The 57671-nt window shown below is 67.9% G+C and carries 49 protein-coding genes and 1 pseudogene (1 of these 50 running past the window's edge); 37 read left to right on the top strand and 13 right to left on the bottom strand.

Translation table 11 applies throughout. The features are described from left to right. Positions 1-113 precede the first annotated feature (113 nt). On the top strand, positions 114-1739 hold the full coding sequence (gene eccB, locus SACXIDRAFT_RS07675; RefSeq protein ID WP_006237975.1) for a type VII secretion protein EccB: 1626 nt from the start codon (positions 114-116) through the stop codon (positions 1737-1739). 365 nt (positions 1740-2104) lie between these two features. On the opposite strand, the gene mycP is transcribed toward eccB, so the two are convergent. Both mycP and eccD read right to left on the bottom strand, forming a co-directional pair. Continuing rightward, positions 2105-3631: a type VII secretion-associated serine protease mycosin gene (gene mycP, locus SACXIDRAFT_RS07670; RefSeq protein WP_006237974.1), complete on the bottom strand. Its 1527-nt coding sequence runs from the start codon at positions 3629-3631 to the stop codon at positions 2105-2107. 38 nt (positions 3632-3669) lie between these two features. After that, on the bottom strand, positions 3670-5064 hold the full coding sequence (gene eccD, locus SACXIDRAFT_RS07665; RefSeq protein WP_006237973.1) for a type VII secretion integral membrane protein EccD: 1395 nt from the start codon (positions 5062-5064) through the stop codon (positions 3670-3672). Between the two features lie 223 nt (positions 5065-5287). Between eccD and SACXIDRAFT_RS07660 the strand changes: the two genes are divergently transcribed. The 4 genes from SACXIDRAFT_RS07660 to SACXIDRAFT_RS07645 all read left to right on the top strand — a co-directional run bounded on the left by SACXIDRAFT_RS07660 (position 5288) and on the right by SACXIDRAFT_RS07645 (position 12246). Continuing rightward, on the top strand, positions 5288-9301 hold the full coding sequence (locus SACXIDRAFT_RS07660; RefSeq protein ID WP_006237972.1) for a type VII secretion protein EccC: 4014 nt from the start codon (positions 5288-5290) through the stop codon (positions 9299-9301). Positions 9302-9424: 123 nt separating this feature from the next. After that, entirely contained in the window at positions 9425-11395 is a 1971-nt protein-coding gene (locus SACXIDRAFT_RS07655) for a type VII secretion-associated protein (RefSeq protein WP_006237971.1), read from the top strand. A gap of 196 nt (positions 11396-11591) precedes the next feature. Beyond that, complete coding sequence (locus SACXIDRAFT_RS07650) at positions 11592-11909, top strand: WXG100 family type VII secretion target (protein WP_006237970.1); 318 nt, start codon at positions 11592-11594, stop codon at positions 11907-11909. Between the two features lie 49 nt (positions 11910-11958). Further along, on the top strand, positions 11959-12246 hold the full coding sequence (locus SACXIDRAFT_RS07645) for a WXG100 family type VII secretion target (RefSeq protein ID WP_005453316.1): 288 nt from the start codon (positions 11959-11961) through the stop codon (positions 12244-12246). Positions 12247-12315: 69 nt separating this feature from the next. Here the strand turns inward: SACXIDRAFT_RS07645 and SACXIDRAFT_RS07640 are convergent, their stop codons facing one another. Both SACXIDRAFT_RS07640 and SACXIDRAFT_RS07635 read right to left on the bottom strand, forming a co-directional pair. After that, a complete protein-coding gene (locus SACXIDRAFT_RS07640) occupies positions 12316-12813 on the bottom strand; it encodes a DUF4333 domain-containing protein (protein ID WP_006237969.1) in 498 nt (165 codons plus the stop codon). Positions 12814-12852: 39 nt separating this feature from the next. Next, positions 12853-13740 (bottom strand): hypothetical protein, encoded by an 888-nt coding sequence (locus tag SACXIDRAFT_RS07635; protein ID WP_006237968.1) that lies wholly within the window; start codon positions 13738-13740, stop codon positions 12853-12855. A 186-nt stretch (positions 13741-13926) separates the two neighbouring features. Here SACXIDRAFT_RS07635 and rplM point away from each other — a divergent pair, with 186 nt between their 5' ends. The 6 genes from rplM (at position 13927) to SACXIDRAFT_RS07605 (ending at position 19950) form a co-directional block, all read left to right on the top strand. Continuing rightward, positions 13927-14379, top strand: a complete 453-nt coding sequence (gene rplM, locus SACXIDRAFT_RS07630; RefSeq protein WP_006237967.1) for a 50S ribosomal protein L13 — start codon at positions 13927-13929, stop codon at positions 14377-14379. A gap of 14 nt (positions 14380-14393) precedes the next feature. Next, positions 14394-14864, top strand: coding sequence for a 30S ribosomal protein S9 (gene rpsI / locus SACXIDRAFT_RS07625; RefSeq protein WP_006237966.1), 471 nt, complete (start codon positions 14394-14396; stop codon positions 14862-14864). 238 nt (positions 14865-15102) lie between these two features. Further along, positions 15103-16437, top strand: a complete 1335-nt coding sequence (glmM, locus tag SACXIDRAFT_RS07620; RefSeq protein ID WP_006237965.1) for a phosphoglucosamine mutase — start codon at positions 15103-15105, stop codon at positions 16435-16437. Positions 16438-16603: 166 nt separating this feature from the next. Next, complete coding sequence (locus SACXIDRAFT_RS07615) at positions 16604-16909, top strand: type VII secretion target (protein ID WP_006237964.1); 306 nt, start codon at positions 16604-16606, stop codon at positions 16907-16909. Positions 16910-16912: 3 nt separating this feature from the next. After that, on the top strand, positions 16913-19459 hold the full coding sequence (locus SACXIDRAFT_RS07610) for a WXG100 family type VII secretion target (RefSeq protein ID WP_006237963.1): 2547 nt from the start codon (positions 16913-16915) through the stop codon (positions 19457-19459). 20 nt (positions 19460-19479) lie between these two features. Further along, entirely contained in the window at positions 19480-19950 is a 471-nt protein-coding gene (locus tag SACXIDRAFT_RS07605) for a hypothetical protein (RefSeq protein ID WP_006237962.1), read from the top strand. Between the two features lie 5 nt (positions 19951-19955). Here the strand turns inward: SACXIDRAFT_RS07605 and SACXIDRAFT_RS07600 are convergent, their stop codons facing one another. Next, entirely contained in the window at positions 19956-20786 is an 831-nt protein-coding gene (locus SACXIDRAFT_RS07600; RefSeq protein ID WP_006237961.1) for a dienelactone hydrolase family protein, read from the bottom strand. Between the two features lie 316 nt (positions 20787-21102). Here SACXIDRAFT_RS07600 and glmS point away from each other — a divergent pair, with 316 nt between their 5' ends. Continuing rightward, entirely contained in the window at positions 21103-22965 is a 1863-nt protein-coding gene (gene glmS, locus SACXIDRAFT_RS07595; RefSeq protein WP_006237960.1) for a glutamine--fructose-6-phosphate transaminase (isomerizing), read from the top strand. An 8-nt stretch (positions 22966-22973) separates the two neighbouring features. Then, entirely contained in the window at positions 22974-24413 is a 1440-nt protein-coding gene (locus SACXIDRAFT_RS07590; RefSeq protein ID WP_040922084.1) for an NAD(P)H-hydrate dehydratase, read from the top strand. Here SACXIDRAFT_RS07590 and SACXIDRAFT_RS07585 read toward each other — a convergent pair. Continuing rightward, on the bottom strand, positions 24385-25170 hold the full coding sequence (locus SACXIDRAFT_RS07585) for an SGNH/GDSL hydrolase family protein (protein WP_006237958.1): 786 nt from the start codon (positions 25168-25170) through the stop codon (positions 24385-24387). The genes SACXIDRAFT_RS07590 and SACXIDRAFT_RS07585 overlap by 29 nt on opposite strands. Before the next feature lie 225 nt (positions 25171-25395). Between SACXIDRAFT_RS07585 and xylB the strand changes: the two are divergent. The 4 genes and pseudogenes from xylB (at position 25396) to tsaE (ending at position 29496) form a co-directional block, all read left to right on the top strand. Then, positions 25396-26806 (top strand): annotated as a pseudogene (xylB, locus tag SACXIDRAFT_RS07580) (xylulokinase). Positions 26807-26861: 55 nt separating this feature from the next. Beyond that, complete coding sequence (alr, locus tag SACXIDRAFT_RS07575; protein ID WP_006237956.1) at positions 26862-28034, top strand: alanine racemase; 1173 nt, start codon at positions 26862-26864, stop codon at positions 28032-28034. Next, positions 28034-28987 carry an alpha/beta fold hydrolase gene (locus SACXIDRAFT_RS07570; protein WP_006237955.1) on the top strand — a complete coding sequence of 318 codons (954 nt, stop codon included), beginning with the start codon at positions 28034-28036 and terminating at the stop codon, positions 28985-28987. The genes alr and SACXIDRAFT_RS07570 overlap by 1 nt, the downstream gene beginning before the upstream one ends. A gap of 35 nt (positions 28988-29022) precedes the next feature. Next, positions 29023-29496, top strand: coding sequence for a tRNA (adenosine(37)-N6)-threonylcarbamoyltransferase complex ATPase subunit type 1 TsaE (gene tsaE, locus SACXIDRAFT_RS07565; RefSeq protein WP_006237953.1), 474 nt, complete (start codon positions 29023-29025; stop codon positions 29494-29496). 17 nt (positions 29497-29513) lie between these two features. Here tsaE and SACXIDRAFT_RS07560 read toward each other — a convergent pair whose 3' ends face one another. Next, positions 29514-30152: a TetR/AcrR family transcriptional regulator gene (locus tag SACXIDRAFT_RS07560; RefSeq protein ID WP_040922082.1), complete on the bottom strand. Its 639-nt coding sequence runs from the start codon at positions 30150-30152 to the stop codon at positions 29514-29516. An 89-nt stretch (positions 30153-30241) separates the two neighbouring features. On the opposite strand from SACXIDRAFT_RS07560, the gene SACXIDRAFT_RS07555 reads away from it, so the two are divergent. The 6 genes from SACXIDRAFT_RS07555 to tsaD all read left to right on the top strand — a co-directional run bounded on the left by SACXIDRAFT_RS07555 (position 30242) and on the right by tsaD (position 34937). Further along, positions 30242-30898 carry a CatB-related O-acetyltransferase gene (locus SACXIDRAFT_RS07555; protein ID WP_006237949.1) on the top strand — a complete coding sequence of 219 codons (657 nt, stop codon included), beginning with the start codon at positions 30242-30244 and terminating at the stop codon, positions 30896-30898. Then, the gene (locus tag SACXIDRAFT_RS07550) at positions 30895-31794 is read left to right on the top strand and encodes a Vgb family protein (RefSeq protein WP_006237948.1); all 900 of its coding nucleotides are present in this window, start codon (positions 30895-30897) and stop codon (positions 31792-31794) included. Before SACXIDRAFT_RS07555 ends, SACXIDRAFT_RS07550 begins: the two co-directional genes overlap by 4 nt. Positions 31795-31897: 103 nt before the next feature. Further along, a complete protein-coding gene (locus SACXIDRAFT_RS07545; protein ID WP_006237947.1) occupies positions 31898-32557 on the top strand; it encodes a DUF5701 family protein in 660 nt (219 codons plus the stop codon). Between the two features lie 240 nt (positions 32558-32797). After that, a complete protein-coding gene (gene tsaB / locus SACXIDRAFT_RS07540) occupies positions 32798-33421 on the top strand; it encodes a tRNA (adenosine(37)-N6)-threonylcarbamoyltransferase complex dimerization subunit type 1 TsaB (RefSeq protein WP_006237946.1) in 624 nt (207 codons plus the stop codon). Then, on the top strand, positions 33418-33891 hold the full coding sequence (gene rimI / locus SACXIDRAFT_RS07535) for a ribosomal protein S18-alanine N-acetyltransferase (protein WP_006237945.1): 474 nt from the start codon (positions 33418-33420) through the stop codon (positions 33889-33891). The genes tsaB and rimI overlap by 4 nt, the downstream gene beginning before the upstream one ends. Next, a complete protein-coding gene (gene tsaD, locus SACXIDRAFT_RS07530; protein WP_006237944.1) occupies positions 33891-34937 on the top strand; it encodes a tRNA (adenosine(37)-N6)-threonylcarbamoyltransferase complex transferase subunit TsaD in 1047 nt (348 codons plus the stop codon). Before rimI ends, tsaD begins: the two co-directional genes overlap by 1 nt. A 117-nt stretch (positions 34938-35054) precedes the next feature. On the opposite strand, the gene SACXIDRAFT_RS07525 is transcribed toward tsaD, so the two are convergent. Continuing rightward, positions 35055-36683, bottom strand: coding sequence for an alkaline phosphatase D family protein (locus SACXIDRAFT_RS07525; protein ID WP_006237943.1), 1629 nt, complete (start codon positions 36681-36683; stop codon positions 35055-35057). A gap of 355 nt (positions 36684-37038) precedes the next feature. Between SACXIDRAFT_RS07525 and groES the strand changes: the two genes are divergently transcribed. Further along, positions 37039-37332, top strand: a complete 294-nt coding sequence (gene groES, locus SACXIDRAFT_RS07520; RefSeq protein ID WP_005443379.1) for a co-chaperone GroES — start codon at positions 37039-37041, stop codon at positions 37330-37332. A gap of 84 nt (positions 37333-37416) precedes the next feature. Further along, a complete protein-coding gene (groL, locus tag SACXIDRAFT_RS07515) occupies positions 37417-39024 on the top strand; it encodes a chaperonin GroEL (protein WP_006237942.1) in 1608 nt (535 codons plus the stop codon). Positions 39025-39161: 137 nt separating this feature from the next. Here groL and SACXIDRAFT_RS07510 read toward each other — a convergent pair whose 3' ends face one another. Next, positions 39162-39464, bottom strand: a complete 303-nt coding sequence (locus SACXIDRAFT_RS07510; RefSeq protein WP_006237941.1) for a WhiB family transcriptional regulator — start codon at positions 39462-39464, stop codon at positions 39162-39164. Positions 39465-39761: 297 nt separating this feature from the next. On the opposite strand from SACXIDRAFT_RS07510, the gene SACXIDRAFT_RS07505 reads away from it, so the two are divergent. The 4 genes from SACXIDRAFT_RS07505 to SACXIDRAFT_RS07490 all read left to right on the top strand — a co-directional run bounded on the left by SACXIDRAFT_RS07505 (position 39762) and on the right by SACXIDRAFT_RS07490 (position 43475). Further along, positions 39762-40790 carry a hypothetical protein gene (locus tag SACXIDRAFT_RS07505; protein ID WP_006237940.1) on the top strand — a complete coding sequence of 343 codons (1029 nt, stop codon included), beginning with the start codon at positions 39762-39764 and terminating at the stop codon, positions 40788-40790. Between the two features lie 140 nt (positions 40791-40930). Further along, a complete protein-coding gene (locus tag SACXIDRAFT_RS07500) occupies positions 40931-41527 on the top strand; it encodes a response regulator transcription factor (protein ID WP_003073605.1) in 597 nt (198 codons plus the stop codon). 314 nt (positions 41528-41841) lie between these two features. Continuing rightward, complete coding sequence (locus SACXIDRAFT_RS07495) at positions 41842-42414, top strand: sigma-70 family RNA polymerase sigma factor (protein WP_006237938.1); 573 nt, start codon at positions 41842-41844, stop codon at positions 42412-42414. After that, on the top strand, positions 42414-43475 hold the full coding sequence (locus tag SACXIDRAFT_RS07490) for an anti-sigma-D factor RsdA (RefSeq protein WP_006237937.1): 1062 nt from the start codon (positions 42414-42416) through the stop codon (positions 43473-43475). Before SACXIDRAFT_RS07495 ends, SACXIDRAFT_RS07490 begins: the two co-directional genes overlap by 1 nt. A gap of 65 nt (positions 43476-43540) precedes the next feature. Here the strand turns inward: SACXIDRAFT_RS07490 and SACXIDRAFT_RS07485 are convergent, their stop codons facing one another. Further along, positions 43541-43927, bottom strand: coding sequence for a DUF5319 domain-containing protein (locus SACXIDRAFT_RS07485; RefSeq protein WP_006237936.1), 387 nt, complete (start codon positions 43925-43927; stop codon positions 43541-43543). Between the two features lie 107 nt (positions 43928-44034). Here SACXIDRAFT_RS07485 and guaB point away from each other — a divergent pair, with 107 nt between their 5' ends. From guaB to SACXIDRAFT_RS07455, 6 genes are all read left to right on the top strand, one after another. Further along, a complete protein-coding gene (gene guaB / locus SACXIDRAFT_RS07480; protein WP_006237934.1) occupies positions 44035-45579 on the top strand; it encodes an IMP dehydrogenase in 1545 nt (514 codons plus the stop codon). A 56-nt stretch (positions 45580-45635) separates the two neighbouring features. Next, positions 45636-46769, top strand: a complete 1134-nt coding sequence (locus tag SACXIDRAFT_RS07475; RefSeq protein ID WP_006237933.1) for a GuaB3 family IMP dehydrogenase-related protein — start codon at positions 45636-45638, stop codon at positions 46767-46769. A gap of 55 nt (positions 46770-46824) precedes the next feature. Then, entirely contained in the window at positions 46825-48522 is a 1698-nt protein-coding gene (locus SACXIDRAFT_RS07470) for a GMC family oxidoreductase (protein ID WP_006237932.1), read from the top strand. A 95-nt stretch (positions 48523-48617) separates the two neighbouring features. After that, entirely contained in the window at positions 48618-49424 is an 807-nt protein-coding gene (locus SACXIDRAFT_RS07465; protein WP_006237931.1) for a YwqG family protein, read from the top strand. A 410-nt stretch (positions 49425-49834) separates the two neighbouring features. Further along, the gene (guaA, locus tag SACXIDRAFT_RS07460) at positions 49835-51394 is read left to right on the top strand and encodes a glutamine-hydrolyzing GMP synthase (RefSeq protein WP_442852558.1); all 1560 of its coding nucleotides are present in this window, start codon (positions 49835-49837) and stop codon (positions 51392-51394) included. 28 nt (positions 51395-51422) lie between these two features. Next, positions 51423-52205, top strand: coding sequence for an E3 ubiquitin ligase family protein (locus tag SACXIDRAFT_RS07455; RefSeq protein ID WP_006237929.1), 783 nt, complete (start codon positions 51423-51425; stop codon positions 52203-52205). A 53-nt stretch (positions 52206-52258) separates the two neighbouring features. On the opposite strand, the gene SACXIDRAFT_RS07450 is transcribed toward SACXIDRAFT_RS07455, so the two are convergent. Together SACXIDRAFT_RS07450 and SACXIDRAFT_RS07445 are read right to left on the bottom strand one after the other, a co-directional pair. Continuing rightward, positions 52259-52480 (bottom strand): hypothetical protein, encoded by a 222-nt coding sequence (locus tag SACXIDRAFT_RS07450; RefSeq protein WP_006237928.1) that lies wholly within the window; start codon positions 52478-52480, stop codon positions 52259-52261. After that, the gene (locus SACXIDRAFT_RS07445; protein WP_006237927.1) at positions 52473-53747 is read right to left on the bottom strand and encodes a PspC domain-containing protein; all 1275 of its coding nucleotides are present in this window, start codon (positions 53745-53747) and stop codon (positions 52473-52475) included. The genes SACXIDRAFT_RS07450 and SACXIDRAFT_RS07445 overlap by 8 nt, the downstream gene beginning before the upstream one ends. A 92-nt stretch (positions 53748-53839) precedes the next feature. On the opposite strand from SACXIDRAFT_RS07445, the gene SACXIDRAFT_RS07440 reads away from it, so the two are divergent. Further along, positions 53840-55306 (top strand): ATP-binding protein, encoded by a 1467-nt coding sequence (locus SACXIDRAFT_RS07440; protein ID WP_006237926.1) that lies wholly within the window; start codon positions 53840-53842, stop codon positions 55304-55306. After that, entirely contained in the window at positions 55303-55974 is a 672-nt protein-coding gene (locus SACXIDRAFT_RS07435) for a response regulator (RefSeq protein ID WP_006237925.1), read from the top strand. The genes SACXIDRAFT_RS07440 and SACXIDRAFT_RS07435 overlap by 4 nt, the downstream gene beginning before the upstream one ends. Here SACXIDRAFT_RS07435 and SACXIDRAFT_RS07430 read toward each other — a convergent pair. Next, positions 55932-57671: the 3' portion of a putative glycosyltransferase family protein gene (locus SACXIDRAFT_RS07430; protein ID WP_006237924.1), read on the bottom strand. The gene runs 537 nt beyond the window's last position; the window shows 1740 of its 2277 coding nt (coding positions 538-2277); its start codon lies beyond the right edge, outside the window; the stop codon is at positions 55932-55934. The genes SACXIDRAFT_RS07435 and SACXIDRAFT_RS07430 overlap by 43 nt on opposite strands.

Below are 57671 nucleotides of genomic sequence, written 5' to 3'. Positions count from 1 at the left end.
GCCGATCCCGGCGAGTCGCACACTAACCGGAGTTGGTAGAAACCAACACCGAACGGTCCCCGTACGGCTATCCTGCGGAACCGTACCGCGAGTGGGAGAGCTGTAGGTCAAGAATGCCGTCAACACCGACAACAAAGTCGCAAGTCCAGGCATACCAATTCGTGCTGCGCCGCATGCAGTCCGCCTTGGTTCGCAAGGACGCCGTGATGCTGCACGACCCGATGCGCACACACTCGCGTGCGACCATCGTGGGCGTGGTGCTGAGCTGTCTCGGCATGCTGGGATTCATCATCGTCGGCTTCTTCAAACCCGACCCGAAAGCGCCGGACTCCGGCATCGTCATCGGACAAGAGTCCGGGACCGTCTACGTGGTCGCGGGCAACCCGAAGAAGCTCATCCCGACGTTCAATCTCGCCTCGGCACGCCTGATCCTCATGTCGCAGTCGCAGAATCAGGGCGAAGGACAGGGCAGCGGGCAAGCTGGTGGGGCAGCTGCGGTCGCCGCACCGCAGGTCGTCTCCGACGAGCAGCTCAAGAACATTCCCAAGGGACGTCTCCAGGGTATCCCGGGAGGGCCTGACCTGCTGCCATCCGAGAGCCAGCTGATCTCCACGAACTGGGGTGTTTGCGACCAGATCAACGTGGACCGTTCGCTGACCGACCCGGTGGCCCGGAACCGGGCCGTGACGGAGACCACGGTACTGGCCGGGGTGAAGAACCTTGGTCGCGAACTTGCCGAGCAGCAGGCGTTGCTGGTGTCCGCGGATGACGGCAAGCACTACCTGGTGTATCGACAGAAGACCGATGCCAACAAGCTGAACGCCAATACCGTGCGGGCAGAGGTGGATCTGACGCAGAGCGAGGTGGTCTCCGCTCTGGAGATCAACGAGAACCTGACGCGGAAGATTTCCACCGGGTTGCTCAACGCGATCCCATCGGTGGGCACACTCAACCCGCCCACGATCCCTGGCGCAGGTCAACAAGCGAACTTCGATGCAGGCGACCTCAGGGTTGGCGCTGTGTTCAAGACCGAACTCACCGAGAGCACGAACTTCTACGTCGTGCTGCAGGGGGGCGTGCAACGAATCTCCCAGGCCGTGGCGGACATGATCCTCTACAGCCAGGCCGTCAACGACGGCGGCGCTTCGACGGTGTCACCTGACGTGCTGCAGGGTATGCCGCAGCTCAACGAGGGCGATGCGGGATACCTTGATGTCGAGCATTATCCGGATACCGTTCCGACGGTCCTCGACCCGATGCAGCACCCGGTGGCGTGCCTGGGCTGGAACATCAGGGGTGAGGGCGCCCAACGGGACGCGTTCACGTCCGTCTACATCGCGAGTGTTCTGCCTACACCGAAGAACCAGGACGGTAGTCCGCAAGTCGTGAAGATCGGCACACCATCCCCGGACAACCTGAAGATCGACAACTTTTACATGCAGCCGGGCTTCGCGGCGGCGGTGCAGTCGGCGACGACGAAGGACACGTTCGGGCGCGGCAGTATCCAGCTCGTATCCGATCGCGGAGTGCGCTATGGCGTCCCGAACAGCGACATCGCTCAGGGCCTCGGGCTGACGAAACTTGACCCGGCACCTGAGGCGATCCTCAAGCTGTTGCCTACCGGTCCTTCGTTGAATCTGCAGGATGCTCAGCGGACGTACGACACGGTGCCTGTGGATCAACAAGCAGGCACCGTCATCGAACCCGACGGGCAGGCTGCATCACAGAGCGGCAACTGAAGCAGGCGGCAACTGACTGGATCGGGACGGGTCTCTAGCCGGGCGGGTCGTGACTCCCATGTGGAGTCCGGCCCGCCCGGCTTTGTCATGGCGGGCGGACGGAGGTAGAGGGGACCGCGTTTTGCCCGCTGAACGCGGTTGGCACCTGAGTGGTCCTTTGGAAGCAGGTTCCGGCGGTTCCCGCGGCAGGATTCAGTTGACGGCGCTGTTCCCGACTCTCAACAGTTCCCTCGCAGCCGACCGGCGATCAAGCGGGCTACGGGCGACGGTGCACCGGGACAGCACTGCGAACAGCATTTAGCCCGCTGAATGTGACTGGGGCCTCCTTGCGTGACCCTCACGTTCAGCGGGCTAAATGCGGCACATCAGCCCCGGGCCAGCTTGTCGCCTTCCTTACGGCTGCGGCGGATGGTGTGGACGACGAAGAGGGTGATCACGAGTGCGGCCAGGGCGCCACCCGCGCCAGTCAGTGCGACGATCATCGGTGTCCAGTCGCGGTGAGAGGCAGGCGGCATGTCAGAAGGAAGGTCTTCGGCTTTAGCGGGCAAAATGCCTTCCTCGGACGGCACAGTCGCTGTCAACGCCGCCATAGGGTCGATCACGCCGAAGCCCACGAAGTTGTCGTGGCCGCCTGAGGCTGCGGGGTGCTGAGCCGTGAACTTGATCCGGTGCATCACCTGGTGGGCGTTCAACTTCGGGTACTTCGCACGGACCAGTGCTGCCAACCCGGTCGCATAAGGCGCGGCGAAACTGGTGCCCTTGATCTCCTGCGCTTCCCCGCCGTCCATCATCATGTTCGCCAGGCCATCGGACCCCTCGGCGGGGTCCAGCGAGATGATTCCCGTTCCAGGTGCGGCGACGCTCACCCACGGACCGTGCATGCTGAAGTCCGCCACCCCGCCCGTCTCGTCGATGGCCGCCACGGACAGGACGTCCTCGGCGAACCACGGCGGCGTCACGATGGTCTTGGGCTTCTCGGCCAGCGCCTGGTCGTTCTGCTTGCAGTTGGTCGATTCGGAGACATTGCCCGCCGCCGACACGACGACCACGTCTTTGTCGTTGACCGCGTAGTGGATGGCTGCCTGGAGTGCCTGCTCGTCTCCGGTGATGCCGCCGTCACCGGGACGGCAGTTGTTGATGGAAATGTTGATGACCTGTGCGCCGCTGTCGGCAGCGCGGACAACGGCTTTCGCGAGTGTTCCGAGCGTTCCGGCGCCTTCGCTTCCCTGTGTCCGACCGTCCTGCGCCGGCCCGGTTCCTCGCGGCGAACCCCCTCCGCCCGAACCCTCGTCCTTGGGCGCGTAGTTCTGGCTGGACTGCCTGATCGACAAAATCTGGACGTCGGGAGCGACCCCGGCAAAACCGATGGTGTCAGGAGTGTCGGCGGCGATGATTCCGGCGACCTCGGTGCCGTGGCCGTCGCAATCCTCGAGGCCGCGGTCCTCCTTCTTCACATAGTCGCCGACGCCCTGGACATCGTGCTTGAAGAAGTCGTGGTTCCGGACCCCGGTGTCGATCACCGCGACCTTGATCGGCTCCCCTGTCTCGACGTTCCGGCCGACGTGGCCGGTGGTCGAGCGCATGAGGGCATGAACCTCGTCGATGCGCAGGTATTGCTGACCCCACGGCGCGTTCTCGATGTCCTCGTTGTACTCGAGATTGCGCTCGACGCATCCCCTCTTCTGCTCGTACGTCTTGTCCGGCTGTCCGTCGTCGGCCGGACGTCGCCCCGGATCGACCTCCGGAGGCGTTGCCTGGTATTGACCGGTGTCCTGGGACGCCGCATCGTCCTGCGCCCATGCGGGCAGCGGCGCCAGTGCCGACCCCGCGATACCGATGGCTGCGGCGAGCGCCGACGCCCTGTGTCGTTTCGTCGTCCGGGCCGAACGCACGCGAACCCCCTGGAAGTCGTGGCGTTTGTGGTTGTTGCTCAGCCGAGGTCGAGGTGACGCAGCGTGGAGTAGAGCCCCATCACGGCGAGCGCCAACGGCAGAACGGCCGCGATGCAGGCGGCCTCGAAGATCTCCACGGCACGCCGCATCGGCGGCGTGAACCGCTGGTTGGGGAACACGACTCCCAGCACCAGCGCGGCTGCGCCGAGCAGCACGATCGTGCCGAACACCCACAGCAGGCGGCCCTGGGCGCTCTCAGTCCACATCCAGCCGAACACGATCCCGACCGCAGCGGCGAGGCCGGTGGTAAGCAGGGCGACGGCCTGGCTGCCGTTGGCGTACGTGCGGGCACGAAGCAGCAGCACCAGCGTGGCGATCACTGCGGTGAGAATGCCCCAGATATCGCCGGACATGGCCGTGATGATCGCGGCGACGGCGGTGACGGAGCCGCTGCCGACGAGCAGACCGGTCATGTAGTTGTGCGCAACGCTGGTCTTGCGCTCGATGGAGGAGTAGTCGGGGTAGCCCGTGTCCTCCTTCAACTCCTCCGCGGTGCCAGGAACGTTGGGCAGCGGCAGTTTGGCCAGCCAGATGGTTGCCCTCGGCAGCATGGAGATACCTGCCAGCGCGACGGCGGCGGTACCGGCGGCGATGCCGGGGGCGGGGTGCGCGATGAGAGTCGCGACGAGGAAGGCGACGACCCCGAACACACCTGCGGTGGCGGCGGCGATGAACGTCGTGATCCCCGTGCCCATCACCAGAATGCAGGCCGCCGCGACAACGACGACCAGTGCACTGGCCAACAACAGATTGGCGCGGACCGTGGCGCCGGGGACGATATGGAATCCACTGACGAAAGCCAGCGGGAGTCCACCGGCTGCTGCGACGACGACGCCGGTGGCTTGAGCTCCGTACGCCTTGGCGAGAGTGGCGCCGACGGCGACGCAGGCGATCGCGGCGACGCCGGCCGTGATGGCGATAGCGAGGCTGTTGCCTCCGTAGGCCGCACCGCCGAAGAACAGCGCGAGTGCGGCGCTGAACAGCGCGAGTCCACCTGCGATGTGCCCGATGCGTTGCGCGGTTTCCTTGGTCCATGGCCGGAAACTGTCGGGTTCGGCCTCGGCGATGGCGTCCACGACGTCGTCGTACAGCGGCGGTGGCGGGTTCTCGTTCCGCTTGCGGAGCTGGAGAAGTTCACCATCGACGACGCCGAGCGACGCGAGGGTCCTGCTCGGGTCGAGAGGAGCGTCGCCGAGTTTCGCCAGCGCCCAGCCTCCGTGCCTGGCGCCTCCGTCGGGGCTGACCTCTTTCGCCATTTCCAGCAGCATGGGCATGAGGTCGGCCACCGCCACATCGGCCGGCAGCGCGACGTCGATGCGGGTTCGCGGCGCAACCACCGTGACCCTGCTGAAAACCGTCGTGCCCGTTGCCACCTTTTCGCCCCCTACCTGGAGATTTCGCCGCAGGTGTTTATACCGCGTCGCGGATTCAACCCGCCTGTGGGCCGGTAACCTTGCCGAACCGGCCCCATGGTGTCGTGATGCCGCCCTAGTATTAACGCACCTGAGCCACATGTGGGGGCAGTTTCCGGTGAAAGTCGCCGGTGCGAGTCCTCGCGCTGGCCGCCAGTCGCCGAGTCGAAGAGGGGTCCTTTCGGTGAGCACGCTGCAGTTCAAGCGGTCGCCACGGCTTGCTGCTCCCCGGCCACCGGGTGGCGAGGTCCATCTTGAACCGCCACCCGAGGTCCCGAGGACGATCCCCGGCAACATCATCATGAAACTGATGCCGGTGGTCATGGTCGTCGCCATGCTCGGCATGGTCGTGTTCATGTTCACGGCAGGCGGCGCGATGGGGCGCAGCCCGTTCTTTCTGATGATGCCGCTGATGATGATGATGTCGATGGTCGGCATGTTCGCGGGCGGCGGTAAGGGCGGTCAGCAGAAGAAGGCCGAAATGAACGAGGACCGCAAGGACTACCTGCGGTATCTCGGGCAGATGCGGGACAGGGCGCGCGAGGCGATGATCGATCAGCGCGCCTCCCTGGAATGGGTGCACCCGGATCCCGAGGCATTGTGGTCGATGGCATCGACCCGCCGCATGTGGGAACGGCGACAGAGCGATCAGGACTTCCTGCACTTGCGTGTCGGCCGCAGCTCACACCGGCTCGCGACGAGGCTGGTGCCGCCGCAGACCGGTCCTGTCGATGAGCTTGAACCGATCGCTACCTTGGCTCTGCGGCGTTTCGTCCGCGCCCACTCGATCGTGCCCGACCTCCCTACGCAGATCACGTTGCGTGGATTCGCCGCCGTGGGCATGCAGGGCGACAAGACACTCACCCGAGGACTGACCAGGGCGATGCTCGCCCAGCTCGTGACGTTCCACAGTCCCGACGACGTGCTCATCGGTGTGGCGACGACGGGTAGGGCGAAGGAGGAGTGGGAGTGGGCAAAGTGGCTGCCTCACGTCCAGCACCCGACCCTGTCCGACGGCATCGGCCAGCTGCGCATGATGGGTGGTTCACTGGCGCAGATCGAGCAGTGGCTCGACGAGCACCTGCGTGAACGGCAGCGGTTCTCTCGCAATGCGACACCCGCGCCCGATCAGCCGCACATCGTGATCGTGCTCGACGACGCGGACGTCACCGGTGAGGAGCAGATCCTCCTCGAGGAGGGGCTCGTCGGCGTCACGCTCATCGATCTGTCCGACTCGATCGGCAATCTCGCAGCGCGCCGTGGCCTCCGGCTCGTGGTGGAGGAAGAACGCCTCGGCGCGCGCAGCGCAGGCGGCGTGGAATGGTTCGGACGCCCGGACACCTTGAGCCTCGTGGAAGTCGAGGCGCTGGCCCGGAAGCTCTCGCCGTACCGCATGAGCACCGGTGCGGCGGAGGAGAGTGAGGAGCAGCCGCTGCTGTCCAACCCGTCGTTGCTGGAGCTGCTGGGTATTCCCGGCGATCCGATGACGTTCGACGTACAGCAGGCGTGGCGGCCGAGGCCGATCCGGGATCGCTATCGCGTGCCGTTCGGGGTCGGCGAATACGGCCAACCGGTCGAGCTGGACATCAAGGAAGCGGCCATGGAGGGCATGGGCCCTCACGGTCTCTGCATCGGCGCCACCGGTTCCGGTAAGTCGGAGTTCCTGAGGACTCTGGTGCTCGGGATGCTGGCCACCCACTCCTCGACCACGCTGAACTTCGTCCTCGTTGACTTCAAGGGTGGTGCCACGTTCCTCGGGCTGGACAAGGCCCCACACGTCTCAGCGGTCATCACCAACCTCGCCGACGAGGTCACGCTGGTCGATCGCATGAAGGACGCGCTCGCGGGCGAGATGAACCGACGGCAGGAGGCACTGAAGAACGGCGGCAACTTCAAGAACGTCTGGGAGTACGAGAAGGCGCGCGAGAACGGCGCCGATCTCGACCCGTTGCCCGCGTTGTTCATCGTGGTGGACGAGTTCTCCGAACTGTTGTCGGCGAAGCCCGACTTCATCGATCTGTTCGTCGCCATCGGCCGTCTCGGTCGTTCGCTGCAGATGCACATGTTGCTCGCGTCGCAGCGACTGGAGGAGGGAAAACTCAGGGGGCTCGACTCCCACCTGTCCTACCGCATCGGTCTGAAGACGTTCTCCGCCGCGGAGTCCCGCGCCGCGATTGGTGTGCCTGACGCGTTCGAACTGCCGTCCGTTCCCGGTGGCGGCTACCTGAAGTACGACACCTCCACCCTGGTGCGGTTCAAGGCGTCGTACGTTTCGGGGCCGTACCGGCCTGCTGGCATCAAGACCGCGGCGCCGGGCGCTAAGGTCGTCCGCGCGGACAAGCGTCCCCAGCTCTTCGTCCCGGACTTCATCGAGCTGCCGAAGGAACCGGAACCGAAACCCGAGTTCGTCGAGCAGCCGAAACAGCCGCAGTCGGAGGAGGCCGTCGAGCCGAGCGAGCTCGACGTCATCGTCAGCAGGCTCGTTGGCCAGGGCCCGCCTGCGCACGAGGTGTGGCTTCCGCCGCTGAAGGAGCCGAACTCGCTCGACACGTTGCTGCCCAACCTGAACCCGACCGAGGATCGCGGCCTTTCGCCGGTGGGCTTCTTCGGGAACGGCAGGTTGCAGGTGCCGTTGGGCATCGTGGACCGCCCGTACGAGCAGCGGAGAGATCCGTTGTGGGCGGACTTCTCCGGTGGCGCCGGTCACGGCGTCGTGGTGGGTGGCCCACAGTCCGGCAAGTCCACGATGTTGCGTACGTTGATCATGTCGATGGCGTTGACGCATACACCGGAGGAAGCGCAGTTCTACTGCATCGACCTCGGCGGTGGAACGCTGGCGGCACTCGAGGGACTTCCACACGTCGGCGGTGTCGCCGTGGCCCGCCGCGAGCCCGACAAGGCCCGCCGCATCGTCGCGGAACTCACCACGCTGGTCAACGAACGAGAGGCCAGGTTCGGCGCGCTCGCTGTTGACTCGATGAACGACTTCCGCAACCGCAAGCGGCGTGGTGACATCACGGCCGAGCAGGACCCGTTCGGCGACGCCTTCCTCATCGTTGACGGCTGGCGCGCACTGCGCGACGACTTCGACGAGCTGGAACCCCAGATCACCAAGCTCGCTGTGCAGGGCCTGACCTACGGCGTGCACGTCGTCATCGCCTCCAACCGGTGGGCCGACATCCGGCCTGCGATCAAGGACATGCTGGGAACGCGGTTCGAGTTGCGCCTCGGTGACCCCAGTGAGTCGGACATCGACCGCAGGGTTGCCGTCAACGTGCCCGCCGGACGCCCCGGCCGAGGACTGACCCGCGACAAGCTGCACTTCCTCAGCGGGCTTCCCCGCCTCGACGGTTCCAGTAGTGACAACGACCTCGGTGAAGGGGTCGCGGACGCGGTAAAGAAGATCACTGCCGCATGGAAGGGGAGGCACGCGCCGCAGGTCAGGCTGCTCCCCGACGTCATGCCGTACGAGGAAATGCTGCTTCAGGACAAGCATAAGGACAGCAAGCTTGTTCCCATCGGCGTTGACGAGGACGAGCTTGCCCCTGTTTACCTCGACTTCAATGCCGATCCGCATTTCCTTGCCTACGCGGACGGTGAGTCGGGCAAGACGAACCTGCTGCGGCAGATCGTGCGAGGCATCACCGATCGGTACACGAAGAAGGAAGCACTCATCATCCTGGTGGACTACCGCAGGACGATGCTCGGTTTCGTGGACGGCGATCAGTTGCTCGGCTACGCCGTCTCGGCGAACCAGCTCGACGGCATGATGAAGGAGGTCGCGCAGTCGATGGCCAAGCGCCTGCCCGGCCCGGATGTCACGCCGCAGCAGTTGAAGGACCGGTCGTGGTGGACGGGGCCGGAACTGTTCGTGGTCGTCGATGACTACGACCTCGTGGCGACGTCCACCAACAACCCGCTGCGCCCGCTCGCCGAGTATCTTCCGCAGGCCAAGGACGTCGGCCTGCACGTGGTGGTCGCCCGGCGCACCGGTGGTGCAGCCCGTACCGGTATGGACCCGATCATCGGCAAGTTGAAGGAACTGGCCATGCCGGGTCTGGTGATGAACGGGTCGAAGGACGAGGGGCAACTGCTCGGCAACGTGAAGGCGGGCCCGATGCCTCCTGGGCGCGGCTACTTCGTCAGCCGCAAGGTGGGTAAGAAGCTCATGCACGTGTCGTGGATCGCGCCTGAATGACCTGGGATGGCGTACGGTCACCCTTGCCGGCGACCGTACGCCATCCCACCGTCCTGTTGACGCCTCGGGAACGGGTGCCGCCGGGGCGATGAGGTTGGAATCGACGACGGGCAGGAGCGGCTGGTGTCACTGCGGGTGGCGGTGGACTTCGGGACATCGAGCACCTGTGTCGTCGCCTCGGTTAACGGGCGCGAACCTCAGGTCGTCGTCGTGGACGGCCAGCCGATCATGCCGTCCGCTGTGTACGCGGCGCAGGACGGCACCGTCTTCGTCGGTCAGGAAGCCGAGCGGCAGGCCGCCGTTGATCCGGCGCGGTTCGAACCGAACCCGAAGAGGCGCATCGATGAGGGTGAACTCCTGCTCGGCGACACGGTCTTGAGCGTGGTGGACGCCGTGCACGCCGTGCTACAGCGTGCGGTGTCGGAGGCACGCAGGATCGCGGGCAACGCCGAAGTGGCGTTGTTGGTGCTGACGCATCCGGCCGAGTGGGGCGCGCTGCGAACCCGGCTGCTACGGCAGGCCGCAGGGCGACTGGCCCGCGAAGTCGCACTGGTTCCCGAGCCGGTGGCGGCGGCCGTTTATCACGCGGCAACGTTCGCGCCCGGCGAGGTGAATCAGGACAGGACCGTCGAATTCAGCGGGCGGCCCGGCGACACGACGGCGGTGCTGGATCTCGGCGGCGGCACCATCGACGTCAGCGTCGTGCGACGCGCACAGGTCAACGGTCAGAACAGGTTCGAGGTACTCGCCACCCGCGGAGACCCCGGCTTCGGCGGGGCCGACATCGACCAGGCTCTGCTCGAACATGTCGGTTCGCTGGTCGCCAAGGCCGATCCCGAAGCGTGGGACCAGCTCGTGCAGGGTCGTGAGCTTGCAGATCGACGTCGCCGAAGGGTGCTGAGGCAGGACGTCAGAGGAGCCAAGGAGACGCTGTCGCGGCATGCGTACACCGACGTGCCGATGCCGCCCCCGTTCGCCGATGCCCACGTGACTCGTGAAGACCTGGAACGACTCGTGCGGACACCGCTGGGGCGAGCCGCCGAACTCACGAGAGCCACGATCGAGGAGGCGGGCCTGCGCCCGCAGCAATTGACGGCCATCTTCCTCGTCGGAGGGTCGAGCCGGATCCCGATGGTGTCGAGGCTCGTCCACGAGCGGACAGGAGTGGTCCCGACCACGCTCGACCAGCCGGAGACCGTCGTCGCTCGCGGGGCTCTGCGTGCGGTCCAGGTACTGCCCGACCGCACAGGGGTGCTGCCCGGCACCATGTCGGCGCGTTTCGCGGGCACAATGCTGCCGCAGGCCGACCACCGCACGGACGTCGTGACGAAACCGGGTGCCCCGCTACGTCAGGTGGTGTCACACAACGTGGGCCGGGCACCGTTGTCCGCGCCGACGGGGCCCGGACCGGGGCATCGACCACCACCTCCGAAGGTCGGAGTGCCGCCGCCGATGCCGCCAGGCCCACCACCCCTTCCGTCGCTCGGGCAGCAGCCCACGACGCCCGTTCATGGGACCGCGGCACTCTCAAAGGACGGCGCCTCCCGGCGGCGACAACGTGTCGTGATCGCAGCGGCGGTGACTGCGGTCGCACTGGTGGCCACAGTGGTCGCTCTCGTGATCGCCATTGCCGAGGGCAACGAAGAGCCGACCACGCGGGGACGCACCTACGCGCAGTACTCCTACAAGTTCGTCGCTCCTCAGGACTGGACTCAGACCGGCGACAACGTCGAGGCGCGGCAGGTCGTCGTCAAACCGCAGGAGGCCCAGACCACTACGGACGACGACCTCGTGGTCGTCCAGGAGATCGTGTTGCCTTACGACGGCGGCGTGCAACGACAGCGTTTAGCCCGCGAACTTCGTGAACTGACCGACGCCGAGCCTGGTGTCTACTCCGGCTTCTCAGAGCACACCGAGTACGCAGGTCGAGACGTCATCCATTACCGGGAAGACAAGCCTGCGGCCACTGTGAATTGGTATGTCCTCGCACACGGCACGGCGCAGGTGAGCGTCGGCTGCCAGGAAGCACAGGCACCGGCACGTGTCCGCGCCGCATGTGAGCAGATCGTTCGCACACTGGAATTCACCAACTGACGGCTTGGGCGACCGCGTTTAGCGGGCAGAAAGCGGTCACGTGGCCCCAGGTTCCCGCCGGGGTCCGGAAACTGCGTTCACGCTCGCAACTAGTTGCCTACTTTGGGCGACAACGCGGAACCGGACATGGCACTGTCTCCGTCGTAGAGCCAGTACGAACGAGTACGGCACCCACAAGCGAAGGGGGTAACACCCGATGGCAGGCGGTTTCACCGGGACACCGGAGCAGTTCCAGCAGGCGTACCAGGACGTCGATCAGATCAAGGCGTCGATGGACCAGAACCTCAACCAGCTTCGCAACAACATCGAGGCCACCCAGGCTGGCTGGCAGGGCGAGGCGGCGAAGGCCTTCCAGAACGTCATGGCGGCTTTCGACGAGAAGAACCGCAAGCTGAACGAGGCGCTCGCCAACATCGGTGAGCTGCTCCAGCAGTCCGGTGTCAAGTACCAGCAGGCGGAAGAAGAGCAGAACTCCGCGATCAGCAGCATCGGCAACGCGCTCGGCGGCCTCTGAGCTACCGCGTACTGGACCATCCACAGACTTTTACTGAACGGGAGGAACAATGCCGAACGGCATCGTCGTTGATTACGCCACCATCCACACTGCGGCTGAGGACTGCCAGCGCACGGGTTCGGAGCTGGAGGCTCTGTTCGAGGACCTCAAGTCCCGGCTCGCCCCGCTCGTTGACTCCTGGAGCGGTGACGCCATGGAGGCGTGGCAGCAGTGCCAGAACGAGTGGAACCAGTCGCTCGACGAGATGAAGCAGGTTCTGGCTCAGATCGCCACCGCGCTGCCCCAGATCGCCGACGGCTACCAGTCCACGGACAAGAGCATCCAGGGCATGTTCTGATCCTGGACATGACGAACCGGGCTCGCCACGGTGAGCCCGGTTTTCTCATGCCTATGGCAAGTCCGCGATTCAGTGGGGAGCGCCGACCTCGTACTGGGGCTTGTCGTTGAGAACCCGGACGCGGATGGTCTTCGGCTTTCCTGCCACATCGACTGTGCAGTCGAACGTGTGCCCAGCCCTGATCTGTTGACCGTCAGGACAGCTGACGTTGCGGACGTCGTGCTCGCCGTAGCTCTCCCGCAGAACAGTGGCGATGCCTTCGTGCAGCGAATCCTGGTCGAGCACTGCGCCGGCGAACACGCCACTCGCCCACGCCGCGACGCCGCCACACACCAACAACACGACCGCAGCGGCGACGCCGATGATCCACGGCTTGCGTGACTTGGCGCGTTTCGCGGGCGAACTGCTGTCGAACGCCCCGAACCCGCCGTACTCGGACGAGAACGAGCCACCGAAGCTGGTTGAGTGGGGTTGTGGCGCGGGGTGCGTGTACTGCCGTTGCGGGGACGCCCCGGTGGGCGGCCCCTGCTGTTGCCACCATTGGGGCGCGCCAGGCGGCTGCGTCATCTTCTTCCCCCGTCCGCTGGTCCGGTTTGCCGAGTCTGTTCACTCACGGCTGCTGGTGATCTCCGACATCCGGTCGTAGAACTCGTCGATTTCCTTGTCGGTGGTGAGTTCGGTGACCTCGTCCGGCGACGGCACGGCGGGAATCTCGTGCTCGGTCGGCGGCTCGAGCACCTCGTAATGCTGCTTGATCTCGACCTCTTGACCGCTGTCGGACAGCAGGCCTTGCATCTCGATCTCCTTGAGGTCACCCTCCGGGCTCAGAAGGATCCGGGTGTCGATCACCTTGTCGAGCAGTGACTCGGGGATCTCCTCCAGCAGCCAGTCCGGGAGCACGACGATGCGCTCTTCCAAAAAAATCCGCAGTGGCATGCCGATGGTCAGTTCGGTGCTGCCGTCGGCCAGGCTCTTCGCCGTCTTGTCAACCTCGCTGCTCTCCATCGAGCGATTCACCGCGGTGAAGATCTTGCAGACGGTGAGATATCCACCCCAGAAGCAGATGTTGAGGCCCTCACCGGAGTAGGGCATGGAAACCCAGGGGGTCGGCGCGAGCGACGCGTAGTCGGGGCCGAGCAGCGTGTACTCCACATCGCTGCCTGCGGGAAGGAAGTAGTCCCGGTAGTCGGCGGAGTTCCGGTTGGAATGGTTCTTGTAGAAGCGGTCGGGCGGGCTGCCGACCTGGATGGCCGTCACAGTGTTGTCGCTCTTCAACTCGTTGATACGCATGAACGAACGGTGCGTGCTCTTGCGGGGTTCGGTCTCGCCGAGATCGTCGTCCAGGCGTCCGAGCGTGGCGGCGAACTTGGTCCCGACGTACTTCGCGACGTCGTCACCGTCCGGAATCGGCTCGCCCACCCTGCCGGTCGCGCATCCGGCCGCCAACAGCAAGGCGGCGCACGTCGCCACGACTCTGCGCAGTCGTTGTCTCATGGTCCATCCCCCTGGCGTGTCAGGTCCGCGCGCGCTGGGGAGAGACTAGTATGTCGGGCGGTGCGGACCCCCGGGTTCACCCTCTTCGCGGCGACCGGGTATCTTCACTTGTTGTTGTGCGCGCACGAGCGGCACGCGCCAAGCCTGCATTGACCCACACGCAACAGTTGACGACGAGGTAGACCCTTGCCCACGTACAGCCCTAAGCCCGGCGATGTCACTCGTGCCTGGCACGTGATCGACGCCGAGGATGTCGTGCTCGGCCGGCTGGCGACCGAGGTCGCTACGCTGCTGCGCGGCAAGCACAAGCCCACCTACGCCCCGCACGTGGACACCGGTGACTTCGTCATCATCGTCAATGCTGACAAGGTGGCGCTCACCGGTAAGAAGCGTGAGCAGAAGTTCGCGTACCGGCACAGCGGTTACCCCGGTGGTCTGCGTAAGCGCTCGTTCGGTGAGTTGCTCGACACCCGCCCGGAACGGCTGGTCGAGAAGGTCGTGAAGGGCATGCTCCCGAAGACCAAGCTGGGCCGTGCTCAGGCGAAGAAGCTCAAGGTCTACGCCGGGCCGGAGCACCCTCACACCGCGCAGAAGCCCCAGCCGCACGAGATCACCAAGATCGCTCAGGTGACCCAGTGAGTGAGGAACAGTCTGTGACCAGCACCGAGACCGAGGCCGCCTACGACGCGGTCGTGACCAGCGAGACGCCCGCCGCTCCGAAGCCGTCCCGGGCTGCCGGTGGTACCGCGCAGACCGTCGGCCGTCGCAAGGAGGCTGTCGTCCGGGTGCGCATGGTTCCCGGTAGCGGCGAGTTCAAGCTCAACGGCAAGAGCCTCGAGCAGTACTTCCCCAACAAGGTTCACCAGCAGCTGATCCGTGAGCCGTTGGTCACCGTCGAGAAGCCCGAGTCGTTCGACATCCACGCCAACCTCAACGGTGGTGGCATCTCGGGTCAGGCTGGCGCGCTTCGCCTCGCGATCGCGCGGGCGCTCGCCGAGATCGACGCCGACGATCGGCCCGCTCTGAAGAAGGCCGGATTCCTCACCCGTGACGCTCGTGCTACAGAGCGTAAGAAGTACGGTCTGAAGAAGGCGCGCAAGGCGCCGCAGTACAGCAAGCGCTGATCCAGCTGCTCTCCAAGCGCCCATCCGCTCGCCGGGTGGGCGCTTGGTGTTTGTCGGGGCCTCTGTGGGACATCGACCGCAGTTTGCCCGCGAAACGTGGTGACGACTCGTGCGTCAAGCACGTTTCGCGGGCTAAAGGTGGTCGAATGGCTGACGGGGGCGCAGGCGTGCATCGTGGAATCGCTAGGTTGTTCGAGTCGGTTCGCTTGTGCTCGCGATGACGGAGGTCGAACGGATAATGGCTCGCCTTTTCGGCACGGACGGGGTTCGCGGCCTCGCCAACGACGAGCTCACCCCCGAGCTGGCACTGGCCGTCGCTGCCAGCGCGGCGAGGGTGCTCGCCGCTCACGACCGTTCCCACCGGCCGGTAGCGGTCGTCGGCAGGGACCCAAGGGCGAGCGGCGAGATGCTGGAGGCCGCTGTGGTGGCCGGGTTGGCTTCGGCAGGTGCGGACGTGTTGCGCCTTGGCATCCTTCCGACGCCTGCGGTCGCCCACCTCGTCACAGAGCTTTCCGCGGATCTCGGTGTGATGATCTCGGCATCCCACAACCCGATGCCGGACAACGGCATCAAGCTGTTCGGCGAGGGTGGTCACAAGCTTCCGGACGGTATCGAGGACGAGATCCAGCACGGTTTGAACGCGACGGGCCCCCGGCCGACCGGAGCTCAGATCGGGCGTGTGTCCGAGGTTCCCGACGCCGTCGATCGCTATGTCGCTCACCTGCTCGAGACGACGCCCACTTCGTTGGCAGGGCTGCGTATCGTCGTGGACTGTGCGAACGGCGCCTCGTCCGCCGCGGCTCCGGACGCATACCGGAAAGCGGGGGCGGAAGTAATCGCCCTGCATGCAGAGCCCGACGGCGTCAACATCAACGAGGGTTGCGGCTCGACACACCCGGAGGTTCTCGCTGCCGCAGTGCTGGAGCATGGGGCGGACCTCGGCATCGCCCACGATGGTGATGCGGATCGTTGTCTCGCTGTGGACGCCGATGGCCGCGTGGTGGATGGCGATCAGATCATGGCCGTGCTCGCGATCGGGATGGCCGAGGCGGGAGAACTGGCCGACCACACACTGGTCGCCACGGTGATGAGCAATCTCGGACTGCACCTGGCGATGAAGGAGCACGGCATCGCGGTCCGCACCACCGCTGTCGGCGACCGCTACGTTCTCGAGGAACTTCGCGCAGGCGGCTACTCGCTGGGAGGGGAGCAGTCAGGGCACGTCGTGTTGCCTGGATTCGCCACCACTGGTGACGGCCTGCTCACCGCCATGCGTCTCATGAACCGCATGGCGGTCACCGGAAAGTCGCTTCGTGAGCTGGCCACGGTGATGCGGAGGTTGCCGCAAGTACTGGTCAACGTGCCGGTGACGGATAAGAACACCGTGGCGGGCGCGCCCGCAGTGAGAGACGCCGTCGCGGATGTGACAGCCGAACTGGGTGACGAGGGCAGGGTGCTCCTGCGGCCGTCCGGTACCGAGCAGTTGGTCAGGGTCATGGTGGAGGCGCCGGACGTTGACACGGCTCAAGCGGCGGCTGACCGGCTCGCCGGCGTCGTCGCCTCCGTGGGCTGAAACCTCTCCGCCGCGTTTCGCGGGCGAAATGCGGTGATCGCCCCCGCAGTTGCTCGGCGAGTAGGTAACCTCATCGTGGTCACAGCGGCACCGATAGCACTGATTCGGCGGGGCTGACGGTGCGTCGGAGCGGAGACGTTGTTCTGCGAGTGCACGAGGGGGAACCGTGGCGGGTGGACAGACTGTCGACCCAGGGAAGCTGGACGCGGCAGGCACTGCCTACGAGCAGGTGGGCGCCGAACTCGGCGACGAGGCCTCCCGGATCGAGACCGGGGTCTCCAGCGGGCAATTCGGCAAGGCGTGGACACATGCGGCTTCGCCTTACGCCGACGCGATCGAGCGGTACCGCGACTGCGTTGAGGCTTACGGTGAGAAGGCCGCCGATTTCGGTGATCGCCTCTGTAAGGCGGCGAAGTCCTACGAGGATGGCGAGGTCGTGAGTCGCGACATGATCGCTTCGAAGCAGGTGTGACCGGTGCGTGATCCATTCCGGCAACATGAACTGCAAACCCGGGCCAACGAGGAGTTCACGCCGCAAGAGCTCGACTACATGCGGCAAATGCTCGACGACGAAGACGTTTCTCCCGAGGTCAAGAACAACTTCCTGTACGCGTTGTCCAACGCAGGGAGGCTGAGCGACGAGGAAATCGACCGCTACGCGCCACAGGCAGGCGCCGATGCCGCCGACGTCAAATGGGGCGGCAGGGACATCGACGAGAACCTGCGAAACGCGAGGTCGGCACTTGGCATTGCCCGTAGCGAGAACATCGACGGGGATGTGCGGCGCGCGCACGAAAGCCTGAGCGGAGGCGGATTCTCCACCTCGGACGAGATCATCGACCAGGCGCAAAGCGTCATTCGGATGTTCGAGGAGTTCTATCCGCGCTACGAGCAGGCTCGCCAGCTGGTCACATTGCCCGTCGTCGCGGAGACAGAGACATCCGGACCTCCGACCGTTGACGGGGCCGCGTTCACCGGTGAGGGCGAAGGAATGGGCAAGGCGGAGTACACCCATTCCGGAATCGATCCGCAGAGTCTTCGCAATGGGCTGGACGAGTTCCGGGGAATCGATTTCGCTGCCTTCCGGGCCGACGCGGAGATGCTGCGGGCTGCGCACGGTGTCGTTGCCGACAAGGCCGAGGCGCTGAACGCCGCCTGGAAGGAGACTGGCGACTGGACGGGCGATGCCAAGGCGGCTGCCGAGCAGGTCAACAAGAATCTTTCAACTGGGGCTGAGACGCTCACGGATGCGCTGACCGCTGCATCCGGGGGACTTGCCGCGGCGACAGCAACTCAGGAGGACGCGGTCGTCGCCTTCGCCGAGGAACTCTTCCGAATCTACGGCACAGGCACGATCGGCGGTATGACCGTCGCTGACGTCGATGCAAGCATCGAGACGGTGACGACGTCACAGGAGTTAATCGAGGCAGCCAATAGCTTTACCGTGTCGTTTCTCTCCTCCTTTGTCGAGGATCTGCAAGCTGCTGTCGATGAGGCAAAGAACGCCCTTACCGCTTTCTGTCAGGGATACCAGCAGCAGGCGAGCAGTGTGCATGCCCAGGCCAAAACCTATGTCGAGACCATTAACGCCAATTACGGCGTCATTGTGCAAGGCCTGGGGCAGGTACTTCAGGCCGATCCGTTCAGCGGGGTCGGTGAGGGAGGCGACGCCGGGCAGCCCGCGTTGCCCGATTCCGGTGGCCAGCCGGGTGGTGTACCGGGCGGCGGCATGCCAAGTGGTGGTATGCCGGGTGGCGGTATGCCCGGTGGTGGCGCGCCCAGCGGCGGCATGCCGGGTGGAGGCGCGGGGATGCCGAGTACCGAAGACCTCATGCCGGACAACGCGGAACCGGCGAAGAATCCCGTCACCGGTGAGCCACTCGAGACAGATCCGGAGACCGGCAGACCCTACCCGATCGATCCGGAGACCGGAGACGCGATCAAGGATGCCGATGCGCCCGGAACCCTCACCGTCGAACAAGGTGAACAGAAATTCACCATGACGGAACCCGGTGAGAACGGGGAGATGAGTATCACCGTCGAGGGTGGTGACGGCGAACTCGGGGAGTACCGGCTCGACTTCTCGGCTGACGAGCCACCGAACGATGCTCCACGGCACGGCGGCGCCGACGATTTCGGACCTACTGGGTCCGAGGAATCGGGCCAGCAGTCCCACCGGCCGGGCCCCGACGGCAAGATCCGCATCAAGGACGGGGACCTCCAGATCGTCGCCGAGCAGCCTGACGGGCCAGGCGGCCCGACCGTCGTCACCGTGGACAACGGGAAGGGTGAGCCGGTCACTTACACGCTCGGCGGCAGCGAGAGCGAAGGGCAACCGGCGCTGGGTGAGATCGACGGTGTGCCTGAGGATTCCGCCCCGGCGTCCGACCCGCGTTTCGCGGGCGAAACTTCACGCGTCGAGGGCAGCGCCGGTGGCGGGGACGGTGGAGGCAGCCCTCACCGCGTTTCGCCCGCGGAAAGCGGCGAGACGCCGGACTCCAGCGGCGCAGCCGGGGGCAGCGCGGTCGCGTCCAGCGCTGCGCCGGGGGCGACAGCCGACGACGCCGCTGCGAGCGCTGGGGAAGGCGCGGGAGGTGTCCCCTCGAACGGCGGCGAAAGCGACTCCTCCAGCGCGACGCACCCACAGGCTGTCTCGGGAGGCAGTGGCGGGTCGTCCTTCGGCGGTGGAGGAGCCGGTGGCGACTTCGCCCTGGGGCAGGAGCCCGACACGACTGACCAGTCTCGCCCGTCGGGGGCCGGGCTCGGCGTGGCCCCTGGCGGTGACGCAGCCGCCGGCATGTCACACGGCAACGGCGCCGCTGCCTCGATGGGGGGCGGAATGGGAATGATGGGCGGCATGGGTGCCATGGGCGGCGCCGGGGGCGGGCAAAACGATGATCAGGAGCGGACGACGGGCGCTTACCGCATCGAAGGCAACATCTTCGAAATGTCGGGGGCCTCGTTGCGCATCAGTGGTGTTCTCGGCGATGACGACGAGGTACCCGTGCGCTTCACCCGCTGAAATCGGGAAAGGCGATACAGATGACGTCCAAGGCTGATCCGACGTTCATCGAGCGGCTTCGGGCGATCCAGTCCGCGACCAGGGCTCGTTCTGAGGCCATCGCGGAACACACCCGCCGTACGTCGGAGAAACTGGCTGAGCGGTCGCAGCAACACCTGCAGGCGATGCGCACACATATCGCTGAAGCGGACAAGCGGCGCGCTGAGTACCTTCAGCAGCAGGCGCAGGACGATGCCGCCGCGAAGAACCAATGGCTCAAGCGCCGTGAGGTATCTGAGGAAACATACGACTTCGGCGCCAGTGAGGGAATCGAGGAGGACACCGCGCCCCAACGGCCGGTGCCACCTGCGCCTGTGGCGCCTCCCACGCCTCCAGCCATGGAGTTCCCGCGTGCTCAGTCGCAGCCGAACAGCGTTTCACCGCGGCGGGAGAACCGCCAGCCGAACCATTTCGACGACGACGATTTCTCCAACAACAGCTGGATGGAATAACCGGTTCAGGCCGGCGTCCGAGTCGCCTCGTTCTCGTAGGCGATGCGGGCGGCTTTCAAGTCGCTGTCCAGCAGTTCACGATAGGTTTCGTCGCCTGTCAGTTCGGCGAGGAAGAATGCGGTGAACAGTGCCCGAACGTGGCGCTGGACCGAGTACTGAGGTTTTCCCTGCAGCAGTATCTGGCTCCAATGCGCGCCCTCGGTCACACCGAGATGGGTCATCTTCGGGACGATCCGGAGCTGTACCGGGCCGGCCCATGCCTTGCTGATCGCTTCGGCGTTGCCGGTGGCTGGCGCGAGCAGGTCGTCCTCGCCCGCGAGGTGCAGGCCGGAGGCCGTGATGCCGAGTGCGGCCGCAGTCGCGGGGGGCATGGTCTGAGCAGGGGCGACTGTGGCGACGGCGCGAATCCGTGGCCCTTCCTGGTTGCCGCCTCGAGCTGCGGCGAGGACGGCGGCGCCTCCGCCGATCGAGTGGCCTGCGAGGCCGAGTTTGGCTGGGTTGACGCTGATGCCGTCGCGCCCGAGGCGAAGGGTCGTCACGATCTCGAGTGTCGTCCGCAGGTCGGCGGCAAGGAGCCGATGGGAAGGCAGGATGCCGCGGTGTGTGGCCGGCGCCGCGGCGACGATGCCCCAGCTCGCGAGATGGCGGAGGAGACCGTGGTACCGGCCCGGAGGCTGCAACCAGCCATGCCCGAAGGCGACGGCAGGAAGGTCGAGACCGGCTCGGGGAGTGAAAACGACGCCGGGAAGGCCGACGAGTGCGAGATCACCGCGTAGCACGTCGTGCGGGCCCGGGTGTGTGAGCTGTTCGAGTAGCCGCTTCGCCGTGCTCGCCATGGCAGGAGACTAGCCGACCCTCGGAGGGGGAGCAGCGGTGCCCGAACCGCATTCTGCCCGCGAAACGCGCTCCGGGCGCGATCTTGGAGCCGTGTTCCTCGGCGTCCGCGTCGCGGGGCAGCCGGGGCCGCTTCGAGGCCCACACCGACGTGGCCGATCTCGAACACAGCGCCCGGCAGGGGCGAGCGCCCCGGGCGGCAGCATTTAGCCCGCTAAACGTGGCGCCCGCCACCCTCGCTCCGCCAGGGCCGTGCGCCTGGCGACGGCTGTCCGTGCCCGGGATGCGGCCGTTTCTTGTGTCGTTACGCTGAGGGGCGTGTGTGGAATCGTGGGATACGTCGGTCATCGGCAGGCACTCGACGTGGTTCTCGGTGGTCTTCGCCGCATGGAATACCGCGGCTACGACTCGGCCGGCGTCGCGATGCTCACGGACGGCAATGCGCTGGTCGTCGAGCGCAAGGCGGGACGACTCGCCAATCTCGAGGCCGCACTGGAAGCCGCAGGCCGGGCGGCGTTCGCAGGCACTGCCGGCATGGGGCACACCCGCTGGGCCACGCACGGCGCACCGGTGGACCGCAACTCCCACCCGCACCGCGATTCGGCGGGTCGGGTCGCGGTGGTGCACAACGGCATCATCGAGAACTTCGCCGCGCTCAGGGCGGAACTCGAAGACTCAGGCGTGGAGCTGACCAGCGACACGGACACCGAGACCACCGCCCACCTCATCGCCCGCGCGTACGACGCCGGCGAGACCGAGGGTGATCTGCCCGCGAGCGTGCGCGCCGTGTGCCGCAGGCTCGAAGGAGCGTTCACACTCGTCGTCACGCACGCCGACCAGCCGGACCTCGTCGTCGCCGCGCGGCGTTCCTCCCCCCTTGTCGTCGGAGTCGGTGAGGGGGAGACTTTCGTCGCCTCCGACGTCGCGGCTTTCATCGAGCACACGCGCGACGCCGTCGAGCTTGGGCAGGACCAGCTCGTGGTCATCAGCCGCGACGGGTACGAGATCACCGACTTCCACGGTGACCCTGCCGTCGGCAAGCCCTTCACCGTTGACTGGGACCTCTCGGCCGCCGAGAAAGGCGGACACGAGTACTTCATGTTCAAGGAGATCGAGGAGCAGCCCGACGCCCTCGCCAACACGCTTCGCGGCCACTTCCAGTCGGGCCGCATCGTGCTCGACGAACAGCGGATGACGGACCAGGACCTGCGTGACGTTGACAAGGTGTTCGTCGTCGCGTGCGGTTCCGCCTACCACTCGGGGCTCGTCGCCAAGTACGCCATCGAGCACTGGTGCCGCCTGCCCGTGGAGGTGGAACTGGCGAGCGAGTTCCGCTACCGCGACCCGGTTCTCGACCGCGACACACTCGTGGTGGCTGTCTCGCAGTCCGGTGAGACAGCCGACACGCTGGAGGCCGTGCGGCACGCGCGGGAGCAGAAGGCCAGGGTGCTCGCCGTCTGCAACACCAACGGCGCGCAGATCCCCAGGGAGTCCGACGCTGTGCTGTACACGCACGCCGGGCCCGAGATCGGAGTCGCCTCCACCAAGGCGTTCCTGGCGCAGGTGGCGGCGAACTACCTCGTGGGTCTCGCGCTCGCTCAGGCCCGTGGCACGAAATATCCGGACGAGGTGGCGCGCGAGTTCGCCGAGTTGGAGGCCATGCCATCCGCCGTCGCGAAGGTGTTGTCCACTGTGGACCAGGTGCGTGACCTGGGAAGGCGCATGGCGGACTCGCGAGCCGTGTTGTTCCTCGGCAGGCACGTCGGCTTCCCCGTCGCGCTCGAGGGTGCGCTGAAGCTGAAGGAACTCGCCTACATGCACGCGGAGGGCTTCGCGGCGGGTGAGTTGAAACACGGTCCCATCGCCCTGATCGAGGAGGGCCTTCCCGTGGTGGTGGTCATGCCGTCACCCAAGGGACGGGCCGTGCTGCACGCCAAGATGGTGTCCAACATCAGCGAGATCCAGGCGCGTGGCGCGCGCACCATCGTGATCGCCGAGGAGGGCGACGACCGGGTGCGGCCGTTCGCGGACGAACTCGTCGAGGTGCCTGCCGTGCCGACGCTGTTGCAGCCGCTGGTCTCCACGGTGCCGTTGCAGGTGCTGGCCGCGGAGATCGCGCGGGCGCGGGGTTACGACGTTGACAAGCCCCGTAACCTCGCCAAGTCCGTCACCGTCGAGTAGCGGCCACCGTGCGAGGCATCTGGACCACATCGAAGGTGCGCTCGGCGGAGGAACGGCTGTCGGCGCGTGTCCCGGAGAGTGCGCTGATGCGGCGGGCCGCGTACGCGGTGGCCGTGCGCGCGGCTGGACTCCTTGCCGAGCACACGGGCCGGGTCGTCGGCAGGCGAGTCGTGCTGATCGTCGGTGCGGGCAACAACGGTGGCGATGCTTTGTGGGCCGGTTACTTCCTGCGGCGGCGCGGAGCCGCCGTCACGGCGGTGTTGCTGCGGCCGGAGAAGGCACACGCGGCGGGACTCGCCGCGCTGCGGCGTGCGGGCGGTCGGGTGCGGGGGGCCGGGAGCAGCGTCGTCGAGAACGCTGATCTGATCATCGACGGGGTGGTCGGCATCTCGGCGGAGGGGCCGCTTCGCCCCGATGCCGCCGAGGTCTTCAGCAGGGTCACCGCTCCTGTACTCGCGGTCGATCTGCCGAGTGGGGTCGCCCCCGACACGGGAGTGGTCGCGGGTCCCGCAGTTCGGGCGACGTGCACGGTGACCTTCGGCGCGCTCAAGCCGGTGCATGTGCTGAACCCGCGGCACTGCGGCGACACCGTTGTCGTTGACATCGGATTCGGCGGCGAACTCGGTGAGGCGGATCTGTGGCAGCTCGACGCCGCCGACGTCGCCGCAGCCTGGCCTCTGCCGCAGCCGCACGACAACAAGTACACGCAGGGCGTCACCGGTGTGGCGGCCGGTTCGTCCACGTATCCGGGGGCTGCGGTGCTGGCCGCTGCGGCGGCCGTGCGCGCCACGGCCGGGATGGTCCGGTACGCGGGACCGGCGGCGGACGTCGTGCGCGCGCACTGGCCTGAGGTCGTGGCGACTGGGTCGATCACCGACGCCGGCCGTGTTCAAGCGTGGGTCGTCGGCCCCGGTATCGGCACGGGCCGTGAGGGAAGGGACGTGCTCGCGACGGCACTCGGGCAGGGTGTGCCGGTGTGCGCGGACGCGGACGCGATCACCATCATCTCCGGGCACCCCGAGGTGCTCGACGCCCGTGACCCGGACACGCCGTTGCTGCTCACACCCCACGACGGGGAGTTCGAGCGGTTGACGGGCGCGGCACCGGGGGCCGACCGCGTGGCGGCCGTTCGTGAGGCGGCGCGGCGGTTCCGCGCTGTGGTGCTGTTGAAAGGCCATTGCACGCTCGTGGCCGATCCCGGCGGCCGGGTTCTGGTGAATCGGCCGAGGGGATCGTGGCTCGCCACGGCAGGGTCGGGTGATGTGCTGTCCGGGCTGATCGGCGCGTTGCTCGCCGCCGGCATCGACCCGTGGCTGGCTGCGGGCGTCGCCGCCGACGTGCATGCGCGTGCGGGTGAACTCGCGGCAGGCGGTGTTCCGACGTCGGCTTCCGGGTTGTTGGCCGCTGTGCCTGACGCGATCAGGCAGGCCCGTGCGCTGGCGGGGTGACCGGAGCCAGCGTGGGGCGTTTCCCGGTGAGCTGGTGGCCTGACGAGCGGTTCCGGAGGCGCCGGTACAGCCACGGCCCAAGGAATGAGGAGAACCAGCGCAGCTCCGCCGCGACGGTGTCGGCGACTGTACTGTTGCGGGTGCCGGGCAGTGGCATCGACCAGCCGCTGTCGCTGCCGGGCAGCGCGAGGGCATCCGCGAACGCGGCGGCGATCCGGGCGTGACCGACCGGGCTGGCATGGATGCGATCGGGGCTCCACAACCGGGGATCGGTGGTCACCGAGTACCCGAACGTCTCGACGAGTACGACGCCGTGCCGGGCGGCGGCGGTGCGGATACCCGCGTTGAGGTCGAGCACGCGGTTGCGCAGTGGCCGCATGATCGGCGAGAGCCGCGACAGGTCCGGGAAGGTGAGGGAAGCCACCCGCGCGCCCGTGGCTGTGAGCGAGGCGAACATGTCCTCGAGGCACGCCACGACGGCCGCTGCGGAGAACGACGGCCGGATGAGGTCGTTCATGCCCGCGACCACTGTGGCGAGGTCGGGCCGTAGGGCGATCGCGGCGTCGAGTTGTGCCTCACGAACCTGGTGGGCGAGACGACCGCGAACGGCGAGGTTGGCGTAACGGAGGTCGGTGGCCGCGTGGGCGAGAACGTCGGCGAGGCGGTCCGCGAAGCCGCGCCAGCCACCTTTGCCGTCAGGGTCGCCGAGGCCCTCGGTCTGGCTGTCTCCGATCGCGACGTATCTGGCGTAAGCCATGCAAGCCTCCGTGCGGTCGAGAAGAAGCCACCGTCAATGCCGACCGCGGCGACTATAGCCGCCGTCCGGTGGCGGGGCGGGGCCGCGAACAGCATTCCGCCCGCTCAACGCGGCGCCCGCAGGATGCGCGTTTCGCGGGCAAAACGCGGTCGGTGGCCCCGCCACACGGCCGAAAGTGGTTTCGGGCATGGACCTGGGGGTGGAGAACCGTCAAGCTCGTGCACCATGAGCGACAACGACGTTCTGGTGGCGGGTGTGGACTCGTCCACGCAATCGACCAAGGTGATGGTGTGCGATGCCCGGACGGGCGCTGTGGTGCGTAGCGGGCGCGCCGAGCACCCGGACACCACCGAGGTGGAACCTTCCGAATGGTGGTCGGCGTTGACGTCCGCCACAGGGGGAATCCTGGACGGTGTGGCAGCCATCGGCGTCGCGGGTCAGCAGCACGGCATGGTGACCGTGGACGACCGCGGCGAGATGGTTCGCCCGGCCTTGTTGTGGAACGACACCCGCTCGGCCACCGCAGCCACCGACCTCGTCGACGAACTCGGGGGGCCACAGGTGTGGGCGGAGGCGGTCGGCTCCGTACCGGTCGCCAGTTTCACGGTCACGAAGCTCCGCTGGCTCGCCGAGAACGAACCGGATGCGGCTGACCGGGTCGCCAAGGTCATGCTCCCGCACGACTGGCTGACCTGGCGGCTGACCGGCGGGGAGCCGGTCACCGACCGTGGCGATGCCTCGGGCACCGGGTACTTCTCACCCGTGAAGAACGTGTACCGCACGGACCTCCTCGGTCACGCCTTCGGCGGCCGAAGTCCGGAACTCCCCCGGGTTCTGCGGCCCTCCGAGCCGGCGGGACACAACGTCCGGCGGGATCCTCGTCTCCGCCGGTACCGGCGACAACATGGCCGCCGCGTTGGCGATCAACGCGGGTGGGGGCGACGTGGTCGTCTCGCTCGGCACGAGCGGCACGGTGTTCGGTGTCAGCGAGTCACCCGCGACCGATCCGGCCGGTATTGTCGCCGGCTTCGCCGACGCCACCGGCCGTTACCTTCCGCTGGCTTGCACGCTGAACGCCGCGCGTGTCCTGACCGCCACGGCGGGCATGCTCGATGTCGGGCTCGCCGAGTTCGACCGGCTCGCGCTGAGCGCCGCCGCCGGCGCCGACGGCCTGACTCTGCTGCCGTACCTCGACGGTGAACGGACCCCCAATCTGCCCGCCGCGGCCGGCTCGCTGTTCGGACTTCGCCGCGCGAACATGACGCCCGAGAATCTCGCGCGAGCGGCCGTCGAGGGAATGCTGTGCGGGCTCGCCGCGGGACTCGACGCCCTGCGCGAGCACGGCATCATGGTGCGCAGGGTGCTCCTCATCGGTGGCGCGGCGCAGTCGGAAAGTGTGCGTGCGATCGCGCCGATCGTGTTCGGTGTGCCGGTTTCGGTGCCGCGACCGCGCGAGCATGTGGCGATCGGTGCCGCTCGCCAGGCCGCGTGGGCACTGGCGCAGGCTCCGGAGCCGCCGAGCTGGGAAACGGAGATCGCCGTGCGACTGCCGGCGCCCTCCGGCGCCGCGGCGGAGATCGGCGGACAGCTCAGAGCACGTCATGCCGAGGCCCGTCGCCGGGTGTACGACGTCTGACCGCCCGATGGGTACATTGGGGTGACCGGCGCGTCGTCACAGGCGTCTCGGCGTGATGAGAAAGGCTTTCGATCATGTTCTGTGGGGTGACCCGGTGAGCGCGGCGTCGTTGCCCCGCGCGGAGGCCGTGGTGGACCTCGCGGCCGTGCGCCACAACGTGCGGCTGCTCGCGTCCCGGGCTGCCGCGTCCGGCTCGGAGACGATGGTGGTCGTGAAGGCTGACGCCTACGGCCACGGTGCCGTCCCGGTGGCAAGAGCTGCGCTCGACGCCGGGGCAACCTGGCTGGGCGTTGCCTCGCTCGACGAGGCCCTCGCGCTGCGGGAGGCAGGGATCACCAGCCGGTTGCTGAGCTGGCTGGACACCCCCGACGTGGACTTCACGGCTGCGGTGCGGAGCGACATCGACGTCTCGGTGAGTTCCGCGGGCGAATTGACGCGAGTCGCCGATGCCGCCGGTGAGATCGGCCGCCGCGCCAGAATCCACCTCAAGATCGACACAGGATTGTCCCGTAACGGCTGCCCCGCAGAGCGGTGGCCCGGTCTTGTGAAGGCCGCCTCGGCCGAGGAGAACGTCGAGGTCGTGGGGCTGTGGTCGCACCTCGCCTGTGCGGACGAGCCCGGGCACCCCTCGATCGACACGCAGGCGCGGCGTTTCGCCGCGGCGTACGACGTGGCACGCGAGGCAGGGCTCTCGCCGCTGCGGCACCTGGCCAACTCGGCTGCCACGCTCACCCGCCCCGACCTGCACTTCGACCTCGTCAGACCGGGCATCGCGGTGTACGGGCTGAATCCGGTTCCGCAGCAGGAGGAGGACCTGCGGCCCGCGATGACGTTCCGGTCGAGCGTGGTGCTCACCAAGCGAGTCAGTGCGGGTGAGTCCGTGTCGTACGGGCACACGTGGACGGCGGCCCGCGACACCACGCTCGCGCTGGTCCCGGTCGGTTACGCGGACGGCGTGCCACGGACCCTGTCGGGCCGGATGAGTGTGTGGCTGGGCGGTGTGCGACGGCCGGTCGCCGGGCGGGTGTGCATGGACCAGCTCGTCGTTGACTGCGGCGACGACGAGCCGGAACTCGGTGCCGAGGTCGTTCTCTTCGGCACAGGCGAGGGCGGTATGCCCACGGCCACCGAATGGGCCGACACGATCGGCACCATCGACTACGAGATCGTCACCGGCATGTACCGGCCGCGAGTGCGGCGCCGCTATGTCGGGGTGGACAGTGTGTGATGTCCCTTTCCGGTGAGGGTGCGCTGATGGGCCCGTTCGCGGGCTCCCGATCCGACCGGACCTCCACCATCGCGGCTGACGACGGCGCACCACTGGCCGTGGAGGAGATCGAGCCGGTTGACGGGCGGGCGCGTATCGCGGTGGTGGCGGTGCACGGTTTCGCGCTTTCCCGGCGTAGCTGGTTCTTCCAGCGCCAGGAGCTGGCGAAGGCGGCGTTACCCGGTGTCAAGCACGTCTACTACGACCACCGAGGACACGGCCAGTCGGCTCCGTCGGACGCGCGGCAGAGCACCATCGAGCAACTCGCGCTTGACCTGCATGCCGTGCTGCGGACGGTGGCCGCCGACACGCCGGTCGTGCTGGTCGGGCATTCCATGGGCGGCATGGTGATCATGGAACTGGCGCAGACCTGCCCGGAGCTGTTCGCCGAGCGGGTGCGGGGCGTCGGGTTGATCGCCACGGCAGCGGGGGAGATCGGCGCACAGGGGCTTCCGCGCTCACTGCTGTCGAAATACAACCCGCTCACGCGAGGAGTCGGCGAGCTGGCGGAATGGCAGCCGGGGCTGGTGGAGTTCGTCCGGGCGGCTGGCGGCCAGCTCACGAGGGCGGCGGTGCGACGGCTCGCGTTCGGCAGCCAGGACGTGCCTGGCGAGCTGGTGGACTTCATGTTGGAGATGTTGCGGGAGACACCCGTGCGGCAGCTCACGCATTTCGTGGACACGCTGGGCAGCCACAACCGGTACGCGGCGCTGGCGGGGTTGAAGCACACCGAGGTGGTGGTGATCGGGGGTGACTCGGATCGTCTGACCCCGTTCGCCCATGCCGAGCGCATCGCCGCCGAGGTGCCTCGCGCGAAGCTGGTGTGTGTCGAAGGTGGAGGGCACATGGTGCACCTGGAGCACCATGCTCTCGTGAACCGGCACCTCGCCGAGCTGGTTCGCCGGGTGCGGTGAGGCATCGACGACCACGTGTTGACAGGAGGAGATCGGTGACCCAGGTGAATGTCGAGCTGCCGACGCCCGAAGCCGCCATGGCGTTCGGGCGAGCGCTGGGCAAGCTGCTGCGAGCGGGTGACCTGGTGTTGCTGGCCGGTCCTCTCGGGGCGGGCAAGACGACGATGACCCGAGGCATCGCCGACGGCATGGGCGTGTCGGGGCGGGTGAGTTCGCCGACGTTCGTGCTGGCCCGTGTGCACCCGGCGGGGGAGTCGGGTGTGCCGCTGGTGCATGTTGACGCCTACCGGCTCGCCGGTGATCTCGCCCAGCTCGACGATCTCGATCTCGACACCGAACTCGATCGCGCCGCGATGGTGGTCGAGTGGGGCGAGGGCATGGCGGAACGGCTCGCCGAGGACCATCTCGTCGTCCGGCTCGACCGCCGCCCCGACGATGTCCGCGTGGTGACCCTCGAACCGCACGGTGCCTGGGTGGCGCGGGTGTCGGCCGCGCGTTTAGCGGGCTAAACGCTGCACTCGGCTGGTCAGACCCGCACCGCGTAGTCACCGAATGACGGTTCGAGCGCGTCGAAGGCGATCTCTGCGGCGCGAGTGACCTCCTCCGTGATCACGTCGTTGGCGAGGCCCTCCAGGGTGAGTCGCACGGTCTCCTCGAACATCAGCCGGAGTACGGCGTTGAGTTGTGCCGCGACGAGCCGGTGGGTGATGTCGTTCTCGGTCGCACCCGTCTCCTCAGCGAGGACTCGTGCGAGCGACTTCTCCCGGTAGTCGTGGAAGTGCAGGAGCCGCGCCACCAGCACGGGACTGTCGGCCACCATGCGGGCGAAACTCGGCCCGGAGAACCCCGCCATCGGGTCTTGCTCGGCCACTTGCTCGAGACAGGCGCGCCGCACCGCAGCCAGCGCCCCCTCGCCGGGTCGCCGGGCGCGGACGGCTTTCGCCGGCATGTCCGCGAAGCGCTCGTTGAGCTCCCACGCCAGGTCTTCCTTGCGGGGGAAGTAGTTGGTGACGGTCATCTTGGAGACCTGCGCAGCGGCGGCGATCTCGGCGATCGTCACGTTGTCGAAGCCGCGTTCCATGAAGAGCCTCGTCGCGTGCAGCGAGATGTTCTCCCTGGTCCGGTGCTTCTTCAACTCCCTGAGGCCCTGCTTTCGTGTTCCCATCAGGCCAAGATACATGGGTCGAGCCTAAAAAAGTACTGGACAAAACTTTGTGCTTGTGAAAGATTTGCCGTCTTGCCAGAAGGGACAACATGACGCCAGACCCCACGACCGTCCACCCGCTTCCCGCCCACGATCGGGTGGTCTTCCTCAAGGCATTGGTGACCTCACCCAAGATCGTTGTAGGCGATTACACCTACTACGACGACCCCGAGCATGCGACCGAGTTCGAGAGCCGCAACGTTCTCTACGGTTACGGGCCGGAAAAGCTGGTCATCGGCCGATACTGCGCCATCGCCTCCGGAACGACCTTCCTGATGGCGGGCGCCGAGCACCCCACGATGGGGGTGTCCACCTACCCGTTCACGATGTTCGGCGGAGCGTGGGCCGAGCGAACGCTTGACCTTGTCACCGACATGCCCAGCAGGGGTGACACCGTCGTGGGCAACGACGCGTGGATCGGGTACCGGGCCACCGTGCTGCCCGGCGTGCGGATTGGCGACGGCGCCATCATCGCCGCAGGCGCGGTGGTGACCGCTGACGTGCCTCCCTACACCGTGGTCGGCGGTAACCCGGCACGGCCGATCCGTGCCCGATTCGACGACGCCGACGTGGAACGGTTGCTCCGTGCCGCCTGGTGGAACTGGCCTGCCGACCTGGTCACCGAACACGCTCGCACGATCATGGCCGGTACCCCGGCTGAGGTCCTTCGCGTGGCGGAAGAACACGGACTGGAGCAGAACCTGTGACGAGAACTGTCATCACGGAACACCCGGTGCCCGCGGATTCGGGGAGTGGCACCGGACCGTACGGAATCACCACGGGCCCCGACGGTGCACTGTGGTTCACCATGGCCCGCGCCGGGTGCATCGGACGGCTCGTCCCAGGTCAGGAGCCCACGATCCACCGGCTCGACCCGGAGTGTGGACCCACCGTGATCGTCAGCGGGCCCGACGGCGCGCTGTGGTTCACCGAGTATCAGGGCCACCGCATCGGCCGCGTCACCGTGGACGGCGAGATCACCGAGTTCGCCACGCCCACGGCGCAAGCCGGACCGTACGGGCTCACGGCAGGGCCGGACGGAGCGTTGTGGTTCACGGAGATCAACGCAGACCGCATCGGCCGCATCACCACAAGCGGCGAGATCACCGAATATCCGCTGCCCCTACGTGGCGCATTTCCGTCGATGATCGTCACCGGGTCGGACGGTGCGCTGTGGTTCACGTTGAACCAGGCGAACGCCATCGGGCGCATGGCCATCGACGGCACAGTGACGGTGCACGAACTGCCCACGGAGGCAGCGGGGCCTGTCGGGCTCACCGCCGGTACCGACGACGCGCTGTGGTTCGTCGAGATCATGGCGGGTCAGATCGGGCGCATCACCACAGAAGGCCGGATCACGGAGTATCCGCTGCCCGACCGTGCCGCGAAACCGCACGCCATCGCAGCCGGTGCCGACGGCAGACAGTGGTTCACCGAGTGGGGGACGGGCCGCGTCGGCTCCATCACGTCCGATGGCGTGATCGAGGTACATGACCTTCCCGGTGCGAACACCGAACCGCACGGCATCACCGTCGGACCCGACGGGGCCGTGTGGGCCGCGCTGGAGAGCGGCGCGCTGGCGCGTGTCGAGGTCAAACGTTGAGGAGCCGATAGGGGGCGAACAGCCGCCCGAGGCGATTCGGCGGACTCGGCGGTCGCAGGGTACGAAGATCGACATCTGATGGTGACTCTGAATTGGAGCGTCTATGACTCCGAAGATCCACGACGCTGAGAAGGAGTTCGATCGGCAGGTCGGGCGGCTGGTCGAACTCGGCTACCCGCACGCGGCCGGTCTGACGGACGAGCAGTTCGCGAGCGCGGTGGCGCCACTACGCGAGTGCGTGGCCGCGGCGGGGACCGGCGAGCACGATCCTGAACGCGGGCGCGTCGCGTTCGCGCTGGTGGTGACGCGGCAGTTGGTCCCGATCGAGGAGACCATGCCGAGGACGACACTGCACGGGAGAACCAAGCCGGGATTCATCGATCACTCGTTCGAAGAAGGCTCACTCGCACGGTTCGTGGCCACGGACGTGGTGGAACTGCCGGAAGCACGTGCCTACCTGGTGGTGGACGTCAACCGGGGCGAGGAGTTCTGCGGCGCCGTGCCGGCCGACGCGATGGCCGAGATCGCCGATCGCGGTCGCACAGCACTGACCATCGAGGAGGGCATCGCACTCCTGACGCTCTTCCCCGAGGTACTCGTGAAGAACAAGTGCTACATGCTCGGCGGATCGCGGTGCGGCGACCGTCGAGTGCCTGCTCTTTGGATCAGCCAGAACGCCCCCAAACTGGGCTGGTGCTGGGAGCGCAACCCGCACACGTGGCTGGGCATGGCCTCGGCGGGAGGCCGGATGGCGGCGGGGTAATCGCGTTTCGCGGGCTAAATGCTGTCGGTACGGCCGCCTGAGGCAGCCGGTGGATCCGTTCCAGCCGGACGGGGGAGTTCGCCACGGCGGCCTGCCTGCCATCGTTGCCGAGCGCCCCGGACCGCGTTCAGCCCGCGAAACGCGATCGACCGCGGTCGGTCGGCCGAGCGCGTTTCGCGGGCTGAATGCTGTTACCGGGCGCCCGGGCCACCCCGCAAACGGCGGTCGTAGGCTCGAGGGGTGCTTGTACTCGCCATCGACACCGCCACACCCGCCGTCACGGCCGGTGTCGTAGACCTCGGGGAACAGTCGGTCACCGTGCTGGCCGAACGCGTGACGCACGACGCCCGCGCGCACGGCGAGTTGCTCACGCCGCACGCGCTCGACGCCGTCGGCCGGTCGGGCGTGACACTGGCCGACATCGAGGCCGTGGTGTGCGGCGTGGGACCCGGCCCGTTCACCGGCCTCCGCGCGGGCATCGTCACGGCAGCCGCGCTGGCGCACAGCCTCGGCATTCCCGCCTATCCGGTGTGCAGCCTCGACGCCATCGCCGCCGATGTGGTCAACGACACCGGAGTCGCCGAGCCGTTCCTCGTCGTCACGGATGCCCGTCGCCGCGAGGTCTACTGGGCGGCCTACACCCGCGACGGCCGCAGAACCGACGGCCCGGGCGTGTCGAAACCGGCCGAGCTGGATCAGGTGGTACGCCACGTCGAGCAGGCCACACCGAGCCCCGCAGGGCTGGCCCGCGCCGCGGCTCCCGACGTGCTCGCCCGCGCGGAACCTGCCCCGCTGACCCCTCTCTACCTGCGCCGCCCCGACGCCACCGTGCCCGGCGCGCGGAAGCGGGTGACGGCGCAGTGAGGCTCGAACCCCTGCGACGACGTCACATTCGCGCGTGCGTGGAGATCGAGCGGTTGCTGTTTCCCGGCGACAGCCCGTGGAGTGCCTCGGCTTTCCACGCCGAGCTCGACGCGGGCGGGTACTACCTCGTCGCGCTGGACGAACAGGACATGCTTGTCGGCTACGCCGGCCTCGCTCTGATGGGCACACCCGGTGACTGGGAGGGGGGCCTCCACACCATCGCCGTGCACCCCGATCGCCAGGGCGAGGGCATCGGCACTGCGCTGTTGCGTTCCCTGCTCGCGCGCGCCGACGAGTTGCGCGCCCCGGTGGTTCTGGAGGTCCGCACGGACAACGACACCGCCATCACGTTGTACGAGCGACACGGCTTCGAGCGCGTCGGTATCCGGAGGCGGTACTACCAGCCCTCGGGCGCCGACGCTTTCACGATGGTGCGGCCCGCCCGCCGCACGCAGGAGGTGACAGGCTGATGCCCAAGATCATCATGGGCGTGGAGAGTTCGTGCGACGAGACAGGCATCGGGCTCGTGCGGTTGCACGACGACGGCACCGTCGAACTGCTCGCCGACGAGGTCGCCAGCAGTGTGGAGCAGCATGCGCGCTTCGGAGGCGTGGTGCCCGAGGTCGCGAGCCGGGCCCACCTCGAAGCCATGGTTCCCACGGTGCGCAGGGCGTTCGACAGCGCGGGCCTCACCCTTTCCGATGTCGATGCCATCGCGGTGACGGCGGGCCCAGGGCTGGCCGGCGCGCTTCTCGTCGGCGTGTCGGCGGCGAAAGCCTACGCCGCGGCGCTGAACGTCCCGCTGTACGGCGTGAACCACCTCGCAGGGCACATCGCCGTCGATACCCTCCAGCACGGGCCGTTGCCCACACCATCACTGGCGTTGCTGGTGTCCGGTGGACATACACAACTTCTGCGCGTGGACGACATCGCCAGCAAGATCACGGAGATCGGGTCCACAGTGGACGACGCAGCAGGAGAGGCCTACGACAAGGTGGCCCGCGTGCTCGGCCTGCCCTACCCTGGCGGCCCTCCCATCGACAAAGCTGCTCAGGAGGGCGATCCGGGCGCGATCGCGTTCCCCAGAGGCATGACCGGCCCGCGCGACCCGGCTTTCGACTTCTCGTTCTCGGGTTTGAAGACCGCGGTCGCGAGGTGGGTCGAAGGTGCGCAGGCGAGGGGAGAGCAGGTACCCGTCGCCGACGTCGCCGCATCGTTCCAGGAAGCCGTCGCCGATGTGCTCACGGCCAAGGCTGTGCGGGCCGCCACGGAGTCCGGCATCGGCACCCTCGTCATCTCCGGTGGTGTCGCGGCGAACTCGCGCCTCGCCGGTCTTGCTGCCGAGCGTTGCGCGGAGGCCGGCATCGAGTTGCGGGTGCCGAGGCCCCGGTTGTGTACGGACAACGGCGCGATGATCGCGGCGCTCGGCGCGCACCTCGTGGCGGCAGGTTGCGCGCCGAGCCCCCTTGATCTCTCGGCGAATCCCGCACTGCCCGTCAGCACCGTCTGCGTGTGACGACACTGCGCGTCACGACCGGATGCCGTGCATTCCGTCGCTGGTGCTCGCCGAGAACGAGACGCCCACCCGGATCGTGTGCCTTCTACCGGGTGGAGCGATCTCGCCGCGTGATGCTCAGCGCGGTGTCACCTCGGACAGGCCAGGATGCCGGTCGGCGATCACGAACGACGCCCGCGTACGCACCGGCGCGCCGGGCCGGGTGACGTACTCGACCACCCGGAAGTCGGCGCGCAGCTCTTCCCTGGAGATGTGCGTGCGGACGTAGCCGCGCTGGTTGTTGCGGAACCGGATGTGCGGGTTACGCCGCAGGTCTGGGTGCTCTGCGGGGTCGGAGTCCGCTCCGTTGCCGCCCGAGGTGATCGAGCTGGTCACCAGCTCGGTGCCGATCACGGGGCTGTCGGGGTTCGCGTAGTCGGCCTTGAGCTCGTTGGCCCAATGCGTGTGGACGTCCCCGGTGAGCACAACGGGATTCCGGACACCGGCCTCGACCCAGCCGTCGCTGATGCGTTCCCGCGAGCCGCGGTAGCCGTCCCAGGCGTCCATGCTCGTCGAACCGGAGGCGCTCACCCTGCTGGCGAAGAACACCTGCTGGCCGAGCAGATCCCAGCGAGCGCGGGAACGCCGGAACTGCTCCAGCAGCCACTGCTCCTGGTCGTCGCCGGTGAGCGAGCGTGCGGGGTCCACGGCGTCCTCGCAGATCTTCCACCCGTCACCGCAGGCCTGGTCGTCGCGGTACTGGCGGGTGTCGAGCATGTGGAAGTTCACCAGCGAACCCCACGACACGGTGCGATAGAGCTGGATGCGCGAGCCCTGCGGGCGGTTGCGGTGGCGCAACGGCATGTTCTCGTAGTAGGCGCGGAACGCGTTGGCGCGGCGCTGCAGGAAGTCGGGCTGGGGGAGGTGGGGCTTCTCGTGGATGTCGCCTGCCCAGTTGTTGTCCACCTCGTGGTCGTCCGGCACGACGAGCCACGGCGCGACGGCGTGTGCGGCCTGCAGGTCGGCGTCGGAGCGGTACTGTGCGTAGCGCTGGCGGTAGTTCGCGAGTGTCTCGGTTTCGGGGCCCCGATGGTCGCGGACGTTGCCGTCGGGGGAGACGTACGTGTCGGGTTTGTATTCGTAGATGTAGTCGCCGAGGTGCAGCACCAGGTCGGGTTCGTCCTCGGCGAGGTGCCGGTAAGCGGTGAAGTACCCATGCTCGTACTGCGAGCATGAGGCGAAGGCCATCGTCATCGCGGCACCGAATGTGCCCGGTGTCTGCGCCGTGCGGGTACGTCCGGTCGGCGAGAGGAACCGCCCGCACCGGAACCGGTAGAAGTACTCACGCCCCGGTGCGAGTCCCGCGATTTCGGCGTGGACGGCGTATCCAGCCTCGGCGTCCGTCGTCTCGTGACCTCGGCGCACGACGTGGCGGAAGCGCTCGTCCTCGGCGAGTTCCCATTGCACGGTGACAGCTCGGCGGCCCAGACCGCCGAGCCCGTCCTCCGCGAGCGGGTCGGTCGCGAGCCGGGTCCACAGCACGACGCTGTGGTGGTCCGGTTCACCCGACGCCACGCCGAGGGTGAACACCTCGCCGCGCAAAGGCACACCGGCACCCTGTGCCGCCGCAGCCCTCGCGGCGGGGGCGAGTCCACCCAGGGCTCCTGCGGCCGCGAACGCCGCGGTTCCCAGCGCGGCTCCACCGAGCAACACCTGGCGGCGGCTCGGCACTGTCTGTGACGGGTCCTTCTCACTGGAAGCGGGCATGGATCGTCTCCCAACGTGGTGTCGATCAGCGCGGAACGCGCACAGCCTGCCGCCGGGTGGTGACCGTCTCTTCCCGAACGGGTGAGCGTGGGGTGAACACTGCATCAGCTCGATGGCCCGCCGAGGGCTCTTTCCGTCCGCCGCAGGCCCAGCGTGGTCGGCTTCGTACCGCAGGACGTCCGTGACCAGCGTGGAGCCGAGGGGGGACCCTGGTTGCGCGGCTAGCACTCAGCTGGCTAGAGTGCTAATTGCACGGCACCGCACACGCCCCGGCACCCGCGACGGCGGGGGTGGTAGGAGCCGTACCCAACTAGGTACCTGCCAACGCTTTGGAAGACCCGTGGAGGTCACACCGGTGAGCGTGAACATCAAGCCGCTCGAGGACAAGATCGTTGTCCAGACGAGCGAGGCCGAGGAGACGACGGCCTCGGGCCTCGTCATCCCCGACACCGCGAAGGAGAAGCCCCAGGAGGGCAAGGTCCTGGCCGTTGGCCCGGGCCGCGTCGATGACAAGGGCAACCGCATTCCTGTGGATGTCAAGGAAGGCGACGTCGTCATCTACTCCAAGTACGGCGGCACCGAGGTCAAGTACAACGGCGAGGAGTACTTGATCCTGTCCGCCCGTGACGTGCTGGCCGTCATCAACTGACGACCGCCTCGCGTCGAAACGCCCCGGGCCCCGCACACGCCGGGGTACCGGGGCGTTTCGCGTTTCCCCGAGAGAGGTTTCCCCATGCCTAAGCAGATCAACTTCGACGAGGACGCTCGTCGGGCGCTCGAACGCGGGGTGGACAAGCTCGCCGACGCGGTGAAGGTGACCCTCGGCCCCCGCGGTCGCCACGTCGTTCTCGACAAGAAGTTCGGCGGGCCCACCATCACGCTGGACGGCGTGACCGTTGCCCGCGAGATCGAACTCGACGACCCGTTCGAAAACCTCGGTGCGCAGCTGGCGAAGAACGTCGCCACCAAGACCAACGACGTGGTCGGCGACGGCACCACGACGTCCACCGTGCTCGCGCAGGCCCTCGTCAAGGTCGGCCTTCGCAACGTGGCGGCAGGCGCCAACCCCACAGCCCTCGGCCGGGGCATCGAACTGGCGGCCGAGAAGGTCGTCGAGTTGCTCAAGGCCAAGGCCACCCCGGTCAAGGGCCGCGACAACATCGCTCAGGTCGGCACCGTCACCTCCCGCGACACCACCATCGGTGCGTTGCTGGGTGAGGCGGTGGAGAAGGTCGGCGAGGACGGCGTGATCACGGTGGAGGAGTCGTCCACACTCGCCACCGAACTCGACATCACCGAGGGCGTGCAGTTCGACAAGGGCTACCTCTCGGCGCACTTCGCCACCAATCCGGAAGAGCAGCGGGCCGTCCTCGAGAACGCCTACGTGCTGCTGCACCGGGAGAAGATCTCGGCTCTGGCCGACCTCCTTCCGCTGCTGGAGAAGGTCGCGGAGGACAAGAAGCCGCTGCTGATCATCGCGGAGGACGTCGAGGGCGAGGCTCTCTCGACCCTGGTGGTCAACTCGCTGCGCAAGACGATCAATGCCGTTGCCGTCAAGGCGCCGTTCTTCGGCGACCGGCGCAAGGCGTTCCTGGACGACCTCGCCGTCGTCACGGGCGCTCAGGTCGTGTCGAGCGAGGTCGGCCTGAAGCTGTCCGAGGTCGGGCTCGACGTACTGGGCAAGGCTCGCCGTATCGAGGTGACCAAGGACACCACCACGATCGTGGACGGCGCGGGCACGAAGGACGACCTACAGGCCCGTATCGCCCAGATCCGCAAGGAGATCGAGAGCACCGACTCCGACTGGGACAGGGAGAAGCTCCAGGAGCGGCTCGCCAAGCTCGGCGGCGGTGTCGCGGTGATCCGTGTGGGTGCTGCCACCGAGACGGAACTGAACGAACGCAAGCACCGTATCGAGGACGCTGTGGCGTCAACCAAGGCCGCCGTCGAGGAGGGCATCGTTCCAGGCGGTGGTTCGGCACTCGCGCACATCGCGAAGGAACTCGACGACCTCGGTCTCACGGGCGACGAGGCCACCGGCGTCAAGATCGTGCGTGATGCGCTGACAGCGCCGCTGTACTGGATCGCCACCAATGCGGGGCACGAGGGCGCTGTCATCGTGTCGAAGGTGCAGGAGCAGAAGTGGGGCGAGGGTCTCAACGCGGCCACCGGTGAACTCACCGATCTGCTTGCCGCGGGCATCATCGACCCCGTGAAGGTCACCCGCTCCGCGGTGGCCAACGCCGCGTCGATCGCCCGGCTGGTGCTGACCACCGAGAGCTCGGTGGTCGAGAAGCCCGAGGACAACGGCGGCGCGGCCGGCCACGGTCACTCGCACTGAACGCAGGGTTTCAACACGGCGAACGGGGCGGCACTCGGTACGTGAGTGCCGCCCCGTTCGTGTACCGCCCGTCCTACTCGCCCAGTTCGACGGACGGCGATCGTGGCGCGGGGAGGGGAACGCCCCGCGGAACCCGATCAGCGTGCGGTCAGGGTGAGTGACCGCTTCTGGGACCTGATGATGGCTTCTCGCTCCGCTTCCGAGAGCCCGCCCCAGATGCCGTACGGCTCGTGGACGGCGAGCGCGTGCTCACGGCACATCTGAAGCACCGGGCAGGTGTGGCAGATGGCCTTGGCTCGCGCCTCCCTCCTCGCTCGTGCAGGTCCTCTCTCCCCGTCGGGGTGGAAGAACGAGCCGCTGTCCATCCCCCGGCAAGCCCCCTCGAGTTGCCAGTCCCAAACGTCCGCGTTCGGGCCAGGGAGTCTGCGCGTGTCTGCCATTCGTGACCGCCTCCGATATCCGGCACCACGCGGCCGGATTGTGCAGTTGTCGTAGTGCGACTACTCCATTTGGTGCAACGGCCGTAACGCTAGAAGCCCGTCCGGCGAATGTTCAAGGCCTGTCAGTGGAATCAGCCGATAGGCGTGCCGATTGACTGTGATCGGTAACACAGTGCCGAAAAATGATTCACCGGTTTCACTCGGCTGAGTTTCACCAGGTGATCCTGTTGTATTTCGTGTCCGATTTTTGGGCTACCCGCTGTGCTCCCGGCCACTCGGACGGGTCACGATGAGGGCATGCCGATCGTTGAAAATGTCCTGCGAACCGCCGCGTTCGGTGGAAGCCGGCTCGCCGAAGCGGATGCGGCCACACCACCTGGTGGCGGCCCGCTGCTCACGCCGGTACAGCGGTGGCTCGACGCCGTGGTCCGTGGCGCTCGTGGGGAGTACGCGGCAGCGGCGGCGGTGCTGCAACCATTGAGCCGCCACGGCGACGGCGTGATCGCTTCCCTTGCTGCGTCGGCACTCGCGTCCCACAGGAGGCAACTCGGCGGACACGCGGCGGCCCTCCGCCTCGACGGCATCGCCCTGCGCAGGGTGGTCGAGGCAGGGCAGGCGGATCACGTCGCCACCGGACCGGGGTGGGGGCGAGGTGACCCCGACGGCCTCGACCAGGCGGGAGCGCTTTCCGACGCACTGCTCGGGCTGGCCGCCGACCACCTCGGGCTTGGCAGGCTGGCCGAGTGCGAGGCGTTGCTCACCAGGGCGGCCCGCGCGGTCGCCGTGAGCGGCTGCTGGCGCGCCGAAGTCCGCCTCGGGTGGGTGCAGGCCGAGCTCGCCCTCGCGTCCGGCCGCCCTTTCGACAGCATTTCGCCCGCTAAACGCGCTTTGGCGCTCGCGGAGGCGCGCGGTGCGGCCCGGCACGTGGCGAAGTCGCAACTGGTGCTCGGGGCCGCGCTGGTCGCTTCGGACGAGCGGAGGGGGCCGGACAGGCAACGCGAGCCGGACGGGCAAGGGGGGCAGAAGGGCAGGGCTGGTGTGTTGGGGAAGTCAGGCAGGCCCGGCGGGCTGGGCCGGCCGGGCGAATCGGGCGGGCCTGATAGGAGGCAACGCGCCAGAGAACTCGTCGGCGCCGCTTTGACGGAAGCACGAAGAAACGGATGGCGATCACTGACCTGGCCCGCACTCCTCCTTTTCGCCGATCTCGAACCAGAACAAGCTGTTTGGAGTCGCTCCAGAGTTACCGACGAGTTGAGTGCACTGTTGGCGTCAACCGATCCGGTGGGACGGCGTCTGGCTCGCGACTCGCCATGGGTGCCGATCTAGGCCTTTTCCAGGGAGATATGGGGCATGCCGACATCCGGGGGAAGATTCCTTCAAAAAAAGCCACCGGATCGTGTCAAGGTGACACCTAAAGCGTCCGATAGGGGAAGAGGAATGTCACCCGGCTGCAGGAAGGAACCCCTGTGACGACGGTCTTGATCTGCGACGACCGACGCAGTGTCCGCGAAGGGCTCACGCGCGTGATGTCCGCTGTTCCCGGCGTCAGTCGCATCGACTGTGTAGCGCACGGTGACGAGTTGCTTGCCAGGTACTCCCGGCAGCCGGTCGATGTCGTGCTCGTAGGCACGCAGCGTGCCGTGCCGACCGGTGTGGAGGCCACGCGGCGGCTGGTCTCGGCCAACCCGCAGGCAAACGTGATCGTGTTCGGCGCGCCGGACGATGCGGGCAGCATCGCGGCTGCCATCGCCGGCGGTGCCCGAGGTTACCTGCGGTGGGACGCCTCGCGTCCCGAACTCGTCGCCGCGCTCGCCCACACGTTGGCCAGCACATCCGTGCCTGCGCCACGCCAGCCCTCCGACCCCGGTGTCCAGCTCACCGAGCGCGAACTCCAGGTGCTCCGTGGCATGAGCCAGGGCAAGAGCAACGGCCAGATTGGTCGCGAGCTGTATCTCTCCGAGGACACCGTGAAGACCCATGCCCGCCGCTTGTTCCGCAAGCTCGGTGTGCGTGACCGCGCCCAGGCTGTCGCGCACGGTTTCCGGCGGGGCCTCGTCTCCTGAATGGTCCGATATCACCCGTTACACACTGTCTCTGACCATCGAACACGCCACGCCGGTCACGCCGGTGTGGCGTGTCATGTTGTGGGCGGTCTGCCGATCGGCTCCGGTATTTCGATGGTCGCCGGAATGCCCGCCGGTGCGGTAGCGTCCGTTGCCGCAGGTCGGCTCACGGGCAAGACCGCAGCGCGACCGTCAACGGAATCGAGTGGTCCCGACAGGTACGGTAGGTGTCACCGGCGTGGTGGCGACGGTTTCGGAAGCCGCGCGCCGTTGTTTTTGCACGCCTATACGTAACACCGGGACTGTTGTCTGCGATGGCCACTATGGGGGATGGACTGGACGAGTCGGTCGCCGCCGCTGTCGAGGGAGATCCTCAAGCGGTCGAGCGACTGCTGGCCGCTATCCGTCCCCTGGTGGTGCGGTACTGCCGCGCCAGAGTTGGCAGGCAGGAACGATCGTTCGCTTCGGCTGACGACGTAGCCCAGGAGGTGTGTCTCGCGGTGCTCACGGCGTTGCCCTCGTACCGTGATCAAGGCCGCCCTTTCCTGGCTTTCGTCTACGGGATCGCTCAGCACAAGGTCGCCGACGCCCACCGGGCCGCGTCCCGTAACCGCGCTGAACCCGTCGCGGAGGTTCCTGACGAGATTGAGCGCGACATCGGCCCCGAGCAACGCGCTCTTCAGGGCGAGCTGAACGAACGGATGTCGCAGTTGCTGCAGGTGTTGCCGGACAAACAACGCGAGATCGTGGTGTTGCGGGTTGTCGTCGGGCTTTCGGCGGAGGAGACCGCGGAGGCCGTCGGATCGACGCCGGGGGCGGTCAGGGTCGCCCAGCATCGCGCCCTCGCGCGGCTACGCAAGGCGCTGGCCGCTGAGGAGGTGGTCTGATGACGGAACGCGACGGTGCTGACGGCGACAACCGCGAAACCACCGGGTTCGAGGTCGAGGGCCGAGACGACGGCACGGCATCGCGCGGCTCGACGGCCTCCGAGGACTCGATGCCATCCGAGACTGAGTCTGCAAGGTCCGCAAGGTTCGCTGTGTCCGGGGATTCCGCATCTTCTTCCTCGCACACGTCCGATGCCGACGTGACATGGACAACAGAAGGGGAGCTGACGGACCTTTCCGCCGTCCAGGCCGATGACGCCCTGCTCGACGCCCTCGGCGGTGCGGATTCCCGGGTCGCCGATGGTCTCGGCGATTACGAGTTGAGCGCATTGCTGCTCGCCTGGCGGCGCGATGTTGACAGCGAGGCGATCCCGGAGCTTGTCGATACGCCGTCGGCCGTCACCACGGTGAAGACAGCTGTCGCCGCACGCAACGCCCGTGGCGGTGGACGTCGGCGCCTGCTCGTTCCCGTTGCCGCGGCGGCTGCCGTGCTGGCCATCGGCTTCACAGGGACAGCGCTCGCCGCAAGGGACGCACAGCCAGGAGACACGCTGTGGGGGCTCAGCAAGGTGTTGTACGCCGACCACGCGCGCTCGGTGGAGGCTGCGGCGTCCGTGCGTACCGACCTCGACGCGGCGTTCCTGGCCATCGCCCAGGAACGCTACGAGGACGCTCGCCGCGCGCTCAAGGAAGCGGAACAGGCACTCAGAGGAGTCACGGGTGAGGACGAACTCGCCCGGCTGCGTGCCCGCCACACCGAGTTGATGGCGCAGCTCGACCAGCCGGACAACACTGACCCGATCCCGCCTGTCACGTCGTCGGAGCCCGCATCGGGCACCGACGGGCCACAGACGTCGGAGCCTTCCGATTCGTCGTCGGAGTCGTCGCAGGTCAGCGTGCCTCCCGAACTCGACGAGACGTCGTCGGTCCCCACGACGGAGACCTCGTCGCCGACCGAACCGACCTCGCCCACGACCACCACGGAAGACACGGACGAGGAGTCGGGAAGCCGGTCCGACACCTCGGTGTCGAGGGACACCCAGGGCGCCGCGACCAGCTGACCAGCGCACCTCGGCACGCGCCCGCCCTCGCAGGAGGGGCGCGTGCCGCAGGGTTCAGTGGGCGTTCAGTGGGCGTTCTCCGTTGCCGTGATGCCGTCGGCGAAGCCCCTGCAGTAGTCCCATGTCACATAGAGCGCGGGGTCCGGGTCGAACGCCGGTTCGTGAGGGCGCATCTGCCCGTCCGACAGCAGTTGCTCGAGACTGGCGCGAAGTAGATGCCAGTCGTGGTAGTGCGGCTGCTCACATTCGGCGCAATCCACGACGATGCCCCTGATCCCCCGAGGTTCGAGCAACGCCTGGTAGACCGTGAGATCCGAGAGGTCCGCGAGCAGTTCGGAGCGCTCTTCCGGGCTCATCGGCTCGGCAGCGGGCTCGTCGAGCGCCGCGAACTCCTTCGCGGGGTCGTTCGGGTCGTCAGCGAACGGGTCCGGAGGCAACACTTCGTGTGGCACGATCCAGCACGGTACCGGGCGGTCCCCGGGTCGCGTCCAGATACCATCGCTAACAGGTCCGCATATCCGTGGATGGTTCATCCTGCCGAGGAAGGTCAGCTCCACCCATGACGAATGACACCGCGCCCGCAGGTCTGCTGTCCTCCGAGCAGGAGGAGACCGGTGGAGCCCCGGACAAGTTCGCGATGCTGGGCCTGACGTTCGACGACGTTCTCCTCCTGCCCGCGGAGTCGGATGTCGTGCCGAGCGGTGTGGACACGAGTACCAACCTGACGCGCAACGTCCGGCTCAACATCCCCCTGATCTCGGCGGCGATGGACACGGTCACCGAGGCACGCATGGCCATCGCCATGGCCCGCCAGGGCGGCCTCGGCGTGCTACAGCGCAACTTGCCGGTCGAGGAGCAGGCACAGGCCGTCGAGGTGGTGAAGCGCTCCGAGGCAGGCATGGTGACCGATCCGGTCACGTGTTCACCGGACGACACGCTCGCCGATGTGGACGCCCTCTGCGCGAGGTTCCGCATCTCCGGGGTTCCGGTGACGGACGCGTCGGGCACGCTCGTCGGCATCATCACCAACCGCGACATGCGGTTCGAGGTGGATTACAGCAAGCCCGTGCGGGACGTGATGACCAAGGCGCCCCTGGTGACGGCGCAGGTCGGGGTCACCGCCGACGCGGCGCTGGGCCTGCTGCGCCGACACAAGATCGAGAAGTTGCCGATCGTGGACGGCGACGGCAAGCTGCGCGGCCTCATCACGGTGAAGGACTTCGTCAAGACGGAGCAGTACCCGAACGCGACCAAGGACACCGACGGCAGGCTCGTCGTCGGCGCGGCCGTCGGCGTCGGCGAGGACGGTTTCCAGCGCGCCATGGCGCTCGCCGACGCGGGTGTGGACGTGCTGATGGTCGATACGGCTCACGGACATTCGCGCGCGGTGCTGGAGACGGTCGCCCGGCTTAAGAAGGAACTCGGCAGCACCGTGGACGTCGTCGGCGGCAACATCGCCACGCGGGCGGGTGCGCAGGCGCTGGTGGACGCGGGAGCTGACGCCGTCAAGGTCGGCGTCGGTCCCGGCTCCATCTGCACCACGCGCGTCGTGGCTGGTGTCGGGGTTCCGCAGATCTCCGCCATCTACGAGGCCGACAAGGCGTGCAGGCCAGCCGGTGTCCCGGTGATCGGCGACGGCGGCATCCAGTACTCCGGCGACATCGCCAAGGCGATCGCGGCCGGAGCATCGTCTGTGATGCTCGGAAGCCTCCTCGCCGGGACCGCAGAGGCGCCGGGCGAGCTCGTTCTCGTCAACGGCAAGCAGTACAAGACCTACCGCGGCATGGGTTCGCTCGGGGCCATGCAGTCGCGCGGCGGCGGTCGGTCGTACTCGAAGGACCGCTACGCGCAGGACGACGTGCTCTCGGAGGACAAACTCGTGCCGGAGGGCATCGAGGGCAGGACGCCGTTCCGTGGGCCGCTCGCCGGTGTGGTGCACCAGCTCGTGGGCGGGCTCCGATCGGGCATGGGCTACGCCGGTGCCAGCACCATCGCCGAGTTGCAGCGGGCGCAGCTCTTGCGGATCACCTCGGCAGGTCTCAAGGAGAGCCACCCCCACGACGTCACGATGACCGTGGAGTCTCCGAACTACACCACCCGCTAGTCGTTCACGGCGGTCCTCGGCGGTCACACCGCCGGGAAGAAAGAAGGGAACTCACGTTGCGGGATCTGGTCGAGATCGGCATGGGCCGCACGGCCCGGCGGGCGTACGGGTTCGACGACATCGACATCGTCCCCTCGCGGCGCACCCGGTCGTCGAAGGTCGTCTCCACCGCATGGCAGATCGACGCCTACCGGTTCGACCTGCCGCTGGTGACTCACCCCACCGATGCCGTCGTATCGCCGGACACGGCCGTGTCGATCGGCAAGCTCGGTGGTCTCGGTGTGCTCAACGCAGAAGGCGTGTGGGCGCGGCATGCCAACGCCGAGGGCGCCATCGCCCGCGTCGTTGACCTGGCGCGTAAGGGCGCTGACTGGGGTGAACTCGGCGCGCTGTTGCAGGAGTTGCACTCGGCCCCGATCCAGAGCGATCTCCTCACCGAAGCCGTCCGCACGGTGCGGGACTCCGGTGTGACGGTGGCGGCCAGGGTCAGCCCGCAGCACGCGGCCGAGCTGACACCGGTGCTGCTGAGCGCGGGGGTCGAGGTGCTGGTTGTGCAGGGCACGATCGTGTCGGCCGAGCACGTGGCTCGTGACGGCGACCCGTTGAACCTCAAGGAGTTCATCTCCGACCTCGACGTTCCCGTGATCGCGGGCGGGGTTAGCGACTACCGCACGGCCATGCACCTGATGCGGACAGGAGCGGCGGGTGTGATCGTGGGTCACGGTCACACGCCCGGCGTGACCAGCACCGACCGGGTGCTCGGTATCGGCGTCCCCATGGCCACCGCGGTGATCGACGCGGCAGCCGCGCGCCGGGACTACCTCGACGAGACCGGTGGCCGTTACGTGCACGTGCTCGCCGATGGCGGGGTGACGTGCAGTGGCGACATCGCCAAGGCCATCGCCTGCGGCGCCGATGCCGTGATGCTCGGCGCGCCGCTGGCGGCGACGAGCGAGGCGCCCGGCAAGGGGCTGTACTGGACGGCCGCGGCGGCGCACCCGTCGTTGCCGAGGTCACGCGTCGCGTCGGGACCCGCTCGCGACGTGGATCTCAAGACGTTGCTGCACGGCCCTTCGTCGGACCCCGAGGGCGTCGTGAACTTGTTCGGCGCGCTGCGCAGGGCTCTGGCGAAGACGGGTTACTCGGATCTGAAGGAGTTCCAGAAGGTCGGGCTCGCGGTCCGCGCCTGACCGGCCGGTAACTTACCTCTGGTCAGAACAGCCGTGCCCGGTCTACTCTCTACCTGTGACTGGGCGTAACACCTTTCGCGTTGACTATGACGTCGTGGTCGTCGGCTCCGGATTCGGCGGCAGCGTGGCTGCTCTACGGCTGACGGAGAAGGGCTACCGTGTCGCCGTGGTGGAGGCCGGCCGCCGGTTCGCCGACGACGAGTTCGCCTCCACGTCGTGGGATCTTCGCCGCTACCTGTGGGCACCGAGTCTCGGCTGCTTCGGCATCCAGCGCATCCACCTGCTCAAGGACGTCATGGTGCTGGCAGGCGCGGGAGTCGGCGGTGGTTCGCTCGTCTACGCCAACACGCTGTACCGGCCGTTGCGCCCGTTCTACGCCGACCGCCAGTGGGCACACATCACCGACTGGGAGTCGGAACTCGCCCCCCACTACGACCAGGCGAGCAGGATGCTCGGCGTGGTCACCAACCCGACCGTCACGCCGTCCGACGAGGTCATCCGCAAGGTGGCGGCCGATATGGGTGTGGCCGACACCTTCCACCCCACCCCGGTCGGGGTGTACTTCGGCGAGCCGGGCAAACGTGTGGCGGACCCCTACTTCGGCGGCGCGGGGCCCGACAGGGTGGGCTGCACCGAGTGTGGGGCGTGCATGACGGGCTGCCGGGTCGGCGCGAAGAACACGCTCGTGAAGAACTACCTGTATCTCGCCGAGCGGCATGGGGCGAAGGTGATCCCGCTGACCACGGTGACGGCCGTCCGGCCCCGTGGCGACGGCACGTACGAGGTGGACGTCCGAAAGACCGGCACCACCTCGCCCCGGTTCCGGCACACGATCACCGCGAGCCACGTCGTGCTCGCGGCGGGCACGTGGGGCACCCAGCGACTGCTGCACGACATGCGGGACAAGGGTGTGCTGCCCCAGCTGTCGCGGCGGTTGGGTGAGCTGACCCGCACGAACTCCGAGGCCATCGTCGGGGCCGCTCGCACCACCATCGATCCCGATCGGAACTTCAGCAGGGGAGTGGCGATCACGTCGTCGTTCCATCCCGACGAGGAAACCCACATCGAGCCCGTGCGGTACGGCAAGGGCAGCAACGCCATGAGCCTGCTGCAGACGGTCGCCACCGACGGCGCGTCGGAAGTGCCACGGTGGCGGCAGGTACTCCGCTTCGTGCGCAAACATCCGGTTCAGGCGCTCAAACTGCTCAACGGCTACCGGTGGAGCGAGCGCACGGTGATCCTGCTAGTGATGCAGAGCGTGGACAACTCCATCACCACCTACACGCGCAAAGGCTGGTTCGGGCGGCGCCGCTACACGTCGAAGCAGGGGCACGGTGCGCCGAACCCGACGTTCATCCCGGCTGGTCACGAGGCGAACGTGCGGACGGCCGAACACATCGGCGGCATCCCCGGCGGCACGTGGGGCGAGGTGTTCGACATCCCGCTCACCGCGCATTTCATCGGAGGAGCGCCCATCGGCACGGACGCCGCCAACGGCGTCATCGACCCATACCACCGGGTGTTCAACTATCCGAACCTGCACGTCGTGGACGGAACGGCGATCACGGCCAACCTCGGCGTCAACCCGTCACTGACCATCGCGGCCCAGGCCGAACGGGCGTTCTCGTTCTGGCCGAACAAGGGCGAGGCGGACCCCAGGCCCAAGCAGGGGGAACCCTATCGGCGGGTGGACCCGGTGCCGCCGAGGGCGCCGGCCGTGCCATCGCACGCCCCGGCCGCGCTGCGGCACTGACCGTCGCGCGGGGCTCATCGGAGTCACCTTGGGCGTCGTGCCTGGAACCGAGAGTGTCGCCTCCCGATGGTTTCATACCGCGCATGGACGTGATCATGGACGTGACCTCGGTGCTGGCCGAGCTGGAAGAACACTGCGTCGAGACGCTGGGTGAGCATGACGGGCGCCGGATGGCTGCGCTGGCGCGACGCGGCTACTGCATCGCGCCGGTCGAGGACGGTGGTACCCCCGCGGGCCGGAGTCGTTTCGGCGGGGATGCGTTGCTGGACCCGGAGACCGAATGGCCGCACGTCGAGGGCGTGCCGCTCAACTTCATGGCGGTTCTCGATGCCGAGGTGCTGGCGCCCTGGCTCGGCGAGGAACTCCCCGCCGTCCCAGGACTGCTCAACTTCTTCTATTTCGAGCCTGACCTGCCCTACGAGCAATACCGGCGTTTCGATGTGTTCACCGACCCGCGGTGCTGGCGGGTCGTCCCCGCTGATCCGCAGCGCGCGGAGGAGCGGCCCGCTCCCTCGCCTGCGCATGTGTTCGACCCGCGTCCGATGGCCGCCGCGCCGATCGTCAGCCTGCCCAACTACGACGAACCGGTCGTGCAGGACCTGCTCGATTCCTACGGCGAGCGCGGCATGCCGCGCTGGCTGAACGCCTTCGACCTCGGCAACGTGTGGCGATCGGAGATCGATTACCCGGCCTACGACTGCGGCCACCACCATCGTGCGTTCGGTTGGCCGCTGCCGCTCCAGGGTGGGTTCCTGCGGGCCGGCGAGGTGCATCTCCTCCAACTGGACAGCGACGACCAATGGCAGTTCGGCGACTTCGGCCTGCTGTACTACGCGATCCCCATTGACGCGCTGCGAGCCGGCGACTTCAGCCAGGTCCGCGTCGAGATGCAGTGCCACTGATCAGGCGGGCGGCGGAGAACCGCGTTTCGCCCGCTAAACGTGCCTCGCGGCGTCGGTGTGCGGTGTTGGTTGTGTGGGGCGGCGGCGTCTGACCGCGTTCTGCCCGCGAAACGCGGTCCGCTGGTTGTCGCGTGGTTCGCGTGGGGAGTCGTTGGTGTGTGTGGGGTGGTTGACCGCGTTCTGCCCGCTAAACGCGCTTCCGGCTCGCCACGCACGCCTGCGGGCGGTTATCCGGGGGTGCGCGGTGTGGTTGGACGACCCGGTTCGGGGGTTCAGGTGATCCACGCTGGAGCCTGCGCTGTGTGACGGCCTTCATGCGTCGCCGCGCGCCGCCGGTAACCGCCACCTGGGCGAATCGCCCGCCGGTCGGCCTGCGACGATGGAGGCAGGTTTTCGTCGCAAGCGAACCGGTGAGGAGTCCGACAGTGTCAGATGGTCCCGTGCTCGTGGTGGACTACGGCGCCCAGTACGCGCAGCTCATCGCACGACGGGTCCGCGAAGCGCAGGTGTATTCGGAGGTCGTGCCGCACACGACTCCTGTCGATGAGCTCCTCGAACGCGACCCGGCCGCCATCATCCTCTCGGGCGGGCCATCCAGCGTGTACGCGGACGGCGCACCCGGCGTGGACCCAGCGTTGTTCGACACGGGCGTACCCGTGTTCGGCATCTGCTACGGCTTCCAAGCCATGGCGCAGGCTCTGGGCGGCACGGTCGAGCACACGGGCACCCGCGAGTTCGGCCGCACCGAGCTGGCCGTCACCGGCGGCGCGTTGCACGAGGCACTGCCCTCCCGGCACCCGGTGTGGATGAGCCACGGCGACTGCGTGACGAAGGCTCCCGAAGGGTTCTCCGTCACCGCGGGTAGCGAAGGCGCCCCGGTGGCCGGGTTCGAGAACACCGCGCGGAAACTCGCCGGGGTTCAGTACCACCCAGAGGTGGCTCACTCGCCCCACGGTCAGGAGGTGCTGCGACGGTTCCTGCACGAGATCGCGGGCATCCGCCCGAGGTGGACCACGTCGTCCATCGTTGACGACCAGGTGCAGCGCATCCAGGCCCAGATCGGTGAAGGGCACGCGATCTGCGGATTGTCAGGGGGCGTGGACTCGGCGGTCGCGGCGGCGCTGGTGCAGCGCGCGATCGGCGACCGGCTCACCTGTGTCTTCGTCGATCACGGCCTGCTCAGGACGGGCGAACGAGTTCAGGTCGAACGCGACTTCGTGGCCGCCACCGGCGTGAACCTCGTCACGGTCGATGCCACCGAACGGTTCCTGTCGGCTCTCGACGGCGTCACCGACCCTGAGCAGAAACGCAAGATCATCGGCCGGGAGTTCATCCGCGTCTTCGAGCAGGCGGCGCGGGAGATCAAGGCGCAGGGCGACGTCGAGTTCCTCGTGCAGGGCACCCTGTACCCCGACGTGGTCGAATCCGGCGGCGGCGCGGGGACGTCCAACATCAAGAGTCACCACAATGTGGGCGGGCTGCCCGAGGACCTGCGGTTCACACTCGTGGAGCCGCTTCGACTCCTGTTCAAGGACGAGGTTCGCAGGGTCGGGCTCGAACTGGGCCTGCCGGAGACCATCGTGCACCGCCAGCCGTTCCCCGGGCCCGGTCTCGCGATCCGCATCATCGGCGCGGTGACGTCCGGCAGGTTGGAGATCCTGCGGGCCGCGGACGCGATCGCCCGCGAGGAACTCACCGCGGCGGGACTCGACTCCGACATCTGGCAGTGCCCCGTTGTGCTGCTCGCCGACGTCCGCAGCGTCGGGGTGCAGGGGGACGGCCGCACCTACGGGCATCCCATCGTGTTGCGCCCGGTGTCCAGCGAAGACGCCATGACGGCCGATTGGGCTCGGCTACCCTACGACGTGCTCGAACGGATCTCCACACGTATCACCAACGAGGTGGCCGATGTGAACCGGGTCGTGCTGGATGTGACCAGCAAGCCGCCGGGGACGATCGAGTGGGAGTGAACGACACGGGTGCTGGGGGTAGGTAGCGGTGTGGATCGCGGGAGTGGTGCTGCTGGTTGTCGCAGTGGCCGCGTTCCTCTCCATGAAACACACCCGCGACCAGTTGCACACCATGATCGGCACCGAGACCCTGTCGATCCCTGAACTGGAGCAGTACCGCGCAGCCTCCGACGAGGTCGGGGCGTCCGGCATGTTCCGCAAGACCTCCGAGGTCGTAGGCGAGGCTTCTCCCAGTCCCGATGGCCCGCTCACGGCCGAACTCTCCAAAACCGAGTGCGTCTGGTACCGCTACCGCATCGACCGGCACTACGAGGTGATCGAGTACCGCGACGGCAAGCGGCACCGACGCAAACGCACCGAACGAGTGGCCGAACACACGTCACACAAGAACTACGCGATCACCGACGAGCAGGGCCGCACGATCAATGTCGATCCGGACGGCATCACCCCCGACGGCGCCGAGCAGACGGTGAGCAGGTTCGAACCACGGCGAGGCAGGCAGGGCGGCATCGATCTGTTCGGCATCGTGCTGCCCGCGTTGTCCGGCAGGGGCGACACCACGATCGGCTACGACTACAAGGAGTGGGTCGTCCGCCCGGGCCGTCGGCTCTACGTCCTCGGTGAGGTTCACGACAGGACCGGTGCGTTGACGATCGGCAAGCCCGAGGGGAAGGGTCACTTCATCATCTCGACCCGCACGGAACAGGAGTTGCGCGACAGCCGGGTCCGGCGGCACCGGCTTCTCGCGATCGGCACCGTCGCGAGCGCACTCGGGGGACTCGGGCTGCTCGTGGCCGGGCTGTTCACCTGACGTACCCCCACTCACGAAGGCACACCCTCAACCGCGATCGGCTCACCCCGCGGTCAGGACCCGTTCCGCCTTTGGGGTCTCACGGACGCCGCGAGCATCAGCAACCCCACGGTGACGGCGCCACCCGCCAGCACCCAGCGCAGGTCCACCTGGCCGAGCCAGGTGTCCGCATCGGAGAGCACGTAGGCCGACACGAGGAGCGTGGCCAGCCCGGCCAGCAGGGTGAACAGCTCCACCGTGCGAGGGGCCACCTTGCGGTTGTCGTTGTCAGCCACGACGCACCTCCACGTTGCCAACCCCGGCCTGCGCGGTCAGCGTGATCTTCGGACCACCGGCGCCGTCGGGACCGAAGTCCTTGCCCTCGATCTCGGGAGGATTGACACCGGTGTACTGCTGGCCGAGGCATTCGATGTTGCCGACCCCGGCTTCGCACGTGTACCAGACGTCGGCGTCGGGCGGCACGAGCACCGCGACGTTGCCCGCGCCGTTGCGCACGGTCGTGCTCACGTTCTCCGCCCCGGTGAGTCTTGTGAGGTCGAGCCGGACGTCACCGGCCGTCCGTTCGTACACGGGCAGCACACCCTCGGCTGTCGCCGGGGTGGCGGAGAGGTCACCGAACCCGCCGCCGACGTCCTCGATCGGCACCGCTCCGAGCGCGAGGCCGGTGAGCGACAGCGGCACGGCAAGCCAGACCAGGCCACGTCCTCCCCCGAGGAACGAGCCGACGACCATGCCGGTGCCGAGCACCGCGAGCACGAGTCCCACCACGTGTGCCGGGGTGAACCACGGCACACCTTCGGCCGCGAGCGCGGCCCCCACGCCGCCGACGGCCAGTGCGACACCCGTCGCCGCGAACCCGACCTTGGATCTGCGGCGCGGTGGCGCGGGTGGTTCCGGCCTCGGCGCAGGGGCGGGTGTGGTTTCCTCCGCCAGCCGCCAGCCGGTGGGGTCCGCCCCGAGCGGATCCCACGTCGGCGGTGCCTCGGACACGGGCTGTCCCCACACGCCCGCGTCCGTCCCGGACATCGTGGTGGTCATCCCCGTCGGGCTTGCCATGGCGGGTCCGGTGGGGACGGGGCGGCGGAGGTGGCCCCTGCTGCGGTGCAGCAGATACATCCCCGCGACGGCGAGCGCGAGCCCGAGGAAGGTTCCGCCGTCGAACCAGCTCCAGGAGAAGCTCAGTATCCACGTCGGGACCAGCACGACACACAGCGCGAGTGCCAGACCCTTCGGCATCGAGCTCCGTCCCCGCCCGAGCAGGCCCTCGATCCCCGACACCTCGTCTCCCTCCTCCGCCAGGACGAGCCAGCCCAGCAGGTAGAGAGCCAGGCCGATCCCCCCGAACCCCGTCAACACGACGAACACGACCCGCACGACGACCGGATCGATGCCGTAACGGTTGCCGACACCGGCCGCCACCCCCGCGAGTTTGCGGCCCTGGTGCGGACGCCGGGGCCGCGAGACCCAGAAGTCCTTCACCGTGTCCTCGAAGCCTTCGATGTGCTTCGTGGTGTCGGTCGTGCTCTTCATGCCGTCCAGCATGCTCGACAGCCCGGTGCCGCCGCATCGGGGACGAACCCTGATCCTTCCCGGGAACGGGCTTCGCGTCCGGGACGGATTCAGGGGTTTCCCCGATGAACCCGCGCGCCGAGGCGTGTGACGATGGCGGGGTGGAGGAGCAGGTGACCGGGGAGCGGGCGTCCGGGGCGGGGCAGCATCCGGCGGGGTTCGGTGTCGCGCCATCCGCCGCACCTGCCGGGGAAAGGGACGCCACGCCGGGGGCAGGCGCGTCCGTCGAGCCCTCGGGAAACCGCCGGGCGGCGCCTCAGGGGGAGGTGGACGGCCCGCCGAAGATGTACCGCCGCCGCAGGGGTCGCGCGCTCGCGGGCGTGGCAGGCGGGCTCGCCGATCATCTCGGCGTCAACGTGCTGTGGGTGCGGGCCGCCTTCGCGGTACTCGCGGCGTTCGGGGGTATGGGGCTGTTCGCCTACGGGTTGCTGTGGGTGTTCGTGCCCCAGCACTCCGGCGAGGAACGGTCTGCGCCCGAGTCCGCGAAGGAACGGCAGCAGGCGTACGGCCTCATCGCGCTGGGCATCGGCCTGAGTTTCGCGGGCGGTGCGCTCACCGGCCTGTTCAGCGGGTGGGTCGGCCTGCCCGTCGCCGTCGCGCTCGTCGGTGCGGCGGTGGTGTGGCGGGAGGCCGACGAGTCGCAGCGCAGGAGGTGGCGCGACGGTGCCCGATCCGGTGTCGCCGGCGTCGTCGGGGACGGCGGGGCCCGCCCGCTCGTGCGGGTACTCGCGGGTGTGGCACTCGTGGCCACCGGTATCGGGGTGGTCGTCTTCCGCAGCGGAAGCCTCGACCAGGTGCAGTTCGCGCTGATCGCGGTGCTCGCGACGCTGGTGGGTGTGGCGGTGCTGACGGTGCCGTTCTGGCTGCGCCTGATCCGCGATCTCGGGGAGGAACGGAGAGCGAGGATTCGCACGGAGGAACGCGCGGAGATCGCCGCTCACCTGCACGACTCCGTGTTGCAGACGCTGGCGTTGATCCAGAAACAGGCCGATCTGCCACGCGAGGTGGCGAGGCTGGCCCGCGGCCAGGAACGGCAGTTGCGGCAGTGGCTGTACGGGCCGTCGGGCTACGGGACCGCGAGGAACGGAGCCGAAGCCGAGTCACAGCGGCAGGCCACAAGCCTCTCCGAGGCGCTGGCGGCGGCGTGCGGTGAGGTGGAGGACACGTTCGCGATCTCCGTGCAGCAGGTGGTCGTCGGCGGCGAGGTCGAGGTTGACGAGCAGCTCGGCGCGTTGATCCAGGCGGCACGAGAGGCGATCGTGAACGCGGCCAAGCACGCGGGTGTCGAGGAGGTCAGCGTCTACGCGGAGGTGGAGCGCGAGTCGGTGACCGTGTTCGTTCGAGACCGGGGCAGGGGATTCGATCCCGAGGCCGTCCCCGAGGACCGGCATGGCCTCGCCGACTCCATCAGGGGCAGGATGGAGCGCAACGGCGGCAGGTGCCGATTGCGTACCGCGCCGGGTGAGGGCACCGAGGTGCAGTTGGAGATGCCGCGCAGGTCCGCGGACAGAAGCGCTCAGGGGGCGACGTGACCACAACCGAGCAGAAGAGGCCCGTGACGGTCTTTCTCGTCGATGACCACGCGCTGTTCCGCGCGGGGGCGCGTACGGAGCTGGCCGCACTGAGCGACGAGGTCAGAGTTGTCGGTGAGGCGGGATCGGTCGGTGAGGCGGTCGCCGGTATCCGCAGGGCCCGCCCGCAGGTGGTGCTTCTCGACGTGCACATGCCCGACGGCGGCGGGGCCGAGGTGCTGCGGCGGGTACGGCCGGAGCTGCCGGAGGTGGTGTTCCTCGCGCTGTCGGTGTCCGATGCGGCCGAGGACGTCATCGCGGTCATCCGCGCGGGCGCGCGGGGCTACGTCACCAAGACCATCTCGTCGCGCGAGCTGGTGCGCGCGGTGTTGCGCGTCGCCGACGGCGACGCGGTGTTCTCGCCGCGCCTCGCCGGGTTCGTCCTCGACGCCTTCGCCGACCGGCCGGGTGCACAGCCCATCAACGACCCCGACCTCGATCTGCTGACCCCGAGGGAGCGCGACGTGTTGCGCCTGCTCGCCAGGGGCTACGCGTACAAGGAGATCGCATCGGAGCTGTTCATCTCCGTGAAGACCGTGGAGACCCACGTGTCCAGCGTGTTGCGCAAGACGCAGCTGTCGAACCGCTACGAGCTCTCGCGCTGGGCCTCCGACCGGCGGCTCGTCTGATCCCAGCGCGGCACGGCAACACCGAGGGCCAGCGCGCCGAGGACACCGAGACCGGCCGCGAGGACGCCTGCCGTCTGACCGGGCGGGCTCCAGTTCAATGCCAGCTCGCCCTCTCGGATGCCGCCGGGCAGTTCCACGGTCACCAGCCCTGCCGGTGTGGTCTCCACCGGCACCTCGACGCCGTTGACGGTGGCGCTGTAGCCGGGCCAGGCCAGCCTTGCGAACACGAGCCGGTGCTCGCCTTCGGAGCCGGTCGCCGTGAAGGTCACGGTCTCGCCGGTGGCGCCGGTCGCGCGGTGGACGGTGGCAGCGCCGGTGACATCGAGACCCGGTGACGCCCACGTCAGGGTCGAATCCGGCCATGGCAGGGGCGTTTCCCGCTGGAGCACGGTGACCACGTCGTCACGTTCGCGCACCCGCCAGCCTGCCTGCGGTTCCGCGATGCGGGCCTCCGGCACGAGCGCGTTCTGTACCACCACCGTCGTCACCCCGAGAAGATCAGCGAGAGCGGCGCCGCCGTATCCGGTGGGCCGCCACAGGGCGTCCCACGCCTCGGGGCAGGTGGAGCCGGAATTGTCGAGGCAGAAGGTGTCGATGAAGTCGAGGAAGCCGAGACCGGTGTAGGAGACGAGCGACTCCACCCCCGCCGCGGAGTAGACGTTGCCGAACAGGAAGTACCGCCATGCCCCGTCCGGGTGCAGTCCGAGGGTGTTGTCCGCGGTGGTCAGGTCGGCGATCTGCATGACCTCGCCGGGGTAGCGGTCGGCGAAGCGGTCTTTCAGCTCGGCCACGGAGTGGGGGTAGTAGAGCTGGGAGACGTTGGTGTTCTTGGGCGCCATCGCGAGCTGGTAGCCGAGGACGGCGGCGGTGCCCGCACACAGAAGGACGGCCAGCCGGGTACGGCCCGCGTCGCGACACCAGCCGATCACCACCGCGGCGAGTACGGCAACCAGCAGACCGCCACCGAGATGCCACGCCCAGTTGTCGGGCGTCGCCGACCACGCCAGGTACGTCCCGATCGCGACGATCGCCACCGTCGCCACCGTCCTGGACCGGACACGATCCGCCCGCAGCCCCGACGAGAGGACCACCGCCAGCACAACCGCGCACGCGAGGAAGCAGTACTCCAGGTGCCGGATGGGCCAGCGAAACAGCCACAGCTTCGACGGCCCGAGCGCCGCGACGGCGAACGTCGCCGCCACCGCAAGCGGCGCGAGCAGTAGTCGCCACCGCTGGCGCACGACCCGCCAGTCGAGCCAGGGCAGCAGCGGCAGCACGAACCACGCGAAGTACGCGGCGGGTACCGCGAGACCGGTGCCGCCGAACACGACGACGTGGGGCAGGTGTGTGGGGGCGCTGGAGGCGAGGAGATCGGTCAGGCCGGGTACGAGGAACCCGTCGTTGACGACCGCCGTGTCGCTGCGCCACGTCACCGAGGAGCTCCCGAGAAGCGGCAGGAACACCAGCGGCACCAGCAGGGCGGCGCACGCGCCGAGACCGAGGACCACCGCGGCGCCCCTTCGCCTGCGGCGCACCGTGAACTCCACGAGCAGCCCCAGATAGACGACCGCGACGCCGAGCATTCCGTACGGGTTACCCGCCGTCACGGCGAGGGCGGCCGCACCGAAGGCCCACAGCGGGTTCAACCCACCTCGCGCCGCCCTGCGCGTCGTCCACCACACGTGCGGCACCCAGGC

Source organism: Saccharomonospora xinjiangensis XJ-54 (assembly GCF_000258175.1).
In the GTDB taxonomy this organism is placed as follows: domain Bacteria; phylum Actinomycetota; class Actinomycetes; order Mycobacteriales; family Pseudonocardiaceae; genus Saccharomonospora; species Saccharomonospora xinjiangensis.
This window is presented reverse-complemented; position numbering and strand designations above follow the sequence as displayed.

Excerpts from the sequence above, each read along its gene's own strand:
- eccB (WP_006237975.1), top strand. The coding sequence starts at position 114 with ATGCCGTCAACACCGACAACAAAGTCGCAAGTCCAGGCATACCAATTC.
- SACXIDRAFT_RS07650 (WP_006237970.1), top strand. The coding sequence starts at position 11,592 with ATGGCAGGCGGTTTCACCGGGACACCGGAGCAGTTCCAGCAGGCGTAC.
- SACXIDRAFT_RS07645 (WP_005453316.1), top strand. The coding sequence starts at position 11,959 with ATGCCGAACGGCATCGTCGTTGATTACGCCACCATCCACACTGCGGCT.
- SACXIDRAFT_RS07640 (WP_006237969.1), bottom strand. The coding sequence starts at position 12,813 with ATGACGCAGCCGCCTGGCGCGCCCCAATGGTGGCAACAGCAGGGGCCG.
- SACXIDRAFT_RS07635 (WP_006237968.1), bottom strand. The coding sequence starts at position 13,740 with ATGAGACAACGACTGCGCAGAGTCGTGGCGACGTGCGCCGCCTTGCTG.
- glmM (WP_006237965.1), top strand. The coding sequence starts at position 15,103 with ATGGCTCGCCTTTTCGGCACGGACGGGGTTCGCGGCCTCGCCAACGAC.
- SACXIDRAFT_RS07605 (WP_006237962.1), top strand. The coding sequence starts at position 19,480 with ATGACGTCCAAGGCTGATCCGACGTTCATCGAGCGGCTTCGGGCGATC.
- SACXIDRAFT_RS07600 (WP_006237961.1), bottom strand. The coding sequence starts at position 20,786 with ATGGCGAGCACGGCGAAGCGGCTACTCGAACAGCTCACACACCCGGGC.
- SACXIDRAFT_RS07585 (WP_006237958.1), bottom strand. The coding sequence starts at position 25,170 with ATGGCTTACGCCAGATACGTCGCGATCGGAGACAGCCAGACCGAGGGC.
- alr (WP_006237956.1), top strand. The coding sequence starts at position 26,862 with ATGAGAAAGGCTTTCGATCATGTTCTGTGGGGTGACCCGGTGAGCGCG.
- SACXIDRAFT_RS07570 (WP_006237955.1), top strand. The coding sequence starts at position 28,034 with ATGTCCCTTTCCGGTGAGGGTGCGCTGATGGGCCCGTTCGCGGGCTCC.
- SACXIDRAFT_RS07560 (WP_040922082.1), bottom strand. The coding sequence starts at position 30,152 with ATGGGAACACGAAAGCAGGGCCTCAGGGAGTTGAAGAAGCACCGGACC.
- SACXIDRAFT_RS07555 (WP_006237949.1), top strand. The coding sequence starts at position 30,242 with ATGACGCCAGACCCCACGACCGTCCACCCGCTTCCCGCCCACGATCGG.
- SACXIDRAFT_RS07545 (WP_006237947.1), top strand. The coding sequence starts at position 31,898 with ATGACTCCGAAGATCCACGACGCTGAGAAGGAGTTCGATCGGCAGGTC.
- tsaD (WP_006237944.1), top strand. The coding sequence starts at position 33,891 with ATGCCCAAGATCATCATGGGCGTGGAGAGTTCGTGCGACGAGACAGGC.
- SACXIDRAFT_RS07525 (WP_006237943.1), bottom strand. The coding sequence starts at position 36,683 with ATGCCCGCTTCCAGTGAGAAGGACCCGTCACAGACAGTGCCGAGCCGC.
- groL (WP_006237942.1), top strand. The coding sequence starts at position 37,417 with ATGCCTAAGCAGATCAACTTCGACGAGGACGCTCGTCGGGCGCTCGAA.
- SACXIDRAFT_RS07510 (WP_006237941.1), bottom strand. The coding sequence starts at position 39,464 with ATGGCAGACACGCGCAGACTCCCTGGCCCGAACGCGGACGTTTGGGAC.
- SACXIDRAFT_RS07505 (WP_006237940.1), top strand. The coding sequence starts at position 39,762 with ATGCCGATCGTTGAAAATGTCCTGCGAACCGCCGCGTTCGGTGGAAGC.
- SACXIDRAFT_RS07495 (WP_006237938.1), top strand. The coding sequence starts at position 41,842 with ATGGCCACTATGGGGGATGGACTGGACGAGTCGGTCGCCGCCGCTGTC.
- SACXIDRAFT_RS07490 (WP_006237937.1), top strand. The coding sequence starts at position 42,414 with ATGACGGAACGCGACGGTGCTGACGGCGACAACCGCGAAACCACCGGG.
- guaB (WP_006237934.1), top strand. The coding sequence starts at position 44,035 with ATGACGAATGACACCGCGCCCGCAGGTCTGCTGTCCTCCGAGCAGGAG.
- SACXIDRAFT_RS07465 (WP_006237931.1), top strand. The coding sequence starts at position 48,618 with ATGGACGTGACCTCGGTGCTGGCCGAGCTGGAAGAACACTGCGTCGAG.
- SACXIDRAFT_RS07445 (WP_006237927.1), bottom strand. The coding sequence starts at position 53,747 with ATGCTGGACGGCATGAAGAGCACGACCGACACCACGAAGCACATCGAA.
- SACXIDRAFT_RS07440 (WP_006237926.1), top strand. The coding sequence starts at position 53,840 with ATGAACCCGCGCGCCGAGGCGTGTGACGATGGCGGGGTGGAGGAGCAG.